This window comes from Kitasatospora sp. NPDC054795 (genome assembly GCF_053611565.1).
The window spans coordinates 45,703-103,373 of sequence record NZ_JBSHAP010000007.1; the positions used below are offsets into that span (position 1 = coordinate 45,703).

General features: G+C 75.3%; 35 protein-coding genes and 1 riboswitch (1 of these 36 running past the window's edge). Of the genes, 7 read left to right on the forward strand and 28 right to left on the reverse strand.

All coding sequences use genetic code 11. The annotated features are described in order from the left end of the window. Nucleotides 1-509: 509 nt before the first annotated feature. The 4 genes from ACWGJO_RS04245 to ACWGJO_RS04260 all read right to left on the reverse strand — a co-directional run bounded on the left by ACWGJO_RS04245 (nucleotide 510) and on the right by ACWGJO_RS04260 (nucleotide 4,580). Complete coding sequence (locus ACWGJO_RS04245; protein ID WP_452182057.1) at nucleotides 510-2,009, reverse strand: glycoside hydrolase; 1,500 nt, start codon at nucleotides 2,007-2,009, stop codon at nucleotides 510-512. 313 nt (nucleotides 2,010-2,322) lie between these two features. Further along, complete coding sequence (locus ACWGJO_RS04250) at nucleotides 2,323-2,865, reverse strand: GNAT family N-acetyltransferase (protein WP_452182058.1); 543 nt, start codon at nucleotides 2,863-2,865, stop codon at nucleotides 2,323-2,325. 234 nt (nucleotides 2,866-3,099) lie between these two features. Beyond that, entirely contained in the window at nucleotides 3,100-3,942 is an 843-nt protein-coding gene (locus tag ACWGJO_RS04255; protein ID WP_452182059.1) for an isocitrate lyase/PEP mutase family protein, read from the reverse strand. A 92-nt stretch (nucleotides 3,943-4,034) separates the two neighbouring features. Continuing rightward, nucleotides 4,035-4,580 (reverse strand): N-acetyltransferase family protein, encoded by a 546-nt coding sequence (locus ACWGJO_RS04260; protein WP_452182061.1) that lies wholly within the window; start codon nucleotides 4,578-4,580, stop codon nucleotides 4,035-4,037. A 205-nt stretch (nucleotides 4,581-4,785) separates the two neighbouring features. Between ACWGJO_RS04260 and ACWGJO_RS04265 the strand changes: the two genes are divergently transcribed. Then, a complete protein-coding gene (locus tag ACWGJO_RS04265) occupies nucleotides 4,786-5,931 on the forward strand; it encodes a HEAT repeat domain-containing protein (protein ID WP_452182062.1) in 1,146 nt (381 codons plus the stop codon). Nucleotides 5,932-5,942: 11 nt separating this feature from the next. Here ACWGJO_RS04265 and ACWGJO_RS04270 read toward each other — a convergent pair whose 3' ends face one another. Continuing rightward, the gene (locus ACWGJO_RS04270) at nucleotides 5,943-6,449 is read right to left on the reverse strand and encodes a hypothetical protein (protein ID WP_452182063.1); all 507 of its coding nucleotides are present in this window, start codon (nucleotides 6,447-6,449) and stop codon (nucleotides 5,943-5,945) included. Between the two features lie 368 nt (nucleotides 6,450-6,817). Between ACWGJO_RS04270 and ACWGJO_RS04275 the strand changes: the two genes are divergently transcribed. Next, nucleotides 6,818-7,396, forward strand: a complete 579-nt coding sequence (locus ACWGJO_RS04275) for a hypothetical protein (RefSeq protein ID WP_452182064.1) — start codon at nucleotides 6,818-6,820, stop codon at nucleotides 7,394-7,396. Nucleotides 7,397-7,682: 286 nt separating this feature from the next. On the opposite strand, the gene ACWGJO_RS04280 is transcribed toward ACWGJO_RS04275, so the two are convergent. Then, a complete protein-coding gene (locus ACWGJO_RS04280; protein ID WP_452182065.1) occupies nucleotides 7,683-8,153 on the reverse strand; it encodes a DIP1984 family protein in 471 nt (156 codons plus the stop codon). Between the two features lie 136 nt (nucleotides 8,154-8,289). Further along, nucleotides 8,290-9,240 carry a GlxA family transcriptional regulator gene (locus ACWGJO_RS04285; protein ID WP_452182109.1) on the reverse strand — a complete coding sequence of 317 codons (951 nt, stop codon included), beginning with the start codon at nucleotides 9,238-9,240 and terminating at the stop codon, nucleotides 8,290-8,292. A 163-nt stretch (nucleotides 9,241-9,403) separates the two neighbouring features. Here ACWGJO_RS04285 and ACWGJO_RS04290 point away from each other — a divergent pair, with 163 nt between their 5' ends. Together ACWGJO_RS04290 and ACWGJO_RS04295 are read left to right on the forward strand one after the other, a co-directional pair. Then, a complete protein-coding gene (locus ACWGJO_RS04290) occupies nucleotides 9,404-10,354 on the forward strand; it encodes an NADP-dependent oxidoreductase (protein WP_452182066.1) in 951 nt (316 codons plus the stop codon). Nucleotides 10,355-10,558: 204 nt separating this feature from the next. Beyond that, nucleotides 10,559-11,812 (forward strand): threonine/serine exporter family protein, encoded by a 1,254-nt coding sequence (locus ACWGJO_RS04295; RefSeq protein ID WP_452182067.1) that lies wholly within the window; start codon nucleotides 10,559-10,561, stop codon nucleotides 11,810-11,812. Between the two features lie 73 nt (nucleotides 11,813-11,885). On the opposite strand, the gene ACWGJO_RS04300 is transcribed toward ACWGJO_RS04295, so the two are convergent. Together ACWGJO_RS04300 and ACWGJO_RS04305 are read right to left on the reverse strand one after the other, a co-directional pair. Further along, a complete protein-coding gene (locus ACWGJO_RS04300) occupies nucleotides 11,886-12,599 on the reverse strand; it encodes an IclR family transcriptional regulator (RefSeq protein ID WP_452182110.1) in 714 nt (237 codons plus the stop codon). Between the two features lie 200 nt (nucleotides 12,600-12,799). After that, a riboswitch (SAM riboswitch) is annotated at nucleotides 12,800-12,942 on the reverse strand. 98 nt (nucleotides 12,943-13,040) lie between these two features. After that, nucleotides 13,041-14,114, reverse strand: a complete 1,074-nt coding sequence (locus tag ACWGJO_RS04305; protein WP_452182068.1) for a hypothetical protein — start codon at nucleotides 14,112-14,114, stop codon at nucleotides 13,041-13,043. A gap of 261 nt (nucleotides 14,115-14,375) precedes the next feature. On the opposite strand from ACWGJO_RS04305, the gene ACWGJO_RS04310 reads away from it, so the two are divergent. Further along, nucleotides 14,376-17,618, forward strand: coding sequence for an AfsR/SARP family transcriptional regulator (locus tag ACWGJO_RS04310; protein WP_452182069.1), 3,243 nt, complete (start codon nucleotides 14,376-14,378; stop codon nucleotides 17,616-17,618). A 31-nt stretch (nucleotides 17,619-17,649) separates the two neighbouring features. On the opposite strand, the gene ACWGJO_RS04315 is transcribed toward ACWGJO_RS04310, so the two are convergent. From ACWGJO_RS04315 to ACWGJO_RS04400, 18 genes are all read right to left on the reverse strand, one after another. Then, nucleotides 17,650-17,889: a hypothetical protein gene (locus ACWGJO_RS04315; protein WP_452182070.1), complete on the reverse strand. Its 240-nt coding sequence runs from the start codon at nucleotides 17,887-17,889 to the stop codon at nucleotides 17,650-17,652. A 145-nt stretch (nucleotides 17,890-18,034) separates the two neighbouring features. Beyond that, on the reverse strand, nucleotides 18,035-18,871 hold the full coding sequence (gene ddaH / locus ACWGJO_RS04320; RefSeq protein ID WP_452182071.1) for a dimethylargininase: 837 nt from the start codon (nucleotides 18,869-18,871) through the stop codon (nucleotides 18,035-18,037). 59 nt (nucleotides 18,872-18,930) lie between these two features. Next, complete coding sequence (locus ACWGJO_RS04325) at nucleotides 18,931-20,226, reverse strand: MFS transporter (protein WP_380541762.1); 1,296 nt, start codon at nucleotides 20,224-20,226, stop codon at nucleotides 18,931-18,933. A 6-nt stretch (nucleotides 20,227-20,232) separates the two neighbouring features. Then, nucleotides 20,233-33,540: an amino acid adenylation domain-containing protein gene (locus tag ACWGJO_RS04330; RefSeq protein ID WP_452182072.1), complete on the reverse strand. Its 13,308-nt coding sequence runs from the start codon at nucleotides 33,538-33,540 to the stop codon at nucleotides 20,233-20,235. A gap of 66 nt (nucleotides 33,541-33,606) precedes the next feature. Continuing rightward, complete coding sequence (locus ACWGJO_RS04335) at nucleotides 33,607-34,602, reverse strand: TauD/TfdA family dioxygenase (protein ID WP_452182073.1); 996 nt, start codon at nucleotides 34,600-34,602, stop codon at nucleotides 33,607-33,609. Between the two features lie 8 nt (nucleotides 34,603-34,610). Continuing rightward, nucleotides 34,611-34,823, reverse strand: coding sequence for an MbtH family protein (locus ACWGJO_RS04340; protein WP_189922088.1), 213 nt, complete (start codon nucleotides 34,821-34,823; stop codon nucleotides 34,611-34,613). A 110-nt stretch (nucleotides 34,824-34,933) separates the two neighbouring features. After that, entirely contained in the window at nucleotides 34,934-36,118 is a 1,185-nt protein-coding gene (locus ACWGJO_RS04345; RefSeq protein ID WP_452182074.1) for a cytochrome P450, read from the reverse strand. Next, nucleotides 36,118-36,897, reverse strand: coding sequence for a thioesterase II family protein (locus ACWGJO_RS04350; protein WP_452182075.1), 780 nt, complete (start codon nucleotides 36,895-36,897; stop codon nucleotides 36,118-36,120). Before ACWGJO_RS04350 ends, ACWGJO_RS04345 begins: the two co-directional genes overlap by 1 nt. Then, the gene (locus ACWGJO_RS04355) at nucleotides 36,894-38,648 is read right to left on the reverse strand and encodes a non-ribosomal peptide synthetase (protein ID WP_452182076.1); all 1,755 of its coding nucleotides are present in this window, start codon (nucleotides 38,646-38,648) and stop codon (nucleotides 36,894-36,896) included. Before ACWGJO_RS04355 ends, ACWGJO_RS04350 begins: the two co-directional genes overlap by 4 nt. Nucleotides 38,649-38,657: 9 nt before the next feature. Continuing rightward, nucleotides 38,658-43,109: an amino acid adenylation domain-containing protein gene (locus ACWGJO_RS04360; protein ID WP_452182077.1), complete on the reverse strand. Its 4,452-nt coding sequence runs from the start codon at nucleotides 43,107-43,109 to the stop codon at nucleotides 38,658-38,660. Between the two features lie 32 nt (nucleotides 43,110-43,141). Further along, complete coding sequence (locus ACWGJO_RS04365; protein ID WP_452182078.1) at nucleotides 43,142-47,872, reverse strand: amino acid adenylation domain-containing protein; 4,731 nt, start codon at nucleotides 47,870-47,872, stop codon at nucleotides 43,142-43,144. 144 nt (nucleotides 47,873-48,016) lie between these two features. After that, complete coding sequence (locus ACWGJO_RS04370) at nucleotides 48,017-49,261, reverse strand: glutamate synthase-related protein (RefSeq protein ID WP_452182112.1); 1,245 nt, start codon at nucleotides 49,259-49,261, stop codon at nucleotides 48,017-48,019. 29 nt (nucleotides 49,262-49,290) lie between these two features. Next, nucleotides 49,291-50,283 carry an asparagine synthetase A gene (locus tag ACWGJO_RS04375; RefSeq protein WP_387728451.1) on the reverse strand — a complete coding sequence of 331 codons (993 nt, stop codon included), beginning with the start codon at nucleotides 50,281-50,283 and terminating at the stop codon, nucleotides 49,291-49,293. Nucleotides 50,284-50,421: 138 nt separating this feature from the next. Then, nucleotides 50,422-51,738 carry a methylaspartate mutase gene (locus ACWGJO_RS04380; protein WP_452182079.1) on the reverse strand — a complete coding sequence of 439 codons (1,317 nt, stop codon included), beginning with the start codon at nucleotides 51,736-51,738 and terminating at the stop codon, nucleotides 50,422-50,424. Between the two features lie 26 nt (nucleotides 51,739-51,764). Then, entirely contained in the window at nucleotides 51,765-52,208 is a 444-nt protein-coding gene (locus ACWGJO_RS04385) for a cobalamin B12-binding domain-containing protein (protein WP_387686452.1), read from the reverse strand. Between the two features lie 197 nt (nucleotides 52,209-52,405). After that, a complete protein-coding gene (locus tag ACWGJO_RS04390; protein WP_452182080.1) occupies nucleotides 52,406-53,680 on the reverse strand; it encodes a helix-turn-helix domain-containing protein in 1,275 nt (424 codons plus the stop codon). Between the two features lie 399 nt (nucleotides 53,681-54,079). Beyond that, on the reverse strand, nucleotides 54,080-54,514 hold the full coding sequence (locus ACWGJO_RS04395; protein WP_452182081.1) for a DUF7144 family membrane protein: 435 nt from the start codon (nucleotides 54,512-54,514) through the stop codon (nucleotides 54,080-54,082). A gap of 153 nt (nucleotides 54,515-54,667) precedes the next feature. Further along, nucleotides 54,668-55,951, reverse strand: a complete 1,284-nt coding sequence (locus tag ACWGJO_RS04400; protein ID WP_452182082.1) for a hypothetical protein — start codon at nucleotides 55,949-55,951, stop codon at nucleotides 54,668-54,670. A gap of 347 nt (nucleotides 55,952-56,298) precedes the next feature. Between ACWGJO_RS04400 and ACWGJO_RS04405 the strand changes: the two genes are divergently transcribed. Together ACWGJO_RS04405 and ACWGJO_RS04410 are read left to right on the forward strand one after the other, a co-directional pair. Then, a complete protein-coding gene (locus tag ACWGJO_RS04405; protein WP_452182083.1) occupies nucleotides 56,299-56,790 on the forward strand; it encodes a DUF6325 family protein in 492 nt (163 codons plus the stop codon). Nucleotides 56,791-56,845: 55 nt separating this feature from the next. Continuing rightward, nucleotides 56,846-57,127, forward strand: coding sequence for an SHOCT domain-containing protein (locus ACWGJO_RS04410; protein ID WP_452182084.1), 282 nt, complete (start codon nucleotides 56,846-56,848; stop codon nucleotides 57,125-57,127). A gap of 83 nt (nucleotides 57,128-57,210) precedes the next feature. Here the strand turns inward: ACWGJO_RS04410 and ACWGJO_RS04415 are convergent, their stop codons facing one another. Next, on the reverse strand, nucleotides 57,211-57,671 hold the 3' portion of the coding sequence (locus tag ACWGJO_RS04415; protein WP_452182085.1) for a hypothetical protein. It continues 61 nt past the right edge of the window; 461 of the gene's 522 nt are visible here — the last part of the coding sequence; its start codon lies beyond the right edge, outside the window; it ends in the stop codon at nucleotides 57,211-57,213.

Here is a 57,671-nt window from a genome sequence, read left to right on the forward strand (position 1 = left end):
CGCCCCCCCCGGGGCCCCCCCCCCCGATAACCCCGTCTCACCCCCTCCCGCCCGGCGCGGTAATAGCAGCGCTCCCTCTTCCCGCCCACGGCAACGCTCCGAAACAGCTGGACCCCGAGCAGTCCGGGAAGCCCGACCCCGCTTCTGAAGTTCGGCCTTGTCGGGACTGCTCGGGACAGTGTTCGACCGTGAGCCTCGAAGAGCTGCGCGGCCGGTTCTGCTGGTTGACGTCACTCGTCCTGCGGACCGACCTGCAACCCGGCGAAGCCGTCCTCGTGCCGCCCGAGGCTCGTCATCTCCTGCATCACCACGCCAACCGCTGCGTGCTGCACCGGCTGACGGTCACCGACCCGGGCGAGGAGGTGGAGGTCCTCGCCGAGGAAATCCAGCGACCACTGAAGGGTGTTCCAGGAGACCGGATGCGGGGCACTTCCTCGATCCGGTCCGGGAGTTCGACCGGGCCGACGGACGTCCCCGGCCGGGGTGGGCCCGGCCGGGGTCGCGAGCGGCTACAGGTGGACGTCGGAGACCTCGAAGGTCTGGACGCTGTGGGCACCGCAGTCGGACCAGAACCGCCCGCCGTTCATCACGGTGTCCGCGTAGTACTGGTAGCGCTGGCCGTCACCGGCGCCGACGCCGGTGACCCAGCGCTTGACCGCGGCACCGTGGACGCCCGGCCGCGAGAACGCCGACAGGTCGAACGTGAGCCACTGCGCGTCCTCGAGGAGGTAGGCGACCACGACCAGCTTGTGGTTGACGGCGTCGTAGGCCGCGACCGCGTTGTTGTGGCCGGTGTCCATGATCGTCATCCCCGGGCGGATGTGCCGCATGTACTGGGCGAGCACCCAGTACTTGGGGTTGACCCCGACCAGCGCCCCGTCGGTGAAGTCGATCGCGCCGAAGCCGTGCCAGTCGAGGATCTGCCAGGCCACCCAGGCCGACGGGTGGAGGAGGCGCAGGTCGGCGTGCAGGTTCTCGGCGAGGGCCAGGCCGTGCGCCCACCCGTCGCCGTACTCGGAGTTCCAGATCCGCTTGCCGTCGGCGGACACCGCGTCGTACAACCCGACCCGGTCGCCGCCGAGTTCGTCGTAACCATGGACATTGACCCGGCCGACGGCCGCCTTGGTCACGGCGTCGAACTCCGGGCTCGTCCAGGTGTTGCGGGCCAGCGCGGTGCCGTTCTCGTCGAGGCCCGCCACCAGCGTCCCCGTCAGGCCCCGGACGTTCAGCTGGGCGCGGGTCCGCCGGATGAGGTCGGCCTGCTGGGCGTGGGTGTAGAAGCAGCCTTCCTGGGTGGTGTCCATCGCCGCCTTGTTGCCCCAGTTCAGGCCTGGCTCGTTGAACGGCTGGACCGAGGCGAAGTCGATGCCCCAGTGGTCGTGCGCATACCGTGCCACCGTCGCCAGGTAGGCCGCGTGGCGGTCGAAGTTGCCGTCCTGGAGGTTGCAGAGGCCGTCGGCCGCGCCCTCCGGGTCGTCGTTCTTGAGCATCCACCACATCGGCGAGTTGGCGAAGAGCTCGAAGGTGTCCACGCCCCGGGCCTTCGCCTGCTGGAGCACGCCCCGCTGCTTGGCGTCCAGGCTCCAGTCGAAGCTCGACGAGGACGGGTCGTCGGAGTTCCAGTCGAGCTGGAAGCCCTCGATCTTCTTGAACCCGTCCAGCGAGGACGCCATCTTCCGGGAGCCGATGGTGTTGCTCCCGGACCCGCCGGCACAGTACCGGACGATGTTCATGCCCAGGCCCGGCAGCTGGTGCCCGAGGAACGGGACGGTGTCGCGGGTGAACAGCAGGTCGGCCAGGTCGTCCCGGGGCCCGATCCGGTTCGCCCACCAGCCCAGCGAGGTGCCCCACCCGTCCCAGTGGCGGGTCCACTCCACGTTCGGCGCCGGCGGCTTGACCTCGATCGTTCCGATCGGCTCGCCCGCCCAGGAACGCCCGGCTCCGGAGATCAGCGTCATCGCGCCGAGCGGCACTCCCGCGAGTCCGCGCAGCAGCGTACGTCGTTCCATCGGTTCCCTCACAAGTCGTCATCCCCCGCAGTCGCGGGGCCAGTTGTATCGCGCACCATCGACATCGCGATGGGCTGGGCCCGGGGCGGACCCCGGGCGACTGGTCGGCACAGGTACCGATTGGTCGGCGTGCCGCCGTCGCCGATGCCGGTGCACCGGTGGAATCCGTCTCCGCCGGTCACCCCGGGAGGAGTCTGCCTTGTCGTCCACCGTGGTGGGCCAACGGCTCCTGAGGGAGCACGCAATGTCAAGAACCGGCGACGCCGGGCCTGAAAGATCGCCCGGAGGAGCGCCCGGACCAGCGCCCGGAGCGTCAGCGAGTGGCCGCGGCGTACTGGGCCGACGACAGCTCGAACACCCGGACCCGCCGCCCGCTGGTGGGGTTGACGGTCTCGCGGGCCGGGTGCATCCCCAGCTTGGTCATGATCCGTTCGGAGGCGTCGTTGCCCACCTGGGCGATGCTGACGATCCGCTCCAGCCCCCGCTCCTCGAACCCGAACCGGACAGCGGCCACAGCCGCCTCGGTGGCCAAGCCCTGCCCCCAGTGGGAACGTCCCAGCCGCCAGCCGACCTCGACCGCCGGCAGGACCTCCGGCAGGAACGCGGGCACCGAAAGGCCCGTGAACCCGGCCAGCTCGCCGGTGGAACGGATCTCCACGGCGAACAGGCCGAAGCCCCGCGACTCCCACTCGCCCTCCCACGCCCGGATCCCGGCACGGGTCTGCTGCTCGTCACGGACACTGCCGTCCCGGATCCACCGCATCACCTCGGGATCGGCATTGACGGCAGCCATGGGCGCGACGTCCTCCTCGCGCCAGCGGCGCAGGATCAACCGGGGAGTCTCAAGCGTGACCATCCCGTCATTCTGGACCCGCGAACGGGCTCTCCGCCATCCTCACCGGGCACGTGTGCGGATGCTCGTCGGATCGACAGGGCCGTCCCGGACTATCCCGAACTCCCGCCGGGAGTCGGGATGACATCGAGTTGCTGGAGGAAGCCGAGGAGGTCCTTGTCCGACCACTTCTCGGCGAGCTTGTCGCCCTCCCGCGCCCCCCACCACGTCCCCGGCGCGCGAGGCCGCCCTGCACGTTCACTCAGAAGCAGCCGTGCGGGGCCCGCCCAGGAGCAGTACGTTGAGGGTGGCGTAGTCGAATCCGCCCTCCAGCGCGGTCGTTGTGCCGCTCTCCAGCAGTTCCCGGGCCGCCCTGCGAACCAGCGCGTACGCGGCCTCGGCGAGGGAGGACCCCGCGCTGATGCGGGCGGCGCCCGCCTCGGCGAGCTCGGACACCGGCGGTGCTCCGGGGCCGACCAGGACGTTCACCGGCAGGGGTTGAGAACCCGTGAGTGTCCTGACCGTCTCGGTGTCCGGTGTGCCGAGGACGAAGATGCCGTCCGCGCCGGCCGTCGCGTAGGCGCGGGCGCGAGTGAGCGTTTCGTCCAGCCAGGTCGTGCGGTCACCGGGCGGCAGGCGGTGTGTGTCGATGCGGGCGTTGATGAACAGCGGGACGCCGGTCTCGTCCGCAGCCTCACGGGCGGCCGCGATCCGTTCGGCCTGCTCGCCGACGGGACGCAGGGTGTCCTCCAGGTTGATGCCCACGGCCCCGGCCGCGAGGACGCCTCGAACGGTCTCGGCCACACCGTCCGGGTCGGTCGCGTAACCGCGTTCGATGTCCGCGGTGACCGGTACGTCGACGGCGGCCGTGATCCGGGCCAGCGCGCCGAGCGCCTGGTCGCGGGTCAGGTGATCGCCGTCGCCGTGACCGAGCGACCAGGCGACCCCGGCACTGGTGGTCGCGATCGCACGGGCACCCGCCTCCGCCACCACCCGGGCGGAAGCGCCGTCCCATGCGTTGGGCAGGACCAACGGTGAGCCCGGTACGTGCAGGGAGCGGAACGTCAGTGCCGTGCCGAGAAGTGTCGCCATGGACGACATTGCACCACGGGAGCCGGACGAACGATCACGGCCCGCTCTCGGGTGCGGGATCGATCGCCTCGCAGCGAACCGTGCCCCAGCCGCGCGCACCGTCACGGTCGCGGCGGGTCCGCTCGCAGGAGCCAGCCCTCGCCACCGGCGAAATTGACGCCCTGGAAGGAGGCGCCGAACTCCACCCGCTCGAAGCCGAGTTCCCGGTGCAGGTCGAGCGAGGCGCGGTTCCTGGCGGAGATGAAGCACCAGACGGCCGACCCTCCTCCCCAGGCCCATTCCATCCGGCGCCGGGTCAGCAGCCTCGCGATTCCACGGCGCCGCCAGTCGGGATCCACCGTGACACCGGTCAGGTAGCAGCCGGCCGGGGCACCGTCCCCGGCATGCTCGGGCAGGAACGCCGCGCTCGCGTACCCGACGGCTTCACCGGACACCTTCGCGGTGATCACCAGGCTGCGCTCAGCACGCAGCGCCCCCCGGATGCGGTCCGCCCATGCGCCCGCCGAACCACCGCGCGCCCGGGCCTGGATCGCGGCGAGCCCCGGCACATCGTCCCCGGTCGCCTCCGCCACCACCGCGGTCACCGGAGCGGGCCGCTCGGCCGGGTCCGGAGCGTAGGCGGCGAACCGCGCGTCCTGCCCTGCCATGTCGCCTCCCCCGCCGTCCGGCGTCGTCCCGAACCCGCACGCTACGGCGGCGGGCACGGCCCCCGCCACCCTGGCCGGTACCCGGTTCTGGCCCCGACCCACCGGAGCGGAGCGCCCGGCCGCCGGGCCGGGCCGCGTGCGGGGCCGAGGTACGGGGGCGGAAACCGCCGTGCGCGGGGCGGGCGCCGTACGCGAGACTGCCGGGATGAACAAGGACGGGTATACGGCGGAACCGGTGACGGAGCTGGTCGGGCAGGCCCTCGGCGCGCAGGACCGGCACGCGTGCGAGGGACTGCTACGGCGGGCCGCCGAGGCCGACGGGCACGGGGCAATGGCGCGCGCGGTGGACCTGCTCGGGTCGCCGCGGCCGGTGGAACGGGCCCTGGGCTGCGACCTGTTGGGGTTCGCGAGCGACGCGCACGAGGACGTCCGGGCGCAGGCCGCCGGCGCCCTGGTCGCCCTGGCCGAGCGGGAGTCCGAACCCGAAGTCCTCTGCTCACTGGCACAGGCCCTGGACCAGACCCAGGACCGGCGGGCCGTGCCCGTCCTGGTGGCCCTGGCCGGGCACCGGGATCCCGAGGTGCGGCAGCGGACGGCCATCGCCCTCGGGGGCTTCGACAGCGGGCTGCCCGACGGGCCGGACGTCCGCACGCTGATCGCCCTCGCCCGGGACCCGGACCCGGAGGTGCGCAACTGGGCCACGTTCTCGCTCGGCTTCCAGTCCGGGGCCGACACCCCGGCGGTCCGGGCGGCCCTCTGGGAACGGGCCCGGGACGCGGACCCGGACGTCCGCGCGGAAGGCGTCCGCGGTCTGGCGCGGCGGCGCGACCCGCGCGCCACCGCGCCCCTGCGCGAACTGCTGGCGGACCCGGACGGCGCGGAGGTCCTCACCTTCCGGGCGGCGGAGATCCTCGGCGCCCCCGAACTGCTGCCGCTGTTGGAGGACTACGACCCGGACGACCACGGGGTGGCCGAGGCCCTCGCCGCCTGCGATCCGGCACGGAAGGCCCGGCTCGACGAGGCCGCCTGGACGCTGGTGCGCGCCCTGGAGCGGCTGCGGCCCGAGCTGTCGCCCGCGGTCTGGACGACCCGCTGCGAACCCGGCCTGACGCTCGGCCTCGGCAGCGGCCCCGACGCGCCGGACTACGACGCACCGGGCTACGACGTCGGAGCGCTGCTCGCACGCGCGGGCAACGATCCGCTGCGGGCGGCCGAACTGGTCTCCGGCGACCACCCGGTGACGCGGTCGGACGTCACTGCCACTGGCCACCCGGAGAATCGAACTCCCGTAAGGGTGAATGAAGTTGGCGATCGAGTGGAGGCCGGTCCAGCTGCGGTCCGAGGAGCCTAGCCGGCCGCCCGTCAGCAGTGAGGGCAGTCGGGAACAGGGGGAATCGTCGGGAAGGTGTCGTTCCCGAGGAGCCAGTCCGTGAGCCATTCCGCCAGGGTGACGTCCTGCGGGGAGGCGTAGTGGTGGTCGCAGGCGTTCTCGTCCATGCCCCACATGACGCCCTGCGGGGTGCTGAGGTCGAGGCACCACCAGATGACACCGCCGAGGGTCACCAACGGCACCACGCTGGGCGGAAAGCCCGGCTCGGAGGCCCACTTCCGGTGGACGCGCGCCAGGGACCCTTCGTGGCTGAACCGCCGCTTCGACTCGGTGAGCGAGACGACGCCGCCGTACGGTCCGAAGCCGCCGTCGGCGACCTCGCAGTAGATCCTCCGCAGCAGCGGCGCCATCGGAAACCCGGTGAGGGCCTCGAACTCCTCGGCGGCCTTCGTCGGCGCGGGCAGGGGAAGACCGCGGGCCTCGGCGAACTCGTGGAGGCCGGCGATGATCTCGTCATCGGTCCAGGCGGGGGAAGTCACGGAGGAACCGTAGCGGCACGCTCGCCGGTGCGTCCGCGCGGGTCGTCGCGGCTCACCGCGGGAGGATCCGGACGGTCGCGGCCTCGTCCGACCACGACCCCGGCCGGGGTCGTCCGGACCTTCGGACGTCCCCGGCCGGGACGGCGACTCAGGCGCAGACGTGCTCGTAGGAGACGAGTCGGCCGCGGTGCAGGAGGCCGGCGCGAGCCCGACGACCCTGGAGTGACGGCATGACGGCGCCGCGGGACAAGCCTCCTCGCCCCCGGTTCACGACTGCTTCGGTCCTGCGGTCAACTCCCCTGTGCGGAAACGGGAACGGCGTACCGGGATCGCCAAGGCCCGTCCGGCCCGTTGATAGCGTGATCGCCATGACGGAGCTGGAAGAGTCGGAAGAACTGGAAGCGCTGGTCCTGACCCCCGACGAGCGGGCGCGGGGAGTCCGGGTCGACCGGGTGATGTTCACGATGGACTGGACCGGCGAGGACCACCCGGGGCAGCTGGCGGCATTCGCGGCCGGTCGGGTACGGGCCTTCGGGGCGGAACCGGCGGGCATCGACACCGATGTGGTCCACCGGGCGGCCGAGCACGATCCGACGCTGCGCCGCGGTGACGTCCCGGTCCGTCAGCTCGATCACCTCGCCGGCGTGCTGGCGGACCTCGGCCGCACGCTCCTGGTGCGGGAGAGCGGCACCGACACCTACGAACTGCTGGTCGCGCTGACCGGTGGGCGCGAGCCGACCGGGTTGCTGCACGAGGGCCTCCCGGTGCGGGCCTGGGGCTCGGAGCCCGAGGAGACCCTGGTCAGCCTGAACTGCCCGGACTGCTCGCAGATGCTGGTGTGGGAGCTGCCGCCGAGCGAGACCCTCGCCGACGAGCACTGCGACTGCGGCGCCGCGTTGTTCGACACCGAAGGCCGCCCACTGCCCCACGTCACGCTCCACGCCTGAGCCGGGCCGGCGCGCCGCGCAGGAAGTCGGGCCCGCCGACTTCCTGCGCGGAGCTGCGATGTGGAAAGCCCCTGACCCGCCCTCGCCGCCTCGGACCTGCACGTGGTGATGTGCTGTGTGCTGTGCACGGTTACCTGTACGCGGTGCTGAGCTGCACTGTTGATGGGGAGTCGAACCCCGCGTTGCTCTTCACGCGCCAGGAGTGGGCCGGAGTACCGCCGGTCCTCGGTGTGTGCACGCCTCCGAAGCTGCTACCTGCTCCACATCGTCCGAACATGCCGGACCGTCAGTCCAGCAGATCGACCTCCCAGTTCGTGCGCTGGATCCGCACGTCGACCTCGCGGATCTCCCGGGCGAGCGCATCCGCCTGACCGCGCAGTTCGGCGACCGGGAGCGCGGAGAGCATCATCAGCTCGGACCGGAGCTGCCGGCCGTATCCCCGGTCACCCGTCCCCGCCGCCGCGTCCGCCGCCGCGGTGACCACGGAGTGGCGCAACCGCAGGACGTCCCGGCGCGCGAGGGCATCGGTGAGCGTGCCGTCGGGGCCCATCTCCACGGTGGCGTTGGTCCGGTTGATCCGCCGGATCAACGTTTCCAGGGCGTCCAGCACCTCGCCGACCTCGGCCAGCAGCTGGGCCGCGTCCTCGGCGGGCGTCTCCCCCTCCTGGTGCCGCGCGCTGCCGACGATGCGCGCCCGCAGCTGTTCCGTACGGCGCGTCGCCTCCGCGCGTTCTGCCAGTGCCTCGGCAAGCTTCACTTCCGCACCTCCTCCTCCAGAGCTCGCACGAGTATACGAGTGCGAACCGGCCCGTCCGCACCTGGATTTCCGCTCCGCCGGGGCCCTGACCAGCGACAGAGCCGGAGCGGGAGCGGGGAACCGGGTCGACGGCCGGTCAGGTCCGGCTCGGAGCGGCGGCCCGGCCGCGGAAGGTGGCCCGGTAGGCCTGGGGCGACACCCCGATCGCCGCGTGCAGGTGCTGGCGCAGCGAGGCGCCGGTGGCGAAGCCGATCTCGGTGGCGATCCGGTCGACCGGGAGGTCGCTGCTCTCCAGCAGGTGGCGGGCGCGGTGCAGCCGTTGCTGGATCAGCCAGCGGCCGGGGCTGGTGCCGGTCTCCTCCTGGAAGCGGCGGGCGAAGGTGCGCGGGCTCATCCGCGCGTGCGCGGCCAACTCCCGCAGGGCGAGCGGGCGGTCGAGGTGTTCCAGGGCCCAGGCCCGGGTCGCGGCGGTGCCGTTGGCGCCCTCCGGCGGCACCGGCTGTTCGATGTACTGGGCCTGGCCGCCCTCGCGCCAGGGCGGCACCACGCAGTACCGGGCGACCTGGTTGGCGACGGCGCTGCCGTGGTCGGAGCGCACCACGTGCAGGCACACGTCGAGGCCGGAGGCGGCGCCCGCCGAGGTGAGGATGTCGCCGTCGTCGACGAACAGCACGTCGGCGTCCAGGGCGACGTGGGGGAACATCCGGCGGAAGGCCGGCGCCAGCGCCCAGTGGGTGGTGGCGGGGCGTCCGTCGAGCAGGCCGGCGGCCGCCAGGGCGAACGCGCCGGTGCAGATGGAGACGATGCGGGTGCCGGGGCGGATCCGGGCGAGGGCCGCGCGCTCGGCGTCCGGCGGGTCGGCGGTGACGCGGTGCAGGGCGTAGGGCGGGATGACGACCGTGTCGGCGCTCTCCAGCGCCTCGGGCCCGTGCCCGACGGTGATCGTGAAGTCGGCGTCGGTGGCGACTGTCCGGTCGTCGGCCGCGGCGCACGTCACCACCTCGTACGCTCCCGGCACGCCGGGGAAGACCCGGTTGGGGATGCCCAGCTCGAAGGGGTACACGCCGTCGAGGGCGAGGACCACCACGCGGTGCGGCGGCCGGTCGCCGGGGAAGCCGAGGGCGCCGCGGAGACCGAGGGCGCCGGAGCCGCGGTGGCCGCGGGGTGCGATCGCAGGCATGGCACGATCCTATCGGTCTTTGACCATCTTGCCATTTCGCAGGTCAGGACCCCGGTCGCAGGCTTGGTCCATGACCACGAACACGATGCGAGCCGTCACCCAGACCACCCTCGGCGCCCCGGACGTCCTCCACGAGGCCGAGGTCGAACGACCCACGCCCGGCGTCGGCCAGATCCTCGTCGCCGTCCACGCCGCCGGGGTCAACCCCACCGACTGGAAGCACCGCGAGCGCGGCATCTTCCTCGGGCAGCCCCCGTTCACCCTCGGCTGGGACGTCTCCGGGACCGTCGCGGCGGTCGGCCTCGGCGTCTCGCTCTTCGCCCCGGGCGACGAGGTCTTCGGCATGCTGCCCTACCCGTACGGCGCCGGCTCGCACGCCGAGTACGTCACCGGCCCCGCCCGGGCCTTCGTGCCCAAGCCCGCCGCACTGACCCACGTCGAGGCGGGCGCGCTCCCGCTGGTGGCGCTCACCGCCTGGCAGGCCCTCGTCGACACGGCGCAGGTCCGGCCGGGGCAGCGGGTCCTGGTGCACGCGGCGGCCGGCGGCGTGGGGCACGTCGCCGTGCAGATCGCCAAGGCGCGCGGCGCGTACGTCATCGGCACCGCGTCCGCCGCCAAGCACGACTTCGTCCGGGACCTGGGCGCGGACGAGGTGATCGACTACCGCACCGCCGACTTCGCGCAGGAGGCCCGGGACGTCGACGTGGTCCTCGACCCGCTCGGCGGGGAGGACCGGCTGCGCTCCCTGGAGACGCTCCGGCCCGGCGGCGTCCTGGTGTCGATCCTGCCCCACGACCTCGACGGACTGGCCGAGCGTGCCGCCGAGTTGGGCGTGACGGCGAAGACCCTGCTGGTCGAGCACGACCGGGCCGGGATGGCCGCGATCGCCGCCCTCGCCGAGTCCGGGCAGCTGCGCGTCCACGTCTCCGGCGCCTACCCGCTCGCCGAGGCCGCCGAGGCCCACGCCGAGGGCGAGACGGGCCGGGTCACCGGGAAGCTGGTGCTCACCGTCCGCCCGTGACAGCGCCCGGCGGTGCGGATCCGTCCGGGATCCGCACCGCCGGCACGAGCTTCGGCGGCCCCGCGAACACCTGCCCACACAGGTTTAAAGCGATGCTGCTGCCCGGGGTCGGATGCGAGGCGGGACACCCGCTCGCCCGCGAGCAGAACCGATCAGACCGGGGCAGAGTCGGACCGATTCGGGCGGGATGGGACGATACCTGCCATGCCAAGCAAGTCTCCCCCGGTCCGGGGCACCGACGCCCCGCCCGACCCGCTCCGCCGTCTGCTGCTCGAACTGGGCGAAGCCCTGCTGGGCGGCGGCCTGCCCGTCCATGACGTCGAAGAGGAACTCCACTGGCTGGGGCGGGCGTTGGGGGCGCCGGAGGTACGGGTCGCCGCCCTGACCAACGGGCTCTTCGTCGCGCTGGGGCCGGACGACGCCACCCGGTTCCAGCCGGTCGGCACCGCGCTGCGGTTCGAGCAGACGGCCGACGTCCTCCACCTGGTGCACCGGCTGCGGGCGGGCGAGCTCGACGGGCGGCGGGCGCTCGCCGAGCTGGACGGGATCCGGCGGGCGCCGGCCCGCCGGCCCGCGTGGGTGTCGGACCTCGGGGCGCTGCCGGTCGGGGTGGGGGTCTGCCTCTTCCTCCAGCCGGTGGCGGCGAACGTGCTGGCGGCCGGGCTCGGCTCACTGATCGTCGTGGGGCTGACCGTGCTCGCCCGGCGGCTGCCGTACCTGCGGCCGCTGTTGCCCGTCACCGCCGGGTTCCTGGTCGCGCTGCTGGTTCTCTCGCTCGCCCGGGCCGGGCTGCTGGAGGGCCCGCTGCGGACCATCGTGGCCACGCTGGCGATCCTGCTTCCCGGCGGACTGCTCGTCACCGGGCTGTCGGAGATCGCCGCGGGTGCGGCCAGCGCGGGTACGGCCCGGCTGGTGTCCGGTGCGGTGCAGCTGGCGCTGTTCCTCGCCGGGGTGGCCGCGGCCGCGACGGCGGCCGGCGTGCCGGCCGCCGCGCTGGCGGACGTGCAGGTGGCCAGGCCGAGCTGGTGGGTGATCGCGCTGGGGCTGGCGCTCGCGGTGGCCGGCGTGGTGGTCAGCGTGAACACCCCGCCCTCGGCCGTCCCGTGGATCGTCGTGGTGATCGCGGTCAGCGTCACGGTCCAGGTGGTGGTGGGGTCGGCGCACGGCGCGGCGGTCGGCGGCCTGGCCGGCGCGGTCACCGCCGCGGCCGCGGCCACCCTGGTGCACTGGCTGCCGGGCGGTCCGCTCTGGCAGGTGCTCTACCTCCCGGCGTTCTGGATCGTGGTACCGGGCTCCTTCGGCCTGCTGCACACCGCGCAGATCGAGGTCGGGAACGGCGCGCAGTCGGTGCTGACGGCCGTGTCGGCGGTCTTCGGAGTGTCGATCGGCACCCTGATCGGCTCGGTGATCAGCCGGATCCCCCGTCCCTCCCGCACCGTGCTGCTGCCCCGGGCCTGAGCCCGGGGCAGGCGGGCCCGCCCGTGTCGGGGCCCCGATGCAGCCGGGGGCCGGATGCGGGCGGGGCCCCGGCTCAGGGGTGGCGCAGCGCCTCGGTGAGCCGATGGGCGGCCTCGACGACGGCCTGGGAGAGCTGGGCGCCGGGGTGCCGGGTGAGGCGTTCGATCGGCCCGGACACCGTGACGGCGGCGACCACCCGGTTGGACTGGCCGCGGACCGGCGCGGAGACGGAGGCCACCCCGAGTTCGCGCTCGCCGACCGACTGGGCCCAGCCCCGGCGCCGTACGCCGCTCAGCGCGGTGGCGGTGAAGCGGGCGCCCTGCAGTCCGCGGTGGAGCCGTTCGGGCTCCTCCCAGGCGAGCAGGATCTGGGCGGCGGCGCCGACCTTCATGGGAAGGGTGACGCCCACCGGAACGGTGTCGCGCAGGCCGGTGAGGCGCTCGGCGGCGGCCACGCAGATCCGCACCTCGCCCTGCCGGCGGTAGAGCTGGGCGCTCTCGCCGGTGATGTCGCGCAGCTGGGCGAGGACCGAGCCGGCCGCGGCCAGCAGCCGGTCCTCCCCGGCCGCCGTCGCGAGCTCGCCGAGCCGCGGGCCGAGCATGAACCGGCCCTGGTTGTCCCGGCTGACCAGACGGTGGCGTTCGAGTGCGACGGCCAGCCGGTGGGCGGTGGGCCGCGCCATGCCGGTGGCGGCGACCAGGCCGCCCAGCGTGGCGGGGCCGGCCTCCAGGGTGCCGAGGATCGAGGTGACCTTGTCGAGCACGCCGACGCCGCTCGTGTTCTCCATGTGGGGGTACTCCAGTCTCGGGGCCCGGAGCAGCGGACGGTCGCTGCTCACGGCGGCTCCTGGCGGGGAGCCGGGGGGTGTGGTCAGCGAGGACGGGCCGGGGGAAACGGCCGATTGCCTGCGCCGGGCACGAGACGGGTACGCGAAAGCGCCGGGGCGGGAAGCGCCCGGGCGAAGGACAGCACAGAGAGCACCGTGTCTCCTCATCTTTCCCGCGCCACAGTGGCGACAGGCCGGAGTTGGCACTGCCCCCGGACGGCACGGCGCGTACTTCGGACGCCGGGTCGAACGGGGAGTTGCCGGGGCTTCGTAGGGCCGGTCCCTCCACCCCTCTGGATGATTCGCCAGGAACGATACAAGACTTCCCGGGCCGCTCGGCAAGCCCCCCACTTCCGATCCCCACCTCCGACCCCCACCCCCGGCCGCCGCCCGCGGGCCCGCTCAGCGGTGGCGCGGCTCCGGCAGGCCGGTGCACGGGGCCCGGTCCGGGCCGCCGGGGGCGGTGGTGTCCCAGTCGCTCAGGGCGGCGAGGGCGGCGGCGCGTTCGGAGGCCGTCGGCCGGGTGCCCTCGGGGCCGAGCAGGTAGTCGGCGACCGGGGTGAGCAGCAGGGTCGCGTCGCCGGCCGGGAGCAGCAGGGCCTCGTCCCACCGGTGCCGGATGACGGTGCGGCGCAGCAGGGTGCCGTGGCGCGGCCGGAGCGGGCGGTGGCGGCCGCGGCGGCGGCGCCGTTCGGGGGCGACCTCGGTCTCCAGGACGGTGCGCACGTCCCGCAGGGAGCCGAGCGGCACGTGTTCGGCGGCGAGGTCGAGGAGGGCCGCGGCCTCCGGGGCGAGCCGGTAGGCGGCGACCACCGCGGCGGTCTCGACGGGGTCGAAGGGCTGCCCGGCGAGCTGGGCCACGTCGATCACGTCGCCCGCGAGGAAGGCGCGCCCGAGCCCCTCCTCGGCGAGGGCGATCAGGCATTCCACGTGGTCGTCGGCGGCCAGGTAGGGGCGGACCGGGACGGAGGCGAGGTCGCCGGTGAGCGCGGCGGTGGCGACCCGTACCTGGTACCACGGGTCCAGCAGCGGGTCCTCGCCCGGCCAGCGCAGGGTGACGGCGGTGTGCCGGGGCCGCTCGCCGAACAGGGTGACCTCCACGGACTCCACCGGGTGATCGGTGACCAGCCGGTTGACGGTCTGCCAGAGCGTGGCCTCCGTGGGGCTGACGAGGCCGAGCTCGGCCAGCGGCCGGGGCAGGTCGGGCGGGTAGTAGCCGGCCAGTGGCAGGTCGCGGATCGGACGGACCCCGGTGGCGTCGGCGAGGTCGCGCGCGACGCCCGCGTAGCACTCGGCCCGGTCGCGGGCGCGCTGCAGCTCGGCGCGGGCGTGCCGGCCCATCCGGACGCCGTCCCGGGCGAGCGCGGCGAGCACCAGGTACGGGAGGTGGCGCTCGCCCCGGGCGCGGTGGAGCAGGTCGACCGGTCCGGCGGCCGGGTCGACGTCGAGCAGCCGGTGGAGCAGGTCGGTGTTCATGGGGGTCCGCCTCCGAGAGCCGTGGTGGTCGGCCGGACGGCGGCCGGGCGACCGGGGACGTGGCGGGTCCGGCGGTCGGGGCCGGGCCGACTGCGGGCGCCACACCGTCGATTGTGGTCACGGCCGATCAACGCCGGATCACCACCGGGTCGATGATCCCTCGACATCCCGCGGGGTGCCGTGGGTTGATAGGGGCTCATCGAATCGGGGGGCGGCACGTGCGCGGACGGGGGCGAGCACATGAGGCGGGCAGGTGCAGGGATGGATGATTTCCGGTTCTCGGTGCTGGGACTGATGAGAGCGCAGCGCGGCGCGACCGCGCTGAAGGTGGGCAGCCCCCAGCAGCAGGCGATGCTGGCGGTGCTGCTGCTGCGGCCCGGCCACGGCGCGAGCGCCACCGACCTGATCGACGCCCTGTGGGGCGAGGAGCCGCCGGGCACCGCGATGACGACGGTGCGCACGTACGCCTGGCGGTGGCGCAAGGTGCTGCACGGCGAGGAACCGGACGCGCCGACCGTACTGACCTCGGCCGGGGACGGCTACCGGCTGGTGCTGCCCAAGCACGCGGTGGACGCGGCGCAGGCGGAGGAGCTGGCGGCGCAGGCCGAGCGCACGGCGGCCGCCGGGGAGCCGCAGCAGGCGCGTGATCTGCTGAACCAGGCACTGGAGTTGTGGCAGGGCGAGCCGCTGGCCGGCATCCCCGGCCCGTTCGCGCAGCGCCAGCGCCAGCGGCTCCAGGAGCTGCGGCTGACCCTGCTGGAGGAGCGGATCGCCCTGGACCTGGCGCTCGGCCGCTACTCCCGGTGCATCCCGGAGCTGACCTCGCTGACCACCGAACACCCGCTGCACGAGCGGGCGTACGGGCTGCTGATGCGCGCGCTGTACCAGGCCGGGCGGCAGGCGGACGCGCTGGCGGTGTTCCGCGGCGCGCGTCAGCTGTTCCTGGCCGAACTGGGCGTGGCGCCCGGAGCGGAGCTGGACCTGCTGCACCAGCGGATCCTGGAGGGCGACCCGACGCTGGCCGCCCCGGCGCCGGTCCTCCGGCCGGTGTCCGCCGTACCCGGGCCGGCCGCGCCCGTGCCCGGCCCGGCGGAGCGGACCGTTCCCGGGACCGGATCGCCGGAGCCGGCCGGCGGACCCGCGGTACCGGACGCACCCGCCGCCGCCCCGGCCGGGAACGGCGTGCCGGCCCCCAGACCGGCCCAGCTTCCGCCCGACGCGGCCGACTTCACCGGCCGCACGGTGCTGGTGGAGCGGCTGCGCGGGGCCCTCGGCGCGCCCGGCCAGCAGGCGCTGGCGATCGCGACCGTGGTCGGCATGGGCGGGGTCGGCAAGACCGCGCTGGCCCTGCACGTCGCCCACCGGGTGCGCGAGGCCTACCCGGACGGGCAGCTCTACGTCGACCTGCGGGGCGCCGACGCCACCCCGGCCGACCCGGAGGCGGTGCTCAGCGGCTTCCTGGTGGCGCTCGGCGTGCCGGCCGACGCGGTGCCGGACGGACTGGACGCCCGTTCGGCGCTGTTCCGCTCGGTGGTGGACGGCCGGCGGCTGCTGCTGGTGCTCGACAACGTCCACGACACCGCGCAGATCAGACCGCTGCTGCCGGGCGCGGTCGGCTGCGCCGTGCTCACCACCAGCCGCACCCGGCTGTCCGGACTGCCCGCGACCGTCCAGGCCGACCTTGGCGTCTTCGAACCCGAGGAGGCGCTCGAACTGCTGGGCCGTACCATCGGCGCCGAGCGGCTGGCCGCCGAGGCCGAGGCCGCCCGGGAGCTGCTGCTCGTCTGCGGCCACCTCCCGCTCGCGGTGCGGATCGTGGCGGCCAGGCTGGCCGCCCGGCCGAGCTGGACGGTGCAGACGCTGGGCCGCCGGCTGGCGGTCGAGCGCCGGCGGATCGACGAGCTGCGCATCGGCGACCTGGAGGTGGCGGCCGCCTTCGAACTGAGTTACCGCCAGTTGACGCCCGCCCAGGCCCGGGCGTTCCGGCTGGCCGCCTCGGTGGACGGCCCGGACCTCGGGCTGCAGGCCGCGGCCGCCCTGCTGGACCTCGACGAGTACGACGCCGAGGACCTGCTGGAGGCCCTGGTGGACGTGGCGATGATGGAATCGCCCTTCCCCGGCCGCTACCGCTTCCACGACCTGCTGCGCGCGTTCGCCCGGCGCCGTCCGGACGATCCCGGCGCGGCGGTCGCGGCCCGTGACCGGATGCTCGACCACCTGCTGGCCACCGCGTGCACGGCCTTCCAGCACGCCGTTCCCGGGGATCCGGCGGCCGGCGCGCTGGGGCCCGCCCGCAGCGCGGGCGTTCCGCTGGACGGCCCGGACGGGGCGCGGGCCTGGGCCGAGGCGGAGGGTTCCGGGGCGATCGCGCTGGCCGCCCAGGTGGCGGGCTGGACCCTCGCGGACGACGCTGCGGCCGCCCCGTCCGCCCCTGCCGACGGCCCGGCGGCGGCACACGGGCCGGGGCAGGGGCCGATGCAGGGCCCGGGGCCCGAACCGCTGCGCGCCGCGATCGATCTGCTGATCGCGCTCACGCCGTTCGTCCTCGCCCCGCCCAGCCGTCAGCTGGCCACCACCGCGCAGGCCCTGGCCGCCGCCGCGGTCCACCGCGCCGACCACCGGGCAGCTGGCCGGGCGCACTTCCTCCGCGGCAACGTCGCCCTGGCCGCCACCCGGCTGGAGGAGGCGGAGTCGGCCTCCCGGCTGGCGGTGGCCGCCTCCCGCTCGGCGGGCGACACGGTGATCCTGCGCCAGGCGCTGAACGACCTCGGCCTGGTCTGCCAGTTCCTCAGCCGTTACGACGAGGCCGTCGGGCACTACGACGAGGCACTGCTGCTGGCCCGCGAACTCGGCCACCGCTCCGGGGCGCTGGTGACGACGGTGAACGCGGCGCTGGCCCGGGTGCGCAGCGGGCGGGCCGCCGAGGCGGTGCCGATCTGCCACGAGGTGCTGGCCGAACTGCGGACCCGGCACGACGATCCGGGCCGGGCGTACACGCTGTACGTGCTGGGGCTGGCGCTGCACGGGCTGGGGCGGCACGAGGAGGCGGTCACCTGGTTCGGCGAGTGCCTGGCGGTGGCCTCGGCGGCCGGCCTGCGGGCCCGGGCGGCGCACGCCCGCTACCGGATGGCGGACAGTCTGCGGTCGCTGGGCCGGACGGACGAGGCGCTGGAGCACGCCGGGCAGTCGCTGGAGCTGTGCGAGGAGCTGGGTGCCGAGCGGGACCAGGGCCACGCGCTGGTGGTGCTGGGCCGGACCCTGGCCGACCTCGGGCGCGAGGCCGAGGCGGGCGGCCGGCTGCGGGAGGCGCACCGGATCTTCGTCCGGCTGGGGCTGCCGGAGGCGGCGGAGGTGGCGGGGCTGCTGTCCGCGCGGGAGGGCTCTGCCACGTCGGCCGCATCGGCGGCATCGGCTCCGTCGGCCGCATCGGCTCCCTCGGTCCCGTCGGCTCCCTCGGTCCCGAAGGGGCGGCGGGCCGCCGACCGGCTCTCGTCTGGCTGCTGAAGAAACGATCCTGCGCCCGGCTTCGGCACGCTCAGGAACCGGTGCTGTTCCAGTCGCCGGTGCTGCCGTGCCCGGTGCTGGTCGGGGTCGGGGTCGGGGTCGGGACGGCCGTCGGAGTCGCGTCGCCGCTCACCACCGTCGCCGTCCCGGTGCCGGCCGACTCCGCCACGGCGACCGTGGCGGAGAGGCCCGCCCCCAGGGCGACGACCACCCCGAGGCCGACCGTGAACAGCCGCAGGCGGGTACGGGCGGTGGCCGGACGCTGCGTCATCTCTGGTGCTCCCTTGGGTCGCTTCCCCGGGGGGAAGGGGTTCCGTCGTGGTGTGGCACCAGTCTGGCCGGGGGCGGTCAACGGCCGATCTACAGCCGAGCACCGGTGGTCACCACTGATCACCGGTGCCCGGCTGAGCCGCATCTCAGACCTCCGAACGAATCTCCGAACGAATCTCCGAGCGGATCTCCAGGGTGCAGCACTTCACGCTGCCGCCGCCCTTGAGCAGCTCGCTGAGGTCCATCCCGATCGGCCAGAAGCCGCGCTCGCGCAGCCGCGCGGCCAGGCCGACGGCCGCCTCCGGCAGCACCACGTGCAGGCCGTCGCTCACCGCGTTGAGGCCGAACACCGCCGCGTCCTCGCCGCCCACCAGCAGCGCGTCCGGGAACAGCCGCCGCAGGACGGCACGGCTGCCGGCCGAGAAGGCCTCCGGGTTGTACATGATCTCGTCGCCGTCGAGCACGGCGAGCGCGGTGTCCAGGTGGTAGTAGCGCGGGTCGACCAGCTCCAGCCCGATCACCGGCCGGCCGAAGAACTCCTGGGCCTCCGCGTGCCCGTCGGCCACGCTGCGAAAGCCCCGCCCGGCCAGCACGGACCCCGCGGTCAGCAGCAGGTCCCCCTCGCCCTCGTTGACGTGCTCCGGATCGCGCGTCTCGAAGCCCCGGGCGCGGAACCACTCCAGGTAGGCCGGGCCCTCGGCGGCCCGCTCGGCGTTGCGGAAGCGCGCGCCGAGCACCTTGCCGTCCACCACGGTGGCGCCGTTGGCCGCGTAGACCATGTCGGGCAGGCCGGGCAGCGGGTCGATCAGGTCGACCCGGTGGCCGAGCTCGCCGTAGAGGGCGTACAGCCGCTCCCACTGGGCGACGGCGAGGTCGGTGTCCACCGGCTTGGCGGGGTCCATCCACGGGTTGATCGCGTAGCTGACCTCGAAGTGGGTCGGACGGCACATCAGGTAGTGGCGCGGGCGGGCGGTGCGGGTCATCGGGGCCTCCGGGTGAGGGCGGGTCGGGAGGTGGCGCGGGATGGGGCGGGGCGGCGCGGTCAGGCGGCGGGGTCCGACGGCCGGGTCGGGAAGTCGCGCAGGCCGCGCAGCGGGCTGGCCAGCAGCACCCCGCCGGCCGAGAGCAGCACGCCCGCCATCAGCCAGATGGTGCCGCGGGCGCCGATCACCTCGCCGAGCCAGCCGCCGAGCAGGGCTCCCACCGGGATCGCGCTGTAGTTGAGGGTCGCGGAGCTGGCCCTGATCCGGCCGATCATCTCGGGCGGGCAGTAGGCCTGGGAGAAGCTGCCGGCCAGGACGTTGCCCGCCACCACGCCGCAGACCGCGACGGCCCAGGCGAGCGCGCTGACCACGAGCGGCAGCCGCTCGCCCGCCAGCGGCAGCAGCAGGATGAAGGGCGCGACCACCAGCTCGCAGACCAGCAGCCCGCGCGCGGTGCCCAGCCTGCGGGCGATCCGCCCGGCCAGCATCGCACCGGCCAGCCCGCCAACGCTCACCAGCGCGAACACCGCGCCCACCGCGCCCGGTTCGATCCCCACGCTGCGCACCAGGAAGACCGTCTGCACCGCCTGGATGCCGTTCAGTCCCAGGTTGCCGACCGCCGCGAAGCAGGCGAACGTGCGCAGGTAGGGATCGCGCAGCAGGAACCGGACGCCCTCGCCGATCTCGCGCGGGATGCCGCGCCGTTCGGACACCGGCGGGGGGCGCTCCTCCGTCCTGATCCGCCGCAGGCAGAACGCCGACACCAGGTAGGTGAGCGAGTCGGCGAGCATCCCGCTGGCGGCGCCGAAGGCCTGCGCGAGCAGACCGGCCGCGCCGGGGCCGGCGATCTCCGCCGCCGAGGCCCCGGAGCGCAGCTTGACGTTGGCCTCCAGCAGGTCGGCCTTCGCCACCAGGGTGGGCAGCACCGCCCCGTAGGCGGTGGAGAAGAACACCTTCACCGCCCCGGTCAGCAGGGCCACCACCACCAGCTGGGCGAGGGAGAGCGCCCCCAGCCACGCGGACACCGGGACACTGGCGAAGAGGACGAGCAGCAGCAGGTCGCAGACCAGCATCACCCGCAGCCGGGGCCAGCGGTCCACCCAGGCTCCGGCCGGCAGGCCGAGGAACAGCCAGGGCAGCCAGGCGGCGGCGTTGATCACGCCCACCGCGAAGGGGCCGGCGCCCAGGGTGACCACGGCCACCAGGGACAGCGCCACGCTTCCGACGGCCGTGCCGAGGGTGCTGGTGGTCTCACCGATCCAGAGCCGGCGGAAGTCCCCCTGGGCCCACAGGCCCCACCGGCCGCGCGGCCGCTCCGGCGGCGCCGGTGATTCGATCGGGACGGTGGTGGTCATCGCGGGTCACGCTCCCGGCTTCTGGGTGTGCGGCTTCTCGGTGTGCAGCTTCTCGGTCAGCACGGCGGCGATCCGTGCGAGGGGTTGCGGCCGGGTCAGCTCGCCGTGGGCGCAGGCCAGGCGGTGGCTCTCGATCCGGCCGTCCAGGTACGGCCGCCAGCTCTGCTCGTACGGCCAGTCGGCGGGCTTGCCGGTGGTCGCCCCGAAGAAGACGGCGTCCCCCCGGTAGTGGGCCGGCACGTGCTCGGCCATCAGCTTGCGGTGCCGGTCGAAGACCTCCGGCAGCACGGCCACGGCCTCCCCGAGCACCGCCCGCAGATCGGCGAGGCCCCGGCCGTCCGCCGGGTCGTGGCCGAGCGAGTGCAGCAACTCCGCGAGGGTGTCGGCGGTTTCGACGGGCGGGGCGTCGGCGGTGCGGACCGCCGGGGCGCCGTCGAGCAGGGCCAGCAGGCCGACCTCGGCGTCCTCGGCCCGCAGCCGCACGGCCATCTCCTGCGCGACCACCGCGCCGAAGGACCAGCCCAGCAGGTGGTACGGGCCGTCGGGCCGCACCGCGCGGATCTGCCGCACGTAGTCCTCGGCGATCTCGGCGACGCTCGCCGGTGCGTCGCCGCGCAGGCCCCGGGCCTGGAGGCCGTACACCGGCTGCTCGGGGCCGAGGTGGCGCAGCAGCCCGGAGTAGACCCAGCTGATGCCGGCCGCCGGGTGGACGCAGAACAGCGGGGGCCGGTCGCCGCCGGTGCGCAGCGGCAGCAGGACGTCCAGTGCGTCGGCCGCCGGGCCGTGGTCGAGCCGTCGGGCGAGCCCGGCCACGGTGGGTGTCTCGAACAGCGCCCGCATGCCGGGGTCCGTGCCGAGGGCGCCGCGGACCTTGGCGAGCAGCTTCATGGCGAGCAGGGAGTGGCCGCCGAGGTCGAAGAAGTCGTCGTCGATGCCGACGGTTTCCAGGCCGAGCGCCTCCGCGAACAGCCCGCACAGGATCGACTCCTGCGGCGTCCGGGCGGCGCGGCCGCCGGCGAGCTGCCCGAAGTCCGGTGCGGGCAGCGCCGTCCGGTCGAGCTTGCCGCTGCCGGTGAGCGGCAGCGCGGCCAGCGGGACGACGGCGGCGGGCAGCATGTAGCCGGGCAGGTGGCCGGCGGCGAAGGCGCGCAGTTCGGCGGGGTCGAGCGGGCCGTCGGCCACCACGTAGGCGACCAGGCGCAGCCCGTCCGCGGCGGGCAGCACGGCGGCGGCGCCGACCCGCGGGTGGAGCGTCAGCACGTGTTCGATCTCGCCGAGTTCGATCCGGAAGCCGCGGATCTTCACCTGGTGGTCGGTGCGGCCGAGGTACTCCAGCTCCCCGTCACGGGTGCGGCGGGCCAGGTCCCCGGTGCGGTACATCCTCGCCCCGGCCGCGAACGGGTCGGCGACGAAGCGTTCCGCCGTCAGGCCGGGGCGGCCCAGGTAGCCGCGGGCCAGGCCCGGGCCGGCCAGGTACAGCTCCCCGGGCACGCCCGGCGGGACGGGGTTGAGGTACTCGTCCAGGAGGTACGCCCGCACCCCGGCGACCGGGCCGCCGAGACCGGGGCGCTCCGCCCCGCCGAGCGGCCGGCCGAGGGCGTAGACGGTGGCCTCGGTCGGGCCGTACAGGTTGTAGGCGGTGGTGCCCGGCGCCGCGCTCAGGCTCGTCCAGAGCTGCTGGCCGACGGCCTCGCCGCCCAGCACCAGGACGGCCGGGGCGGCGCCCTCCAGCAGGCCCTCGGCGAGGAGCTGCTCGGCGTAGGACGGGGTGACGTCCATGGCGCCGATGCCCGCCGCGCGCACGTACCGCACCAGCGCGGCCGGGTCGCGGCGCAGCTCGTCGCCGATCAGGTGCAGTTCGTGCCCGGCGAACATCCAGAGCAGGCTCTCCAGCGACCCGTCGAAGCAGAGCGAGGCGGTGAGCGCGACCCGCAGTCGGCCGTGCGCGGCCTCGGCGGCGGCGATCGGCCCGGCCCGGTGGACGGCCAGCAGGGCGGCGAGGCTGCCGTGCTGGACGACGACGCCCTTGGGGCGGCCGGTGGAGCCGGAGGTGTAGATCAGGTAGGCGGCGTGGCCGGCCGAGGCGCGCGGGGCCGGGTCGGTGTCCGGCCCGGTGGCCTCGGCGAGGGCCAGCACGGGGGTGCCGGCCAGCGCCTCGGGCCGGGGCCAGCCGTCGTCGGTGAGGACGAGGGCGGGGGCCGCGTCGGCGAGGGTGCGGGCGGTGCGGTCGGCCGGGTGGTCGGCGTCCAGCGGCAGGTAGGCCGCGCCGGCCTTGAGTACGGCCAGCGTCGCGATCACGCTCCCGGCCGAGCGCGGCAGGGCGAGGGCGACCACGGACTCGGGGCCGATGCCCCGCCCGATCAGGTGGTGGGCGAGCCGGTTGGCGCGGGCGTTCAGTTCGGCGAAGGTCAGCCGGACCTCGCCGCAGACCAGCGCGACGGCCTCCGGGGTGCGGGCGGCCTGGGCCGCGAAGGCGGCCGGGACCAGCGGGAGTTCGGCCGGCAGGGCGGCGCCGGCGGTCGGGAGCGCGGCGCGCTCCTCGGCCGACAGCAGCTCGATCCGGCCGATCGGCAGCTCGGGCCGGGCGGCCACCGCCGCCAGCAGCCGGCCGAGGCGCACGGCGATCGCCTCGACCGTCTCCCGGTCGAAGAGGTCGGTGGCGAAGTCGATCGCGCACTCCAGGCCGGCGGGCGCGCCGTCCGCGTCGAAGGACTCGCCGAGGCCCACGCTCAGGTCGAACTTGGCGACCGTCCCGGTGGAGGACACCGCCGAGGCGTCCAGGCCGGCCGCGGCGAGCGGCGCCGAGTCGCCCCGGCCCTCCAGCAGCAGCATCACCTGGAAGAGCGGGTGGCGGGCCAGCGAGCGGGCCGGGTTCAGCTCCTCCACCAGGCGTTCGAAGGGCACGTCCTGGTGGGCGTGGGCGTCGAGTTGGGTCTCCCGGACGCGGGCCAGCAGTTCGGTGAAGTCGGGGTCGCCGGACGTGTCGGTGCGCAGTACCAGGGTGTTGACGAAGAAGCCGACCAGCTCGTCCAGCGCCTCGTCGCCGCGCCCGGCCACCACCGAGCCGATCGGGACGTCGGTGCCCGCGCCGAGGCGGGTGAGCAGCGCGGCGAGGGCCGCCTGCACGGTCATGAACATCGTCACCCGGTGCCGGCGCGACAACTCGCCGAGAGCGCGGTGGAGTTCCGAACCGTACGGGACGACGACCCGCTCGCCGCGGTGCGAGGCGGCCGCACGGCGCGGCCGGTCGACGGGCAGTGACAGCTCCTCGGGCAGGCCGGCCAGTGCCTCGCGCCAGTGGGCGAGTTGGCGGGCGAGCAGGCTCTCCGGGTCGCCGTCCTCGCCGAGCAGCTCGCGCTGCCAGAGCGCGTAGTCGGCGTACTGGACGGGCAGTGGCGCCCACTGCGGTGCCGCGCCGCCGGTGCGGGCCGCGTAGGCCGTGGCGAGGTCGCGCAGCAGCGGGCCCATCGACCAGCCGTCCCCGGCGATGTGGTGCAGGACGAGGGCGAGCAGGTGCTCCCCGGGCCCGGCCGGGATGACGTGGGCGCGGACGGGCAGGTCGGCGGCCAGGTCGAAGGGGCGGGCCGTGCAGCTCGCCGGCTCGGTGCCGGGCGGCAGCAGCTCGACCCGGACGCGGGCCTGCCCGGCGGGCAGGATCCGCTGGTAGGGGGTGCCGTCGAACTCCTCGATCAGGGTGCGCAGGCTCTCGTGCCGGGCGACCACGTCGCCGAGGGCGAGCTCCAGCGCGGCGGCGTCCAGCTCCCCCGCCACGCGCAGGACGAGCGGCAGGTTGTAGAGGGCGCTGGGGCCTTCCATCCGGTCGATCAGCCACAGGCGCTGCTGGGCGTAGGACAGCGGCACCCGCTCCGGGCGTTCGCCCGCCGCGCTCAGCGCCGGTCGCCGCGAGCCGGTGCCCAGGCGGGCGGCCAGCCCCTCCACCGTCGGTGCCTCGAAGACGTCCCGGATCCCCAACTCCGCGCCCAGCGCCGCCCGGACCCGGCTGAGCAGCCTGGTGGCCAGCAGCGAGTGCCCGCCCAGGTCGAAGAAGTCGTCGTCGATGCCGACGCCCTCCAGGCCGAGCACCTCCGCGAACAGCCCGCACAGGATCTCCTCCTGCGGGGTGCGCGCCGCCCGTCCGGCCGACAGCGCACCGAAGTCCGGCGCGGGCAGCGCCCGGTGGTCCACCTTGCCGCTGCCGGTCAGGGGCAGGGTGTCGAGCAGGACGACGGCGGCCGGCACCATGTAGCCGGGCAGCGACTCGGCGGCGAACCGCCGCAGCTCGGCGGCGAGTTCGGGCGCCTCCCGGTCCACCGTGCAGTAGCCGACCAGGCGGCGGTCGCCACTGTCGCTCTCCCGGACGGTGACCACGGCCTGGCGGACGGCGGGGTGGCGGGCCAGCACCTGCTCGATCTCGCCGGGTTCGATCCGGAAGCCGCGGATCTTCACCTGGTGGTCGGTGCGGCCCAGGTACTCGACGCCGCCGTCGCGGGTGCGGCGGGCCAGGTCCCCGGTGCGGTACATGCGCGTGCCCGGCTGGAAGGGGCAGGCGACGAACCGCTCCGCGGTCAGGCCCGGCCGCGCCAGGTAGCCGCGGGCCAGGCCGGCGCCGGCCAGGTACAGCTCCCCCGGCACACCCGCCGGGACGGGGTTGAGGTACTCGTCCAGGAGGTACGCCCGCACCCCGGCGACGGGGCCGCCGAGACCGGGGCGCCGCGCCGCGTCGAACGGCTGGGTCAGCGCGTAGACGGTGGCCTCGGTCGGACCGTAGAAGTTGTGGCCGGCGGTGTCGGGGTGCTCCCGCAGCCGCTGCCACAGCGCCTGGCCGACGGCCTCGCCGCCGAGCAGCAGGAGGCGCGGCGCGGGTGCGTCCAGCAGCCCCTCCTCGATCAGCTGCTCGGTGTAGGACGGGGTGAGGTGCAGGGCGTCGATCCCGGCGGCGGCCGTGTGGCGGACCAGCGCGGCCGGGTCGCGGCGCAGCTCGTCGCCGATCAGGTGCAGCTCGTGCCCGGCGAACATCCAGAGCAGGGGCTCCAGGGAGGCGTCGAAGCAGAGCGAGGCGGTGAGCGCGATCCGCTGCCGGCCGTGGGCCGCCTCGGTGCCCCGGATCAGGGCGGCGCGGTGGGCGGCGAGCAGGGCGGCGACGGCGCCGTGCGGCACCACGACGCCCTTGGGGCGGCCGGTGGAGCCGGAGGTGTAGATGACGTAGGCGGCGTCGCCCGGGTCGAGGGCGCACCACCCCGGGTCGGACGCGCCGGCCTCGGCGTCCTCCGACGGCGGGGCGACGTCGGACGGCGGGGCGACGTCCAGGACGGGCAGGCCGGCCAGCACCTCGGGCAGCGGCCAGCGGTCGTCGGTGAGGACGAGCGCCGGGCGGGCGTCGGCGAGCATGTGGGCGGTGCGCTCGGCCGGGTACTCGGCGTCCAGCGGCAGGTAGGCGCCGCCTGCCTTGTGCACGGCGAGCATGGCGACCACCGTCTCCGCCGAGCGCGGCAGGGCGAGGGCGACCACCGACTCCCGCCCGGCGCCCGCGGCCCGCAGGCGGTGGGCGAGCCGCTCGGCCCGGGTGTCCAGTTCGGCGAAGGTCAGCCGGACCTCGCCGCAGACCAGTGCGACGGCCTCCGGGGTGCGGGCGGCCTGGGCCGCGAAGGCGGCGGGCAGCAGCGGGAGTTCGGCCGGCAGGGCGGCGCCGGCGGTCGGGAGCGCGGCGCGCTCCTCGGCCGACAGCAGCTCGATGCGGCCGATCGGCAGCTCGGGCCGGGCGGCCACCGCCGCCAGCAGCCGCGCGAGGCGCACGGCGACGGCCTCGACGGTCTCCCGGTCGAAGAGGTCGGTGGCGTAGTCGAGGGCGCAGTCGATCCCGGCGGGCTCGCCGTCGGGGCCGAAGGACTCCTCGGCGATCAGGCTGAGGTCGAACTTGGCGGAGCCGTTGCCCGCCGCGAGCGGCTCGACGCGCAGGCCCGCCGTGGCCGGCTCGGCCCGCTCGTTGCTCTGGAGCACCAGCATGATCTGGAACAGCGGGTGACGGGCCAGCGAGCGGGCCGGCCTGAGCTCCTCCACCAGGCGCTCGAAGGGCACGTCCTGGTGGGCGTAGGCGCCGAGGGCGGTCTCCCGGGCGCGGCCGAGCAGTTCGGCGAAGCTCGGGTTCCCGGACGTGTCGGTGCGCAGCACCAGGGTGTTGACGAAGAAGCCGACCAGCTCGTCCAGCGCCTCGTCGGAGCGCCCGGCCACCACCGAGCCGATCGGGACGTCGGTGCCCGCGCCGAGGCGGGTGAGCAGCGCGGCGAGGGCCGCCTGCACGGTCATGAACAGAGTGACCCGGTGGGCCCGGGAGAGGGCGACCAGTTCGCGGTGGCACTCGGCGTCCAGGGCGAGCGCCACCCGGTCACCGCGGTGGGAGGCGACGGGCGGGCGCGGGCGGTCCAGCGGCAGCGTCGCCTCGTCCGGGAGGTCCGCCAGGGTCTCGCGCCAGTGGGCGAGCTGGCGGGCCGCCAGGCTCTCCGGGTCGCTCTCCTCGCCGAGCAGTTCGCGCTGCCAGAGCGCGTAGTCGGCGTACTGGACGGGCAGCGGCGCCCGGCCGGGGGCGGTGCCCTCGGCGCGGGCCGCGTAGGCGCCGGTGAGGTCGCGGACCAGCGGGCCGAGGGACCAGCCGTCGCTGGCGATGTGGTGCAGCGCCAGGACCAGCACGTGCTCCTCGGCCGAGACCCGCAGCAGGGCGGCGCGGACGGGGAGTTCGGTGCGCAGGTCGAAGGCGTGGCGGCAGAGCCCGGCCACCGTGGCGGCCACCTCGTCGGCGGGGCAGTCCCGGGTGTCGAGCGGGACCTCGGCCTCCCCGGCCGGAAGGACGCGCTGGTAGGGGGTGCCGTCGAACTCCTCGATCAGGGTGCGCAGGCTCTCGTGCCGGGCGACCACGTCGCCGAGGGCGAGCTCCAGCGCGGCGGCGTCCAGCTCCCCCGTCAGGCGCAGCGCCAGCGGCGCGTTGTAGAGGGCGCTGGGGCCTTCCATCCGGTCGATCAGCCACAGGCGCTGCTGGGCGAAGGACAGCGGGACGCGGTCGGGGCGCTCACGGCCCGTACCGAGCGCCACCCGCTCGGAGCCGGCGCCCAGGCGGGCGGCCAGCCCGGCCACGCTCGGCGCCTCGAAGACGTCCCGGATCCCCAACTCGGCACCCAGCGCCGCCCGCACCCGGCTGAGCAGCCTGGTGGCCAGCAGCGAGTGCCCGCCCAGGTCGAAGAAGTCGTCGTCGATGCCGACGCCCTCCAGGCCGAGCACCTCCGCGAACAGCCCGCAGAGGATCTCCTCCTGCGGGGTGCGCGCCGCCCGGCCGGCCGACAGCGCCCCGAAGTCCGGTGCCGGGAGGGCGGACCGGTCCAGCTTGCCGTTGGCGTTCAGCGGCAGCGCGTCCAGCGGCACGATCGCGGCCGGCAGCATGTAGCCGGGCAGCGTCCGGGCGGCGGTGGCACGCAGCTCGGCCGGGTCGAGCGGGCCGTCGGCGACCACGTACGCGACCAGGCGCAGCCCGTCCCCGTCGGGCAGGACGGCGGCCTGGAGCACCCGCGGGTGGGCGGTCAGGGCGCGCTCGATCTCGCCGGGTTCGATCCGGAAGCCGCGGATCTTCACCTGGTGGTCGGTGCGGCCGAGGTACTCCAGCTCCCCGTCGCGGGTGCGGCGCACCAGGTCCCCGGTGCGGTACATGCGCGCGCCCGGCTCGAACGGGCAGGCGACGAAGCGCTCCGCCGTCAGGCCCGGCCGCGCCAGGTAGCCGCGGGCCAGGCCGGCGCCCGCGAGGTACAGCTCCCCCGGCACCCCCACCGGGACGGGGTTGAGGTACTCGTCGAGGACGTGGCAGCGGGTACCGGCGACGGTGCGTCCGAGGACGGGCCGCCCGGTGGCCTCCAGCGGGTGGGTCAGGGCGTCGACGGTGCACTCGGTCGGACCGTAGAGGTTGTGGGCGGCGGTGCCCGGGGCCTCGCGCAGCCGCGTCCAGAGCGCCTGCCCGACGGCCTCGCCGCCGAGCAGCACCAGGGCCGGCGCGGGCTCCTCCAGCAGGCCCTCCTCGATCAGCTGCTCGGCGTAGGAGGGCGTCACCTCCAGGACGCCGATGCCCTGCTCGCGCGTGTGGCGGACCAGCGCCCGGGCGTCGCGCCGCACGTCGCCGCCGATCAGGTGCAGCTCGTGGCCGGCGACCAGCCACAGCAGGCCGTCCCAGGAGGCGTCGAAGCAGAGCGAGGCGGTGAGCGCGACGCGCTGCCGGGCGACCCCGGCCATCACGCCCGCGCGGTGGGCGGCCAGCAGCGCGGCGATGGCGCCGTGCGGCACCACGACGCCCTTGGGGCGGCCGGTGGAGCCGGAGGTGAAGATGACGTAGGCGGCGTCCGCCGCACCGGCCCGCGGCGCCGGGTCGGTCTGCGGGCCGGCCGGCTGCGCGGCGAGGTCGAGCAAGGGGTGCCCGTCGAGCACCTCGGGCAGCGGCCAGCGGTCGTCGGTGAGCACCAGCGCCGGGCGGGCCTCGGCCAGCATGTGCGCCGTCCGCTCGGCCGGGTACTCGGCGTCCAGCGGCAGGTGGGCGCCGCCGGCCTTGAGCACCGCGAGGACGGCCACCACCGTCTCGGGCGAGCGCGGCAGCGCCAACGCCACCACGCGCTCGGGGCCGATGCCCCGGGCGATCAGCGCGTGGGCGAGCCGGTTGGCGCGGGCGTTCAGCTCGGCGAAGGTCAGCGAGAGCTCGCCGCAGACCAGGGCCACCGCGTCCGGCGTGGCCGCGGCCCGCGCCTCGAAGACGGCCGGCACCAGGGGCACCGTCGCGGGCAGCGGGGTGTGGTCGCCCGCCTCCGCGGCCCGCCGCCCGGCGGGCAGGACGTCCAGCTCGGCGACGGACCGCCGGGGGTCGGCGGCGACCTGGCGGAGGATCGACTCCAGGGCGGCGGCCAGCTGTTCGGCGCTCGCGCGGTCGAACAGGTCGGTGGCGTACTCCAGGACGCCGGCCAGCCCGGCGGCGCCCTCGGCGCCCTGCCGCTCGACCAGGCGCAGGGTGAGGTCGAAGGTGGCCGTCCCGAAGTCGACCGGCTCCTCCGTCACCGTCACGCCGGGCAGGTCCGGGCCGTCCTCGGCGGCGCCCGCGAAGGCCAGCATCACCTGGAACAGCGGGTGGCAGGCGGTCGAGCGGGTCGGGTTCAGCTCCTCCACCAGGCGCTCGAAGGGCACGTCCTGGTGGGCGTGGGCGGCCAGGTCGCTCTCCCGGACCCTCGCCAGCAGCTCGGCGAAGCTCGGGCGGCCGGACAGGTCGGTGCGCAGCACCAGGGTGTTGGCGAAGAAGCCGACCAGCTCCTGCACGGCCTCGTCGAGGCGGCCGGCCAGCGGGGTGCCGATGGGCAGGTCGGTGCCCGCGCCGAAGCGGTGCAGCAGGGTGGCGTACGCGGCCCGCAGGACCATGAAGAGGGTCACGCCGTGCTCGGCGGCGAGCGCGGTGAGCCGGGCGTGCAGGTCGGCGTCGAACTCCAGCGGGACGACCGCGCCGCGGTGGGTGGCGACCGGCGGGCGGGGGCGGTTCAGCGGCAGCGGGAGTTCCTCGGGCGCGCCGGCCAGCGCCTCGCGCCAGTGGGCGAGCTGGCGGGAGAGCGGGCTCTCGGGGTCGTCCTCGTCGCCGAGCAGTTCGTGCTGCCAGAGCGCGTAGTCGGCGTACTGGACGGGCAGCGGCTCCCACGGCGGGGCGTCGCCGGCGAGGCGGGCCCGGTAGGCGTCGGTGAGGTCGCGGTAGAGCGGGCCCAGCGAGGCGCCGTCCCCGGCGATGTGGTGGACGACCAGGACCAGCACGTGCTCCTCGGCCCCCTCGGGCCGCAGGTAGGCGTGGACCGGGAGGTCGGTGGCGAGGTCGAAGGTGTGGCCGGCGAGTTCGTCGCTCGGGCGGTCGGTGACGGTGAGCAGGCCGGTCGTGGGGGCGTCGAGGACGTGCTGGTACGGGGTGCCGTCGTGCTCGCCGAAGACGGTGCGCAGGGCCTCGTGCCGGTGCACGACGTCGCCGAGGGCGGCCTCCAGGGCGGCGGGGTCGAGCGGGCCGCGCAGCCGCAGGGCGAGGGTGACGTTGTAGGTGGCCGAGGGGCCGTCGGCCCGGGCCAGGAACCAGAGCCGGCGCTGGGCGAAGGAGAGCGGCACCCGCTCGGGCCGGGCGGCGGGCCGCAGCGCCGGGCGGGCCGGGGCGGGGGTGCCGGTCGCGCGGTCGGCGAGCCGGTCGGCGAGCCCGGCGACGGTCGGGGCCTGGAAGAGGTCGCCGATGGCGAGTTCGACGCCGAGCTCGGTGCGGGCCCGGCCGACCAGGCGGGTGGCGAGCAGGGAGTGGCCGCCGAGGGCGAAGAAGTCGTCGTCGATGGTGATGTCGTCGATGCCGAGGAGTTCGCCGTACAGCTCGCAGAGCACCCGTTCGCGCTCGTCGCGCGGGGCGCGCCCGGTGTCGTCGGCGGCGAGGTCGGGGGCGGGCAGGGCGCGGCGGTCGACCTTGCCGTTGGCGTTGAGCGGCAGCGCGTCCAGCAGGACGACCACGGCGGGGACCATGTAGCCGGGCAGCGCGGTGCCGGCGAAGGCGCGCAGCTCGGCCGGGGTGAGCGAGGCCTCGGCGGTGCAGTAGGCGACCAGCCGGGTGTCGCCCGGGCGGTCCTCGCGGGCGATCACGATGACCTGGCGGACGGCGGGGTGGCGGGACAGCGCCGCCTCGATCTCGCCGAGTTCGATCCGGAAGCCGCGCAGTTTGACCTGCCCGTCGATCCGGCCGAGGAACTCCACGGCGCCGTCGGCGCGCAGCCGCACGAGGTCCCCGGTGCGGTACATCCTCTCGCCGGGCGCGTACGGGCAGGCGACGAAGCGTTCGGCGGTCAGGCCGGGACGGCCCAGGTAGCCGCGGGCCAGGCCGGCGCCGGCGAGGTACAGCTCGCCGGGGACGCCGGGCGGGACGGGGCGCAGCCGGGCGTCGAGGACGTAGCTGCGCATGTTGTCGAGCGGGCCGCCGATCGGCACCCGGGGGCCGTCGAGGTCGGCGGGGGCGAGCGGGTGGTGGGTGGCGAAGGTGGTGGTCTCGGTGGGGCCGTAGACGTGGGCGAGCAGAAGCTCGGGGCAGGCCTCCAGGACCCGGCGCAGCAGCACCCCGGAGGCGGCCTCGCCGCCGGTGCAGACGACGCGCAGGGCGGCGAAGGTTTCCGGGGCCTGCTCGGCGACGAGGTCGAACAGGGCCTTGGTGAGGAAGACGGCGGTGACGTCGTGGCGGGTGGTGACGGCGTGCAGGGCGGTGGCGTCGAGGGCGCCGGGCGGGGCGACCACGACGGTGTTGCCGGCCAGCAGCGGCGTCCAGATCTCGTAGGTGGCGGCGTCGAAGGCGTGCGGGGAGTGCAGCAGGACGCGCTGGTGGCGGCCGTCCTGCCAGCGCCGGTCGGCGGCGAGGTCGAGCACGTCGCGGTGGCGCACGGCGACGCCCTTGGGGCGGCCGGTGGAGCCGGAGGTGTACATCGCGTAGGCGAGCTGGTCCGGGTGGACGGGCACGCCGGGGCGGTGGGCCGGGGCGCCGGCCTCGTCGCCGGGGCGGACCACGGCGGCGCCGTGCGGGAAGCCCGGGTCGGCGCGGTCGGTGAGCAGCACGGGGGCGCCGGTGTCGGCGAGCACGCCGGTCATCCGCTCGGGCGGCAGGCCGGGGTGCATGGGGACGTAGCAGCCGCCGGCCTTGAGGACGGCCAGGGTGGCGACGACGACGTCGGCGGAGCGCTCCATCAGCATCGCGACGGGGGTCTCGGGGCCGACGCCGAGGGCGGTGAGGTGGTGGGCGAGGCGGTTGGCGCGGGTGTCGAGTTCGGCGTAGGTCAGGCTGCCGCCGTCGTGGACGAGGGCGGTGGCGTGCGGGGTGCGGTCGGCCCGGCGCTCGAAGGACTCGACGAGGGTGCCGCTCCACCGGGGGGCGTCGGTGGCGTTCCACTCGACGAGGACGCGGGTGCGCTCCTCGGGGGCGAGCACGTCCAGGGTGGCGATGGGCGCCCGCGGGTCGGCGGCGGCGCCGGCCAGCAGGCGGCCGAGCCGGTCGGCGAGGGCGGTGACGGTGGCGCGGTCGTAGAGGTCGGCGGCGTACTCGATCGAGCCGGTGAGCCCGGCGGGGGCGCCGTCCGGGCCGTGCTGTTCGGCGATGCCGATGTTGAGGTCGAACTTGGCGACGCGCAGGCCGATCGGTTCCGGTGCGCTCTCCAGCCCGGGCAGGTCGGGTGCGGCGTCCTGCCCGTGGTTCTGCAGCACCAGCAGGGTCTGGAACAGCGGGTGGCGGCCGAGCGCGCGGGGCGGGTTGAGCTCCTCGACGAGGCGCTCGAAGGGGAGGTCCTGGTGGGCGAAGGCGTCGAGCTGGGCCTCCCGGACCCGGCCGAGCAGCTCGGCGAAGCTCGGGTCGCCGGACGTGTCGGCCCTCAGCACCAGGGAGTTGACGAAGAAGCCGACCAGGTCGTCCAGGGCGTCGTCGGCGCGCCCGGCGACGCCGGTGCCGAGCGGGATGTCGGTGCCGGCGCCGAGCCGGGTGAACAGGGCGGCCAGGCCGGCCTGGAGGACGGTGAACAGGGTGGTGCGGTGGGTGCGGGCGAGGGTGAGCAGGGCGGTGTGCAGGCCGGCGTCCCAGGCGAGGTCGACGGAGTCGGCGGCGCCGGTGGGGGCGGGCGGTCGGGGTCGGTCGGTCGGCAGCTCCAGTTCCTCCGGCAGGCCCGCCAACGCGGTGCGCCAGTAGTCGAGTTGACGGGCGAGCAGGCTTTCGGGGTCGTGCTCGTCGCCGAGCAGGTCGCGCTGCCAGAGCGCGTAGTCGGCGTACTGGATCGGCAGCGGCTCCCACGACGGGGCGTCGCCGGCGAGGCGGGCCCGGTAGGCCTCGGCGAGGTCGCGCAGCAGGGGGCCGAGCGACCAGCCGTCGCCGGCGATGTGGTGGAGCACGACGAGCAGCACGTGCTCGGTCGGGGAGAGGGTGAACACCGTGACCCGGATGGGCAGTTCGCGGCTCAGGTCGAAGGTCTCGGCGGCGGCCGCGTCCCGGTGGGCGGGGTAGTCGGCCGGCGCGCGGTCCAGCACCAGGAAGCGCGGCAGCGCCTCCTCGGCGGGCAGGATCCGCTGCACCGGGACTCCCCCGACCACCGGGAACACCGTGCGGAGGGCCTCGTGCCGGGCGACCACGTCCGCCGTCGCGGCGCGCAGCGCGGCGGTGTCGAGCTCGCCGCGCAGGCGCAGGGCGAACGGCAGGTTGTACAGCGCGGTCGGCCCCTCGATCTGGTCGATCAGCCAGAGACGCTGTTGGGCGTACGAAACCGGGATCACGGTGCTTCCTCTACTCACGTCACGGCACGGCACGGGGTGTTCGGGATGGGGACGGTCGATCGGCGGTCAGACGGCGGCCAGGTCCGGGCGGACGCTGGGCCGGCAGTCCAGGACGTCGACCGGCTGTCCCATCGAGACGGCGATCCTGCGGTCGCCGCGGTACGGGTCCCGGCCGTGTGCGCAGAGCACGTTGTCGACCAGCATCACGTCGCCGACCTGCCACCGCTCGCGAACGGTCGCGGCGTGGTACGCCTCGTTGAGGGCGCCGACGTCGGCGCTTCCGAGCGGTTCGGCGTCACCGAATCCGGTGTTGAACGGCAGGCCGTCCGGGCCGAACTCCTCGGTCATCGCCTCGTGGATGTCCGGGTCGAGCGACCACTCGTTCCAGAACGCGAGGTGGTTGAACCAGACCTCCTCACCCGTGCGCGGGTGGTGGATGGTGGCGGGGCGCAGCTGGCTGGTGCGCAGGTTGCCGTCCGGGCGCCACTCGCAGGTGATGCCGTTCTCCCGGCAGTAGGCCTCGACCTCGGCGGGGTCCTCGGTGGCGAAGGCGGTGCGCCAGCCGAGGGAGACGTAGTCCGAGTAGGCGCGGGTGAGCGTCCAGCCGGAGGTCCGTCCCCGCTCGACCAGGTGTGCCGGCAGGTGGTCGAGCACCTTGCGGCAGTCGGCGGTCGGGGTGGCCCCGCCCTCCTCGGGGGCGATCAGGCAGGCGAAGAGCAGCCGGCCGGGGAACGTGAGGGTGTAGCTGTTCTCGTTGTGCATCCGGATCGCCTGGGCCGGCGGCAGGTCGGTCGAGGAGAAGACCCCGTTGCCGTAGTCGCTGCGCGGGGTGGCCTTCTCGCGGTAGGGGGTGCGCTCGGGGATGAGCACGTCGCGCACGGCCGCGACGTCCTCGGTGCTCGCGACCGGCAGGCCGCGCAGGAAGATCGTGCCGTGGCGGTGCAGGGCGTCGGTGAGCTCGGTCTCGTTCTCCCGCAGCCAGTCGCAGGCCTCGCCGAGGTCGGCGGTGCGCGGGGCGTGGGCGAGGGCCGGGCGGCCGGGGTTCAGTTCCCAGGTCGGCATGGCGGCGCTCACTGGTGGGCGAGGGAGGCGACCAGGCTGGCGGGCCTGATGTCGGTCCAGTTGGCCTCGATGTAGTCGAGGCAGCCCTGGCGGGTGTCCTCGCCGTGGACGGTGGTCCAGCCGGCGGGCACGTCGATCCAGACCGGCCAGAGGGAGTGCTGGTTCTCGTCGTTGGCCAGGACCAGGTAGCCGGCGTTGTCGTCCTCGAACGGGTTGCTCATGGTGTCCTCCTTGGGTTGATTCGAAGGTACGGGCGGCCCGGGGCCCGCAACGGCAGGAGGCGAGGCAGGTACGCGGCAGTTCGGTGCGGGTGGCTGCCGCCGTCGGACGGTCAGCGCGGGAGGAGGCGGACCGGGAAGCGGTCCAGGCCGAAGTTGATGATCGAGCGGTTGTGGGTGACCGGGCCGGTCGGCTCGATGGCGGCGACGCGTTCCAGCATCGCCGTGAACAGGGCGCCGAGTTCGGCCTTGGCCAGCGGTGCGCCGATGCAGTAGTGGGCGCCGAGGCCGAGGGCGAGGTGCTTGTTGGGGCTGCGGTCGAGCAGGATCTCCTCGGGCCGGTCGAAGGCCTCCGGGTCCCGGTTGGCGGACCACACCCAGACGGCGACCCGGTCGCCGCGCCGGATGGTGTGGCCGTCGAGTTCGGTGTCCCGGCTCGCGGTGCGCAGGGTGTGCAGCCCGACCGAGGTCCAGCGCAGGAGTTCGTCCAGGGCCGAGTCCATGCCGACCTCGCCGCGCTGCAGCTTCCGCCACAGTTCCGGGTTCCGGGTGAGGGTGTGCAGGCCCATGGCGGCGGTGTGACGGACCGTCTGGACGCCGCCGACCACGATGTTGTCCAGGTTGAGCACGACGTCCTCGACCGGCAGCAGCTTGCCGCCGACCCGGTAGGTCGCCATCTTGCTGATCAGGTCGTCCTTCGGGTTCGTCCGGCGCAGCATCACCTGGTGCAGCAGGTACGGGATGAGCTGCTGGTGGCCGGCCCGGCGTTCCTCGGGGGTGTTGCCGAGGAACGCGACGTCGCAGACCCGTTCGACCATCTCGCGGTCCTGCTCGGGGACGTCCAGGAGGTCGCACATGACGGACAGCGGGAGGGCGGAGACGGCGTCGACGAGGTCGACCTCGCCCAGTTCGACGGCCTTCTCGACGATCGAGGCGGCGAGGTCGGTGATGCCGCGGGCGGCGCCGCGCACCGGGCCGGGGGCGAAGAACGGGTTGGCGGGGGCGCGCAGTTCGCGGTGCCGGGGCGGGTCGGTGAGGGCCATCATCCGGCCGGAGCCGACCGGGACGTTGCCCTCGCCGGCGCCGAGCAGCGAGCCCTGTTCGGAGCTGTAGAGGGCGGCGTTGCGCAGCACCTCGGCGGAGTGCCGGTAGGAGAGCACCGACCAGACCTGCCCGTCGTCGACGGTGTCGGTGCGGTGGACGGCGGACTCCCGGCGCAGCTCCGCGACCAGCGCGGGGGTGTCGGGGCGGGCCCACAGGTCGGGATCGGTGAGGTCGACCGCGGTGGTGGTTGGCATCAGTGCTCCGTCGTGGACTGGTGGGCGGCGCCGGGCCGCGCGATGAGGGAGGAGAGCAGGTCGAACGGGCCGGGCCCGTCGACGGTGGCGAGCAGGTGGCCGCCGGGGACGACGTGGTGGCCGGAGCCGCCGCGGGTGTGGGCGGCCCAGCCTTCGAGGCCGCCCACGGCGAGGAGGGGGTCCTCGACGCCGACGACGGTGTGCAGGGCGGAGCCGATCGGCGGGTGGGGCCGGGGCCGGTAGGTGTCGATCACGGCCAGGTCGGTGCGGATGCCGCGCAGCGCGTTCTCCTTCAGGTCGGCGTCGCCCTCGACGAGTTCGCCCATCCCGGCCAGCCGCAGCAGTTCGTCGGCGCTGTACCGGGGGCGGTCCGCCCCGGCCCAGGCGGCGGGCGGCGAGGCGGCGGCGGCGACGACCAGCTCGGGGCGCCGCTCGGCGGGCAGCGCCCGGGCGACCTCGTAGCCGAGCAGGGCGCCGAAACTCTGCCCGTAGAAGCCGAACCGGCCGGTCAGGTGCGGGGTGAGGGCCTCCAGGACGGCGTCGACCAGCAGGTCGAAGCTCGCAGGCATCGGGTGGCCGAGCCGGCCGCCGCGGGCCGGCGGGCGCAGCGCCCAGACCTCGGCGGCCGGGGCGAGGGCGCGGGCGAGCGGGGTGTAGGCGGTGGCGTCGCCCCCGGCGTGCGGGAAGCAGAACAGCCGGTAGGGGCGGTGGGGTTGGGGCGCGGGGACGAACAGCCAGTCCCCCTCGACGCGGGGCCGCACCCGCAGCGCGGTGGTCATGCGCCGGCCGCCCGGGCGCGGGCGGTCAGGGCGGGCCGGGGGGCGGCGGTGCCGGCCGCGGCGGCCTGCCCGACGGTGGCGGTGAAGGCGGCCAGGTCGGCGGAGTCGAGCAGGTGGCGCAGCTGGAGTTCGATGCCGAGCCGGCGGCGCAGCAGGTGGACGACCCGCAGCGCGGCGATCGAGTGGCCGCCGAGCGAGAAGAAGTCGTCGGTGGGCCGGACGCCGGTGACGCCGAGCACGGTGCTCCAGACCTCGGCGACCTGCTCCGCCAGTCCGCCGGTGCCTGCCGCCGCCTCCTGCGCGGGGGCGGCGGGGGCGGCGGGGACGGGCAGCGCCGCCAGGTCGACCTTGCCGTTGGGGGTGAGCGGCAGGGCGTCCAGCACGGTGATCACCGAGGGCACCAGGTGGGCGGGCACGGTGGCCCGCAGCCGCTCGGTCAGCTCGGCGGCGGTGACGGCGCCGGTGACGTAGCCGGCCAGGCGCCGGTCGCCGGGGGCGGGTTCGTGGACGGTGACGGCGGCGGCCTGGACGCCCGTCAGCCGGGCCAGGGCGTGCTCGACCTCGCCGAGCTCGATCCGGTAGCCGCGCAGCTTGACCTGGCGGTCCACCCGGCCGACGTACTCCAGCCGGCCGCCCTCGCCGCGCCGGGCCTGGTCGCCGGTGCGGTACATCCGGGCTCCCGGCCCGCCGGACGGGTCGGCGACGAAGCGCTCGGCGGTCAGTGCGGGCCGGCCGACGTAGCCGTGGGCGAGTCCGGGCCCGGCCAGGTACAGCTCGCCGGCGACGCCGTCGGGGACGGCGGCGAGCTTCTCGTCCAGCAGGTGCAGGCGCACCCCGGGCAGCGGTTCGCCCAGGTGCGGCCCGGGGCCGCTGATCGGCGCGGTGACGGCGTCGACGGTGCACTCGGTGGGCCCGTACAGGTTGAGCGCGTCGATGCCGCCGTCGGCCAGCTCCCGCCAGGTGCGCTCGGGGACGGGCTCGCCGCCCATGAACAGCCGCGGCACCCGGGCGCCGGCGAGCGGCTCGCGCAGCAGCTCCCAGTGCGAGGGGGTCAGGTCGAGGTCGGTGACGGCGTGCTCGGCCAGCAGGGCGGCGACCCGGGCCGGGTCGGCGCGGTGCTCCTCGCCGATGACCAGGACGGTGTCGCCGCGGCAGATCCGGGCCCACTGCTGGACGGAGGCGTCGAAGGAGACGCTGGCGTTCCAGCCGACCACGCCGGGCTCGGCGCGGTAGGCGCCGGTGGCCTCCAGGGCCTCGACCAGGGCGGCGACGGCGCCGCGCGGCACCTCGACGCCCTTGGGGCGGCCGGTGGAGCCGGAGGTGTGGATGACGTAGGCCGGGTCGAGCGGGTGCGCCCCGGCCGGCAGGTCGGGCCCGTCGGCGGCGGCGTCCGGGCGCAGCACCGGCACGCCCTCGGCGGCCGGGAGGCCGCCGGCGCTGATCAGGGCGGCGAGCCCGGCGTCGGTGGCCATGAAGGCGAGCCGCTCGGCGGGGTAGGCCGGGTCGAGCGGGACGTAGGCGGCGCCGGCCCGCCAGACGGCGAGCAGGGCGACCGGCAGGTCGGCGGTGCGGCCGAGGTGGACGCCGACCCGGTCGCCGCGGCCGACGCCGAGGGCGCGCAGGGCGCGGGCCAGGGCGGCGGTGCGGCGGTCGAGTTCGGCGAAGTCCAGGCGGTCGGCGCCGGCCAGCACGGCGGTGCGCTCGGGGTGGGCGGCGACGGTGGCGCGCAGGCGGTCCAGCAGATCGGTCATGACGGGTCCTCAGAGGTCTCGGGCGGCGGCGGCCATGGTGTGCAGGGCGGTGGCGTAGGTGTCGATGAACTGCTCGGCGGTGCTGTCGGTCACCAGCGAGCGCTGGTGGTCCACCGCGAGCAGCACCCGCTGGGTGACCGGGTCCTGGATCACCGAGGCGCCGAAGGCGAAGCTGTTGGGTTCGTGGCGCAGGGTCGGCTCGGTGCCGATCCGGCCGTCCACGATGCGGGCCGAGCTGAGCCGGCCGAGGGCGTGGAAGCGCAGGTAGCCGAACTGGCTGTCCAGCGCGGTGTCGGTCATCAGCCGGGCGAGCCGGGCGAAGGGGACCCGGCGGTGCGGCATCATGTCCAGCTCCTCCCGGTGGACCTCGCGGACCAGGGCGAGCAGGTCGCCGGTGGGCTCGCAGCTCAGCGGGACGGTGTTGAGGAACAGCCCGTACACCTCGGTGCCGCCGAGGCGTTCCAGCCGGCCGTTGACGGCCAGGCCGGTGGTGACGCGCGGTTTCCCGGTGACGGCGGCGAGGGCGTGCAGGTGGGCGGCGAGCGCGACCGACTTGACCGGCACGCCGAGCGCGTCGGCGACGGTCCGCAGCTGGTCGGGCGCCTCGGGCAGCACCTGTTCGACGGTGCGCGGCGCCTCGTGCACGGACTCGCTGCCGGGGAACAGCTGGCCGCTGACGCCGGACAGCCGCTCGCGCCAGTAGCCGAGCGAGCGCTCGTCCCCGGCGGCCTGCCGTTCGACGGCCACGAAGTCGCGGAAGGCGGTGCGCGGCGGCGGGGTGGGCGCGCCGAGCGGATCGGCGGCGAGGGCGCCGTGGCGCTCCAGGATCTCGGTGAGCAGCGAGGTGAAGCTCCAGCCGTCGAGGATCGCGTGGTGCTCGGAGACGGTGAGCTGGAAGGCGTCCTCGGCCAGGCGCTGCACGGTGATCCGGAACAGCGGCGGGGCGGTGAGGTCGAAGGGCGTCCACCGGTGGGTGTCGAACACCTCGCGGATCGCGGTGTCCTGGTCCGCTTCGGCCGCGCCGCGCAGGTCGGCGAACTCGACGGGGGCGGGCAGCCGGCCGTGGACGAGCTGCAGCGGTTCGCCGTAGCCGGACAGGTCCAGGCCGGTGCGCAGCACGGCGTGGCGGTCCAGGGCCTCGGCCACGGAGCGGCGGAAGGCCTGTTCGTCGAGGTCGCCGGAGATCCGGTAGGAGTTGACGTTGTGGTAGCTGTCGGTGCCGCCGGCGATCTCCATGTGGAAGACCATGGAGAGCTGCATGGACACCATCGGGTAGGCGTCGACGACGCCGGGCGGCAGGTCGGCGCGGTCCTCCGGGGTGATCAGGGCGAACGGCTCGTGGGCGTCCGGGTCCTCGGTGACGGGCTTCGCCAGCGGCAGCAGGGCGGCGACGGTGGGGGCGTTGAAGACGTCGCGCAGGCTCAGCCCCCAGCCGCGCTCGTGCAGCGCGCCGGCCAGCTGGACGGCCCGGATGGAGTCGCCGCCGAGGTGGAAGAAGTCGTCGTGGACGCCGATGCCGTCCACCCCGAGGACCTCCGTCCAGACGGCGGCGAAGGCCTCCTCCTCCGGGGTGCGCGGCTCGACGTGGCGGCCCGCGGCGGCGGCGCTGCGCTGCCCGGGGGCGGGCAGGGCGGCGCGGTCCACCTTGCCGTTGACGGTGAGCGGCAGCGACTCCAGCACGGTGAAGGTCGCCGGGACCATGTACGGGGGCAGCGAGCGGCCGAGGAAGGCGCGGACGTCGGCGGGCTCGTGTCCGGTGACGTACGCGGCGAGGCGGTCCTCGTGCACGGTGACGACGCAGGCGTCGACGTCCGGGTGGGCGGCGAGCGCGTTCTCGATCTCGCCGAGCTCGATCCGGAAGCCGCGCAGCTTGACCTGGAAGTCGGCGCGCCCGATGTACTCCAGTCCGCCGTCGGGCAGCCGCCGGGCGACGTCGCCGGTGCGGTAGAGCCGGGCCCCGGGCGGGCCGTACGGGTCGGCGACGAAGCGCCCGGCGGTGAGGCCGGGGCGGCCCCAGTAGCCGTGGGCGAGGCTGCCGCCGCCGATGTACAGCTCGCCGGCCGCGCCGGGCGGCACCGGTCGCAGCCAGTCGTCGAGGACCTGGGCGCTCAGGTGCGGCATGGGCGTGCCGATCAGGCTGCGTTCGAAGCCCGCGCTGCCGGCCAGGTCGTGGGTGGTGACGTGGACGGTGGTCTCGGTGATGCCGTACAGGTTGCAGAGCCGGGCCGGGGGCGGCGGGTCGAGTTCGAACCAGCGCTGGACGACGGCCGGGTCCAGCGCCTCCCCGCCGAGCATGATCCACTTCAGCGCGGGCAGGGCGCGCGGGCTGCGGCGCAGCACCGGCTCCAGCTGGCGCAGCGCCGAGGGGGTGAGGCAGAGGCGGGTGACGCCCTCCTCCTCCAGCAGCTGGGCGAACTCCTCGGGCGAGCGGCTGGTCACGTACGGGACGACGACCAGGCGGGCGCCGTGCAGCAGGGCGCCCCACATCTCCCAGACCGTCCAGTCGAAGGCGTAGCTGTGGAAGAGCGTCCAGGTCTCCCGCGGGCCGAAGCCGAAGTGCCGCTCGCCGTCCGCCATCAGCCGGCTGACGTGCTCGTGGGCGACGGCGACGCCCTTGGGGCGGCCGGTGGAGCCGGAGGTGAAGATGACGTAGGCGACGTCGCCGGGGCGGCCGGCGGCCGGCGGGCGGGTGTCCGGCCGGGCGGCCAGGTCGGCTGCCTCGGCGCTCAGGTCGTAGGCCTGCCACGGGCCGTCGGGCACCAGGTCCGGGCGGTCGGTGACGATCAGGGCGACGCCGGTGTCGCCGAAGACCAGGGCGGCCCGGTCGGCGGGGGCGGCCAGGTCGACGGGCACGTAGGCGGCGCCGGTCTTGAGCACACCGAGGACAGTGACCAGGACGTCGGCGGTGCGCTCCAGCAGCATGCCGATCCGGTCGCCGGGGCCGGCGCCGCGGGCGCGCAGGGCGTGCGCGAGGCGGTTGGCCCGGCGGTCCAGTTCGGCGTAGCTCAGGGTGCGGTCGGGGTCGCTGACGGCGGGCCGGTCGGGGTGGGCGTCGGCGGCCCGCTCGAACAGGTGGTGCAGGCAGTGGCCGGGGGTGTCGGTGGCCGCGCCCGCGTCCACGGGGCGGGTGGTCAGCCGCAGCACGGTGGCGTCGGGGTCGTCCAGGGCCGCGGTGAGCAGGTCGTCGTACTCGGCGGCCAGCCGGCGGACGGTCTGCGGGTCGAACAGCTCGCTGCGGTACTCGGCCTCGCCGCGCAGCTCGCCCCCGGCGTCCCCGCCGTCGAACACGGACCAGGTGAGGTCGAACTTGCTGGTGCCGTTGGAGCGCACCCGGCTGCGGGCAGTGGCCGCCGGGCCGAGCGCCAGCGGGCTGCGGTCCTCGCCGTGGGCGCCGAACACCACCTGGACCAGCGGCGGGTGCTGGGCGCTGCGGGCGGCGCCGAGCCGGTCGACGATCTGGTCGAAGGGCAGGTCGAGGTAGCCGTACGCCTCGAAGGCGACGTCCTGGACGTGCTCCAGCAGGTCCCGGAAGCCCAGCGCCGGCGCGAGCCGCAGGCGCAGCGGCAGCAGGTTCACGAAGTAGCCGAGCAGGTGCTCCAGTTCGGGGCGGTCCCGGGTGGTGACGGGAGTGCCGACCACCAGGTCGTCGGCGCCGGTCCAGCGGTTCAGCAGCAGGGCGAAGGCGGCCAGCTGGACGGTGAACGGGGTGACGCCCTCCGCCTCGGCCAGCGCGCGGACCCGCGCCGCCGTCCCGGGGGCGAGGCCGAACTCCTCGGTCCGGCCGGCCGCTCCGCGCTCGGCGGGCCGGGGCCGGTCGGTGGGCAGCTCCAGCAGGGCGGGGGCGCCGTCCAACTGCTGCTTCCAGTAGGTCAGGTGCTCCTCGTAGGAGGCGCCGAGCTCCTCCTCGGCGCAGTCGGCGTACTGCACGGTCAGCTCCGGCAGCCGGGCCTGCCCGCCCCGCACCGCCGCGCCGTACAGCTCGGCGAGCTCGCGCTCGAAGATCTCGGCGGACCAGCCGTCCCAGACGATGTGGTGGACGGTGAACAGCACCGTGGTGCGCTCGTCGGCGAGCCGGAAGGCCTCGGCACGCAGCAGCGGGCCGGCGGCCAGGTCGAAGGGCTCGGCGCAGCGGGCGGCGAGCAGGTCCTCCAGGCGCTCCTCCTGCCCGGGGCCGCCCAGCGGGCGCAGGTCGGTCACCGCGAGCGGCACGGCGAGACGGTGGTGCACCTGCTGGCGGGGGCCGTCGGGGTGCAGCGCGAAGGTGGTGCGCAGCGTCTCGTGCCGGGCCGTGACGGCGTCCAGCGCGCGCTGGAGCAGGGCGAGGTCGAGCGGGCCGGTGACGTCGAGGGTCCAGGGGGTGCAGTAGGTGACGGCCCGCGGGTCGAGGCGGTCGAGGAACCAGAGGCCGCGCTGCAGCCCCGAGACGGGCGCGGTGCGCGCCGGGCGGTCGGACGGGCTCACGGCCTCGTTCCCTTCGTGTGCGGTGCGGCCCGTCATCGGGCGGCCAGCCGTTCGGCGATGGCGCTCACGGTCCGGGCCCGGAACACCAGTTGCGGGGGGACGCGGCTGCCGGTCTCCCGGGACAGCCGCATCGCGACCCGGACGGCGGCCAGCGAGTTGCCGCCGATCCGGAAGAAGTTGTCCTCGCGGCCGACCTCGGCGAGGTCGAGGACCTCGCGCATCGCCTCGGCGACCAGGCGTTCGGCCTCGGTCAGCGGGTCGGCGGCCCCGGCGGCCGCCGCGTCGTCGGAGGCCTCGGCAGCCCGGCGGCCGGCCGGGGCGGGCAGCGCCTTGCGGTCCACCTTGCCGTTGTGGTTGAGCGGCAGGGCGTCCAGGACGTCGAGGGTCGCGGGCACCATGTGCTCGGGCAGCAGGGCGGCCAGGTGGTCGAGCAGCGCGTCCGGGGCGGGGGCGCCGGCGGCGACGGTGACGTAGGCGGCGAGCCTGCGGTCGCCCGGTGCGGGCTCGTGGACGGCGACGGCGGCCTCCCGGACGGCCGGGTGGCGGGTGAGCGCGTCCTCGATCTCGCCGGGCTCGACCCGGAAGCCGCGGATCTTCACCTGGTCGTCGATCCGGCCGGTGACCTCCAACAGGCCCTCGGCGTTGAGGTGGCCGAGGTCCCCGGTGCGGTAGAGGCGCTCGCCGGGGGCGCCGTACGGGGAGGCGACGAAGCGTTCGGCGGTGAGGCCGGGCCGGCCGAGGTAGCCGTGGGCGAGGCCGCCGCCGGTGGCGTACAGCTCGCCGGTGGTGCCGGGCTCGACGGGACGCAGCCGCTCGTCCAGGACGAGGACGCCCTTGCCGTTCAGCGGGACGCCGATCGGGACGGAGGCGCCGGCGGTGTCGGCGGGGCCGACCCGGTGGCAGGTGGTCAGGCCGAGGCTCTCCACCGGGCCGTAGCCGTTGGCCACCGCCAGGCCCGGGTAGGCCTCCAGGGCCTTGGCCACGTGGGTGACGGAGGCCCGCTCGCCGGCGGTGAAGGCGAGCTTGAGGCCGTCGTAGGTCTCCGGGAACTCCTCCAGCAGGAAGTTGAACAGGCTGGCGGAGAGCTGGAGCTGGGTGACGCCGTGGCGGCGGGTCAGCTCGGCGATGGTCTGCGGGTCCGGGCGCTGGCCGGGCTGGAGGACGCAGGTACCGCCGAAGCAGAGCGCGCCGTACAGCTCCAGGGCGAAGGCGTCCCAGGAGACCGGCGAGCACTGCAGCCAGACCTCCTCGGGGCCGAAGCGGGCGTAGTCCTGGCCAAGGTAGGTGGTGGTGAGCGCGCGGTGCGGGACGGCGACGCCCTTGGGGCGGCCGGTGGAGCCGGAGGTGAACATCACGCAGGCGAGGTCGGTGCCCTCGACCGGCAGGCCGAGGTCGTGCCCCGCGTACCGGGCGAGTTCGGCGGCCGAGGCGTCCAGGTCCACCTGCCGCCCGACCGGGAAGGGCACGGTGGCGCGCCGGTGGGTGACCACCGTGGCGGCGCCGGTGTCGGCGACCGCGCCGGCCAGCCGCTCGGCCGGGAAGTCCGGGTCGAGCAGGGTGTAGGCGGCGCCGGCCTTGAGGGCCGCCAGCAGGGCGACGACCAGCTCCGGCCCGCGCTCGGCCAGCACCGCGACGGTGTCGCCGCGCCCGATGCCGAGGCCCGTCAGGTGCCGGGCGAGCCGGTTCGCGGCGGTGTTCAACTCGCCGTAGCCGACGGTCCGTTCGCCGGAGATCAGGGCGACGGCCCGCGGGTCGCGGGCGGCCCGCGCCTCGAACAGGGCGTGCACCGGCACCTCGACGGCGGCGGCCAGGGTGCCCAGCCACTCCTCGCACAGGCCGGCCATGGTGTCCGGGGCGAAGAGGTCGCTGTCGTACTCGAAGCGGCCGGTGAAGCCGGTGCCCAGGTCGTCCACCGAGACGGACAGGTCGAAGCGGGAGACCGGGTTGGAGTGCAGGGCCCGGGTGACCTCGTGCCCGCCGACCGTGAACGGCCGGGGGTCCAGCGGGTGCAGCTCCAGCAGCACCTGGCAGAGCGGGTTGCGGTCCTCGGGGCGCTCGTCGAGCACGGCGCCCGCGATGTCGTCGAAGGGCACCTCCTGGTGGCGGTAGCCGCCGATCGACACCTCGCGCACGTGCCGGACGAGTTCGCGGAAGGAGGCGCCCTCCTCCAGCCTCAGCCGCAGCGGCAGCAGGTTGACGAAGTAGCCGATCAGGCCGTCGAGTTCGGCCCGGCCGCGGACGTTCACCGGCGAGCCGAGCACCAGGTCGCGCTGCCCGGTCCGGCGGTGCAGGGTGAGGGCCAGCCCGGCCAGCAGCACCATGAACGGGGTGGCGTCCTCGCTGCGGGCGAGCGCCCGGACGGCCTCGGCCACCGGGCCGGGCATGGCGAAGCGGTGGAAGGCGCCGCGGAAGGCCTGCTCCTCGGGTCGGGGCCGGTCCGGCACCAGCGCGTCGGCGGTCGGCGCGTCGCGCAACTGCTCGCGCCAGTAGTCCAGTTGCCGCTCGGCGGTGTCGTCCTGGTACTGCCAGGCGGCGTAGTCGCCGTACTGGACGGCGAGCTCCGGCAGCTCGGCGGGCCGACCCTCGGCCGAGGCGGCGTACAGCTCCTGGAGTTCGGCCTCCAGCACGGCCAGCGAGCCCTCGTCCCAGACGATGTGGTGCAGGAGCAGCAGCAGCGTGGTCGCGCCGTCGGCCCGGAAGACCCGGGCCCGCACCAGTGGCCCCCGCTCCAGGTCGAAGGGCTCCAGCGCGGCCTCGGCGACCAGCGCGTCCACCTGCTCGGCGGTGGTCTCGGTGAGCGTGAACGGCAGTTCCACGGAGGGGTGGACGACCTGGCGCGGACCGTCCTCGGCGAGCTCGAAGGTCGTCCGCAGGCTCTCGTGCCGCTCGACCACCCCGGCCAGCGCCCGCCGCAGCAGCTCGGCGTCGACCGGCCCGGAGAAGCGGAACACCCAGGGCACCACGTAGGTCGGCGCGTCCGGGTTCCACTGGTCGAGGAACCACAGCCCGCGCTGGAACTTGGACAGCGGGGCCTCGGCGGCGCCGGAGCGGACCGGGGCCGGGCGCGCGCCGCCGGACGCGGAGGTCACCGCGGCGGCGAACTCGGCCAGCGTCGGCGCGTCGAAGATGGTGTACGGCGACACCATGCCGAAGACGTCGAAGACCCGGCCCACCACCCGCACGGCCGTCAGCGAATCGCCGCCCAGGTGGAAGAAGTTGTCGTCGGCGCCGACCTCCGGCACCCCGAGCACGTCCGCCCAGACCGCCGCGATCAGCTGCTCGGCGGGGGTGCGCGGCGGGCGACCGGCCGGCTTGCCCTGCGGCGCGGTCAGCGGCTCGGGCAGCGCCCCGCGGTCCACCTTGCCACCGGCCGTCAGCGGGAAGGCGTCCAGCGCGGTGAGCGTCGCCGGGACCATGTGCTCGGGCAGCCGCTCGGCCAGCCAGGCCCGGGCCTCGGCGTACCCCGGCGCGGCGCCGGTGACGTACGCGGCCAGCCGGCCCTCGTGCGCCACCACGACGCAGCCGGTGACGCCGGGGTGACCGGCCAGCACCTGCTCGATCTCGCCCGGCTCGACCCGGAAGCCGCGGATCTTCACCTGGTGGTCGCCGCGGCCGAGGAACTCCAGCGGGCCGTCCTCGGCGGCGCGGCGCACCAGGTCGCCGGTGCGGTACATCCGGGCCCCGCGGGCCCCGTCGGCCGCCGCGAACGGGTCGGCGACGAAGCGGCCGGCGGTGAGACCGGGACGGCCGAGGTAGCCGGAGGCCAGCAGCGGCCCGCCGACGTACAGTTCGCCCGCCTCGCCGGGCGGCACCGGCCGCAGCCGCCCGTCCAGCACGTGGAGGCGGCGCGCGCCGACCGCGGTGCCGATCGGCACCCGGGCGGCGGGCTGCTCCGGCGTGCCGTCGAGCCGGTGGGTGGTGGCGGTGACCACGGTCTCGGTCGGGCCGTAGGCGTTCAGCAGCGGCACCCCGGTCGCCGACCACCAGGCGGCGGCGGTGGCGGGCTCCAGCTTGTCGCTGCCGGAGATCATCAGCCGCAGGGTGCGCGGCACCCGGCCGCCCAGGGCCGCCACCACGTCCTGGAAGTAGCCCGCGGCCAGGTTGGCGACGGTGACGCCCTCGGCGTCCAGCAGGTCCAGCAGCGCGGCCGGGGCCAGGAGCCGCTGCTCCGGCAGGACCAGGCAGGCCCCGGCGGACAGCGCGCCGAGCACCTGCTCGACGGCCACGTCCACGGTCGGACGGGCGAACTGCAGCACCACGTCCCGTTCGGTCAGGCCGAAGGTCTCGACGACACCGGCCAGGTGGCCGGCCAGGGCGGCGAGCGGCACGTGCACGCCCTTGGGACGGCCGGTGGTGCCGGAGGTGTAGATGACGTAGCCGGCGCCGGCGTTCCCGCCCGCCCCTGCGCCGATCTCGGTGAGCTCCTCGCCGTTCAGGGCGAGGTGGGCCCCGGCGTCCTCCGCGATCCAGCGGTTGCGCTCCTCGGGGGCCTCCACGTCCAGCGGCAGATAGGTGGCGCCGGCCCGCAGCGCCGCGAGCAGCGCGACCACGTGGTCCAGCCGGTCGCGGCCGGTCACGGCGACCGTCCGGCCGGGGGCGAGCCGGGCGGCGAGGGCGGCGGTCAGGCCGTCCAGCTCCCGGTAGCCGACCGTCCGGCCGCCGGTCCGGACGGCCGGCCGCTCCGGAAAGCGGGCGACGGCGGAGGCGAACGGCGCGAAACCGGGCGCCGCGAATTCGGTGGGGAAACCGCGCGAGGACATCATCCAACCCCAGATCGTGAGAGAAATCGGCGACGAAAGCGACGATAGGGGGAATTCGACGGCCCTATCGGCAGAATGAGCGGAAGGAAATCGGCAGTTTCATCATGCCGCTTCCCAGGCAGGCCAGAGCTACCGGCCGAGGGTGTTTCAGGAATTCCCGGGGGACCAGACATCCGCCCCGTCCAGGGCCTCGGGGGCGTATTTCCCGAGCGAACTGATCAGCAGCCGGAGTTCCAGCGCCAGGCATTCCGCGAAACGGCGCAGACCGGATTCCAGGTCCTCCGCGACGGCGAGCAGCGCCGCCCGCCCGAGGCCCACCGCACGGGCCCCCAGCGCCAGACTCTTGACCGCCCGGGCGCCTTCCCAGATCCGCCCGGAGACCAGCAGGGAGGGCGGCGGCGCGGCCGCCAGCCGGCGCAGGCACTCCGCCAGCGGCAGGCCGACGTGCGGCAGGAACACCCCCGGCGCCCAGCCGGTGCCGCCCTCGGCGCCGTCCACCACGACGGCGTCCGCTCCGGCCTCGTGCGCCACCCGGGCGGCCTCGGCCACGTCCCGGCCGGGGTAGAGCTTCACCCAGATCCGCACCCGCGGGTAGTTGTTGCGCATCAGCCGGATCTGCTGGCGCAGGATCTCCGCGGTGAAGGTGCCCGGGGTGGCGGCGCGCAGCACCCGGCCGTCGCCGAACAGCGGGTCCAGCCCGAAGCGGTCGCCGAGCGCGGCGGCGGCTTCCGCGTCCAGCACGGTCATCCCGCCCAGACCCGGCTTGGCCCCCTGGCCGACCTTCAACTCGAAGGCCAGCCGCCCGGATTCGAGCAGCGGCAGGGCGGCCGGATCGCTGTGGACGAGGTTCCACACCTCGGCGTCGGCGTCCTCGGTGCTCTGCTGCACGGCCACGCCGCCCAGCCCGTCCGGGAGTTGCTCTCCGTAGGCGCGCAGCCGGCCGAGCAGGGTGCGGTCGGCCGCCTCGCCGAGCCGGCCGTAGCCGTTGACCGGCACCACGTTCTCGCCGATCACCATCGGGATCCCCAGTGCCCCGGCCTGCCGGCTCAGGGCCAGCCCGAGGTCGCCGCCGGCCGCCCGGGTGGAGCCGGTCGCGGACACGTAGACCGGCAGTGCCGAGGCGAACCCGCCGATGGTGGTGGCGAGTTCGACGTCCCGGTAGTCGGGTTCGCGGCCGAGGTCGATCAGCTTGGCGAGCCGCTGCGGCAGGAACAGCGGCGGGACGATCCGCAGGGCGTCGAGCGCGTCGTTCGGCGCGGGCTCCCCGGGCCGGCCCGCGCCGAACAGCACCTGCCCGTACTCCTCGGCGGGCGGGAACGCCGCGGCCGCCCCGACGCGGGCCCGCCGCCGGACCTCCTCCTCCGGAAAGCCGGGCGCGGTCAGGTCCTGCACGGCGGCGGCGCCCACCTCGCTGTGCTCCCTCACGGTGACACCACCCCGGCGACCTTGGGGAACGCGCTGGCCTGCCAGACGGCGTCCAGCCCGGCGACGTACCGGGTGAGCCGCTCGACCCCGATGCCGAAGCCCGCGCTGGCCGGCACGCCCTCGCGCACCAGGTCCAGGTACCAGCGGTACTTCTGCGGGTTCTCGCCGGTCTCCCGCATCCGGGTGACGATCTCCGCGTAGTCGTTGGTGCGCTGGCTGCCGCTGCACAGCTCGCCGTAGCCCTCGGGCGCGAGCAGGTCGAAGTTCCGCAGCAGGCCCGGGTCCTCCGGGTGCTCGCGGTCGTAGAAGCCGCGCGAGCCCTTCGGGTAGTCGGTGACGAAGAACGGCCGGTCGCGCCGGGCCGACAGCAGCGCCTCGCCCTCCCAGTCGAGTTCGGCGTCCAGGCTCTGCGGGTGGCCGACGCCGCGCAGCTCGGCGACCGCCTCGGCGTGCCGGACGCGGCCGAAGGAGCCCTTCAGCAGCTCGGCGAAGGCCTGCGGGTCCCGGCCGAGTTCGGCGAACTCCTTGGGCAGCTCGCGCACCGTGCTGTCGACCATGTGCACCACCAGCTCCTCGGCCAGCTGGACGGCGTCGTCCCGGCTCGCGCCGGCGACCTCCACGTCCAGCTGATGGAACTCGGCCAGGTGCCGGCTCGTCCCGGCGGTCTCCAGCGGCTCCAGCCGGACGTTCGGGGCGATGCAGAAGATCTTGTCGAAGGCGAGCAGCGAGGCCTGCTTGTACAGGATCGCGCTGGTCATCAGCTTGTAGCGGTGGCCGTAGAAGTCGATGTCCACCTGCTTGGAGCCGCGCGCACCGGGGTCGGTGACCGGGCCGATGATCGGCGGCAGCAGCTCGGTGAAGCCCCGGCCGCGCAGGAACTCCCGGGCGGCGGCGAGCAGCTGCTGCTGGATCCGCAGGGCGCTGCGGGTGGTCGGGGCGGTCAGGTGCCGGCCCGGATCGACCGGGGGCGGGGGCGTGGTGTCGGGCATGGTCAAGGTCCTGTTCTCTCGGGTGGTCCGTGGCCCGCCGTCAAAGGCGCGGGCGGTCATCGGTGGTGGAGCGGCGGGCGGGCGGGGGTGCTGGAACGACGGGCGGGCGGGCCGGGCGTCGCGGGCCCGGCGGGCGGCTCAGCGCGCCACCGGCAGGCCCCGGGCGGCGGACGCCGCCACGGAGGCGGCCGCGTACTCGGCCCGGCCGTCGTAGCCGCGCCGGACGTGGGAGAGGGCGGCCAGCAGCCCGGCCGAGCCGAGGATCGGCGCCCGGCCGCGCTCGACGAGCCCCGCGATCGGCATCGAGCCGACACCGGACCAGTGCAGCCGGCCGTCCGGGCCCAGCGAACTGCCCGTCCGCCCGGCGTTGTCGGGGTGCAGGCAGTACGGCACGTCCAGGTAGCCGGCCGCGAACGCCCGCACCAGGGCCCGGCCGACGTCGGCGTCCAGGTCGAGCACCGCGCCGATCAGCGCCCTGGCCTCGGCCTCGATCCCGGTGTTCGGCGCGGCGGCGGGTCGTGGCCGGCCCCGCTCCGCCGCAGCGGCCGCAGCCGCGGTCTCCAGCGCCCGGACGTTCTCGGCGACGGTGGGGATGCGGTGCGCCTCGGCCGTGGTCTTGACGATCAGCCGGGCCGCTCCGCCGCGCACCGCGAGCCGCGCCGCGTCCTCCAGCAGCAGCCGCGCGCCGCCGGGCGAGCGCGGGTACACGCCCATGTACGCGTACACCACGAGGTGCCGGTCGACGTCCGCGAGCAGCTCCCCCGCGATCCGGCCGAGCGCGGCCAGCGCCTCCTCGTCCTGGCGGGCGTTGGCCTGCTGGGCGTAGCTGAGCGAGATGCTGCGCAGCCCGTTCTGACGGAAGAACAGCGCCTCCAGCACGCTGATGGCGATCAGCAGCGAGGGCGGGCAGAGCTGTCCCATCATGCAGCCGCCGAACGTCTCCAGGTGCGGCTCGGCGCCGAACTCCCGGACGGAGGCGAGGATTTCGCAGCTGCGCCGCCAGCGCGCCACCGCCTCGTGCAGCGGGGTGCGGCCGTACGGCAGGCAGTAGGAGACCGGTCCGCCCTCGGTGGCGTCCAGGCCGGCCGCCAGCAGCGCCTCGACGATCCGCTCCGGCGCGGCCGAGCCGTGCCGGACCTGCACCGGGAAGCCCGCGTCCGCCACCCCGCGCAGCACCGCCCGGGTGACCTCGACCGGGTGGGTGACGATCGGGTAGCCGTTGAGGCCCGCCCCGGCGGCCAGGGCGCGCCGCGCGGCGTCGAGGTCGCCGGTGCGGGTGTAGCTGTCCAGGGTGATGGTGCCGACGGTGACGGCGGCCGCCCCCCGGGTGGCGAGCAGGCCCTCCCGCATCACGGCCGCCCGCGCCATGCCCATCCGGGGCTGGACCACCAGGGCACCGGCCTCGGCGGCCTGCGCCACGAACGCGCCGAAGCCCGCCCGGGCGGGGCCCGTCACCGCGGGGCCCGTCGCAGCAGGTTCCGTCACAGCAGGACCCCGGAGCGCAGTCCGCCGACGAACTCGCGGAACCCGGCCACCGCGGCGCCCTCCTCGAAGACCGCGTCGAAGCCCGCCGCCAGCAGCGTCCGCTCGCGGTCGGGGTCGTCGGCCCCGGCGATGCCGAGCTTGCCGCCGATGACGGTCGGGGTGCGCCGCAGTTCCGGGCAGGCGCGGAGGGCCTCGATCACCCGCAGGCCCTCCTGGAAGCCGTGCCCGTTGACGCTGCTGATCACGATCAGGTCCGGTTCGATCCGGCGGCATTCGGAGATCAGCAGCGCGTCCGGGACGCACGCGCCCAGATTCGTCACCCGGTGGCCCGACTCCTCCAGCAGGAACTGGAGGAAGACCAGGTTCCAGGTGTGCGAATCCGAGGCCGTCGTCGTCACGACGACGTCCAGACCGTTCTGTTCGGCGTTTCCGTGCTCCACGACTCAGCCCTCATCGGTAGAGATCCTCGATGGCGTTCCGGCGCGTTCCCGCGGCGGTCCGGCCCCACGGAGAACGCTAGGAACGATCGGGCCCGGCAAGCGGCAGCTCCTGCGGCATTAAGCGGCAGAATCGGCAGCCGTTCGACGCGTCGCGGTCGGCCCCCACCGGCCCGTACCGGACCGTCGGCGCCTCGCGGTCAGCCCGCGACGGCCAGCAGCGGTCCGTCCCCCGCCGGCCCCAGCCGGATCCCGGGCTCCTCCCGGACGAGGCGCCGGCACAGGTTGAGCACCGTGAAGCGCACGCCGTCCCGGGCCGGCACGCTGCGGATCAGCCCGCGCGACAGCAGTTCGTGCACCGTGGCCAGGCAGGCCTGCAGCGTCCAGCCGCTGCGGACCACCGCGTCCTCCCCCGACCAGTCCCCCGGCTCGTCCACGAGCACCTCCAGCAGTGCGCGCTGGCGCTCCGTCAGCCTCCGGATCGCCGGCTCCACATCGTCCCGCAGGTCACCGCGCGCACCGAACACCACGGGCGGGGCCGCCAGCGTGAACGGGACGACCGCCAGCCCGGCCACCAGCTGGGAGGTGGACTGCACCAGCGCCCACCCCGCCGCGCGCTCCAGCGCGCCCGGCAGGCCGTCCAGGCGGCGGCAGAGCTCCGCGACGGCGGGCGCCTCGGAGCGCTCCAGGGTGTAGCCGGGGCGCAGCCGGCACAGGTGCGAGAGCAGCAGCCGGACGGCCCCGACCTGTGCCAGCGCCTCCGGTTCGGCGTCGAGTTCGGGGGCCGGGACGGGCAGCGGCGCGAGCGGGATGACCTGTCCCCCGGGCAGCGGCCGGGCCTCCCGGGCGGTGATCAGCACCCGCAGCCCGGGGCAGCGGTGGAACAGCCCGTCCAGCTGCCCGGCGTCCACCCCGCCGTCGGCGCCGTCCAGCACCAGCAGGGCGGGCCGCGCGCCGATGTCCCGGGCGAGGTCGTCCAGCGACGCGCGCCAGGGGTGCGGGCCGCCGCCGCAGTCCACCCAGCGCACCGACCAGCGGACGGCCAGGTGCAGCCGGCGGGCCACCTCCAGGGCGAGCCTGGTCTTGCCGACCCCGCCCAGGCCCACCAGCGAGACCAGCCGGTCCCCGTGCACGGCGAAGGCGTCGGCCAGCACCTCGGCCTCCGTGTCCCGGCCGACGATCGCCCCGCGGGCCACCGGCGGGGCGGCCGGCTCGGCCACCGGCTCGTCCGCGAGCGGGTGCCGGCGGGCGGCCTCCTCGAAATCCGTCCGGCTGCGGCCCTCCAGCCGCAGCGCGTCCGCCAGCAGCCGGACGGTCTCGTTGCGGGGCCGGCGCACCCGGCCGCTCTCCATGTCCCGGATCGCCCGCACGCTCAGGGTCGCGTGATCGGCCAGGCACTGCTGGGTCAGCCCGACCCGCTCACGCCGTAGCCGCAGCAGCTCGCCGAAGCCCGCCGCCGTTCTCACCGCTTGCACCGACAGCCCGCCGTCCATGCCTCGTCTGCCCTTCGTGGTCCGGACTCCTCCTGGCGTCGGGACCGGTGGCGGCCTCAGCTCCGGGCGCCCGCACGGCCCGTGGTCCGGCCGTACGGGACCCGGCGATCAGGCTGTGGCCTCCGACCGGTTCCCTCCGGTTCCCGATGCTCCTGGCTCGCCGTCTACGCCCGATCAACGGCCGATCACCGGCCCCACCCACGACCTTCACCCGGGCCTCACAGGCCGTCCCGCCCCCCGTCCGGGCCGGACGAGGGCCCCTCGCCGGGACGGCCGCGGCAGGGCGGCGCCGGCCCTCCCGGTGCGCATGCAGCGGCCCGGACCTCGGCTGATGCCGGGATCCGGGCCGGTGGCGCGGTCAGGGACGGGCCTGCCCGGAGGTCATTCGGCCGCCGCCTCGAGGCCGCCGTGGCACAGCCCCCAGATGACGAGGGCGTCGATCGCGATCAGGACGATCGCCCACGCCGGGTAGTAGGGCAGCCACAGGAAGTTGGCGATCATTCCCAGGCCGGCGAGGGCGACACCGAAGATCCGGGCCCAGAGTGCGCCGCTGAAGACCGCCACGCCCGCCACGACGATCAGGACGCCGAGGATGAGGTGGATCCACCCCCAGCCGGCGGTGTTCAGCGAGTACGCGTAGTTGCGGGTGACGACGACCAGGTCGTCCTTGGCGATGGCGGAGATCCCCTCGAAGACCGCCATGAGACCGCCGGTGATCAGCATGACCCCCGCGAAGATGGTCCACCCGGACGCGTACGGGTGCCGCTGGGGCTGGGGGATCTGGCTGCTGCCGGCTCCACTGACGCTGCTCGTCATGACGGTGACTCCTTCGATGGCAACCGCCTCGCGGACCGCGGAAGGCGGGAGGGTGGAACAGAAGTCCTACGTTCACGGTAGAACCGGATCCCCGTCCTGTCGTGGCGTCGTACCGACCGCGGCCGTGGCCCGGACGTCCCTCGCGGAGCCCTTTCAGCCCTCCGACCGGGGGTTCTCGGTGCCGCCGCCTCCGGGCGCCCCGCCGCCTCCGGGCGCATCGACCCCGCCGGGCGCGTCGGTCCCGCCGGGCGCACCGCCCCGTCCTGGGCCGGCGACCCGCCCGGAGGCGGCGAGCAGGGCCAGGACGGCGAGGAGCACGAGGAGCACCAGGACGAGCAGCAGCACGGTCAGCACCGTCGGGTGGTTCCAGAGGGCGAACACCAGGGCCACGATCAGCAGCGCCGCGAGGGCGAGCCAGCGGCGGTGGGCGTCGGTCCAGGTTCCGGCCCGTCCGGTGTGCACGCCGTGCGCGCCGCTCCAGCCGGCGACCGAGTCGGCGGCGTGGTCGGCCCCGCCGCGCACGGCCCGCGGCAGCCGTCCCGCCCCGGAGAGGTAGGCGCCGAGCGCGACCACCACGCCCAGGACGACGAGGGTGCGCAGGCTGACCTTCAGGAACCTCACCAGCGTGTCGAAGACCGCGGCCGCGGCGTCCCGGGACTGCACGGCGGGCGGCAGGTGGTCGAGGTAGTAGTGCCGGGCGATCACCAGGGCGATCGCCACCACCAGGCCGGCCCCCGCCGCGCCGAGCGCCGTGGACACCAGGGCCCGGCGCCGGCGCCGGGCCAGCAGGACGCCGACCAGACCGATCACCACGGTGATCACCGGCAGCCAGTTGCCCAGCACGTCCAGCGCGTGCGCGGCGCCGCGGACCTTGGCCAGCTTGTCGGACTGGAACAGCACCAGCTGCTTGTGCACCTCCGGGATCTTCTCGGCCGGTGTCAGACCCGCGGCCACCAGCTGGTCCTTCAGCTGGTCCACGGCCTTCCCGACGTCGAGGGTGACCGTGCCGTCGCTGACTCCGACCGCGCCGCGGCCGTGTCCGGTCAGGGCCTGGACCACGGCCGTGTGGGCGGCGCGGTTCGCCTGCGTCCAGACGGTGTCGAAGGCGTCGCTCTGCACGACCTTGGTCGCCGCCTTGGAGACCACCTGGTCCACCGCGTCGTCGATCTTGGGCCCCAGCGACTTGACGGCGGACGCGGCCCGGGGCGGCAGGCCCTGCGACTGCAGCCAGGAGGCCAGGTCGGAGACGACCTCCGGGCCGTTCACCTTCACGTCCACCGCCTGGGTGATCCGCTTGACCGCGGCGTCCTGGATCGCGGGGTTCGTGGCCAGCGGCGCGACCGTGCTGACGTACCGGTCGGTGTCCAGCGCGATGTCGTGCACCCAGACGGTGAGCAGCGAGACCGGCACCAGGATGCAGGTCAGCGTGATCAGCACGGCCGAGACGGTGCTCCTGACGATCCGGCCCGCCCGTCGGGGGCACGGACGGCTGGGGGTTCAACTCGGCCCGTTCAACGGCCCTCCCGGCATTCGCTGCGCGGCCACGGCGCCGCTGGCACCATTCACGCCGCAGGGCCTCCGCCCGGCACCCCGGGCTGGGCCACCCGGACGAGGAGCCCGGCGCGGCGGCCGCTCACCCGTACGCCCGGTCCGGGGCGTGCCCGGCACCGGGCCGCCGCCTCACCCCGGGCAGGTGATCCGCCGACGCGTCGGCGGCCCGTACGGTCGGTACCAGCGCCCGGCCCGCCGGGACGGGCGAGGGACTCCCCGAAAGGAGCACCGCCATGGCCGAGGACGTCCTCGCCGAGACCGGGCCCATCGACTACGTGGTGGTCGAGTTCCCCGGCAACCGGATGACCGGGGAAGCACTCCCGCTGCTGGTCGACCTGGTGGACCGGAATGTGATCCGCATCCTGGACTTCGCGTTCGTGCGCAAGGACGCCGACGGCACCGTCACGGGCATGGAGATCGCCGATTTCGACGGCGACGGCCGACTGGACCTGGCCGTCTTCGAGGGCGCGGGGTCAGGCCTGCTCGACGCCGGCGACCTGAGCGAGGCCGCCGGGGTCATCGAGCCCGGCAACTCGGCCGGTGTGCTCATCTACGAGAACACCTGGGCCGCCCCGTTCGCCACGGCCCTGCGCCGGGGCGGTGCCCGGCTGGTCGCCAGTGGCCGGGTGCCGATGCCGGAGCTGCTGCGCTCCCTGGACGAGCTGGACGTTGCCGACGGGAACGACCTGACGGACGCGCCGGGCGGCTCCGCCTCCGGGACGTGAAGTCGCCGAGACACGAAGCCACTGTGACCTGAAGCCACCGAGAGGAGTACGCGTCATGCCTGGACTGCTGCGCGGTGTCGCACGCACCGCCGTCATCGCCGGAACGGCGACCACCGTGTCCAACCGGGTGTCCCGCCGCCAAGCGGGCCGTTGGGCGCAACAGGAGGTGGTGGCCGAACCCGCGCCGCCGCCCCCGCCGTCGGCTCCCGCCGCACCCGCCCCGACGGGGACGGACGCGAAGATCTCCCAGCTGCAGCAGCTGGCGCAGCTGAAGGACCAGGGAGTCCTCACGGAGGAGGAGTTCGCCACGCAGAAGCAGCGGCTCCTGGCCGGCTGACACCGTCGGCACGGCACCGAGCACGGTCGGCACGGCGCCGAGGGCGGTCGGTACGGCGGGCGGCCTCACCCGCCGCGGGTGGTTCAGTGCCCGACGGCGACCTTGGCCGCCACGATGACCAGGCCGAGGAGCAGGTTGACCACCCCCTCGGCGGCGATCTGGCCCGGCGAGGCGCCCGCCCGGCGGGCGCCCAGCGTCGCCCAGGCCACCTGCTGCGCCACGGCGACACCGAGGGCGAGCCAGGCGTTCTCCCCCGCCCCCAGCCACGGGCTGACCAGCACCGCCAGGGCGGGCAGCGCCGACGCCTCGACCAGCGGCCATTCGTGCCGGCCGACCTCGCGCACCTGGCTCCAGGTGACCTGGCGGCCGGCCTCGCGCTCCCCGGCCACCAGCGCGTAGACGTGCGCGATCCAGAACACGATCCCGGTGATCACCAGCAGCAGGATGAGCGACAGCCGGGGGTGCGGTTCGGTGAGGCTGGAGGCCGCGATCACGGAGGCGGCGAGCATCGAGCCGTACACCGCTCCGGCGTAGTCGGTCCGCT

Coding starts and splice junctions, on each gene's coding strand:
- ACWGJO_RS04375 (WP_387728451.1), bottom strand. CDS start 50,283: ATGCCCGACACCACGCCCCCGCCCCCGGTCGATCCGGGCCGGCACCTG.
- ACWGJO_RS04255 (WP_452182059.1), bottom strand. CDS start 3,942: ATGTCGTCCATGGCGACACTTCTCGGCACGGCACTGACGTTCCGCTCC.
- ACWGJO_RS04410 (WP_452182084.1), top strand. CDS start 56,846: ATGCCTGGACTGCTGCGCGGTGTCGCACGCACCGCCGTCATCGCCGGA.
- ddaH (WP_452182071.1), bottom strand. CDS start 18,871: ATGACCCGCACCGCCCGCCCGCGCCACTACCTGATGTGCCGTCCGACC.
- ACWGJO_RS04305 (WP_452182068.1), bottom strand. CDS start 14,114: ATGAACACCGACCTGCTCCACCGGCTGCTCGACGTCGACCCGGCCGCC.
- ACWGJO_RS04260 (WP_452182061.1), bottom strand. CDS start 4,580: ATGGCAGGGCAGGACGCGCGGTTCGCCGCCTACGCTCCGGACCCGGCC.
- ACWGJO_RS04295 (WP_452182067.1), top strand. CDS start 10,559: ATGCCAAGCAAGTCTCCCCCGGTCCGGGGCACCGACGCCCCGCCCGAC.
- ACWGJO_RS04325 (WP_380541762.1), bottom strand. CDS start 20,226: ATGACCACCACCGTCCCGATCGAATCACCGGCGCCGCCGGAGCGGCCG.
- ACWGJO_RS04345 (WP_452182074.1), bottom strand. CDS start 36,118: ATGCCAACCACCACCGCGGTCGACCTCACCGATCCCGACCTGTGGGCC.
- ACWGJO_RS04365 (WP_452182078.1), bottom strand. CDS start 47,872: ATGATGTCCTCGCGCGGTTTCCCCACCGAATTCGCGGCGCCCGGTTTC.
- ACWGJO_RS04355 (WP_452182076.1), bottom strand. CDS start 38,648: ATGACCGATCTGCTGGACCGCCTGCGCGCCACCGTCGCCGCCCACCCC.
- ACWGJO_RS04335 (WP_452182073.1), bottom strand. CDS start 34,602: ATGCCGACCTGGGAACTGAACCCCGGCCGCCCGGCCCTCGCCCACGCC.
- ACWGJO_RS04405 (WP_452182083.1), top strand. CDS start 56,299: ATGGCCGAGGACGTCCTCGCCGAGACCGGGCCCATCGACTACGTGGTG.
- ACWGJO_RS04290 (WP_452182066.1), top strand. CDS start 9,404: ATGACCACGAACACGATGCGAGCCGTCACCCAGACCACCCTCGGCGCC.
- ACWGJO_RS04310 (WP_452182069.1), top strand. CDS start 14,376: ATGGATGATTTCCGGTTCTCGGTGCTGGGACTGATGAGAGCGCAGCGC.
- ACWGJO_RS04245 (WP_452182057.1), bottom strand. CDS start 2,009: ATGGAACGACGTACGCTGCTGCGCGGACTCGCGGGAGTGCCGCTCGGC.
- ACWGJO_RS04350 (WP_452182075.1), bottom strand. CDS start 36,897: ATGACCACCGCGCTGCGGGTGCGGCCCCGCGTCGAGGGGGACTGGCTG.
- ACWGJO_RS04340 (WP_189922088.1), bottom strand. CDS start 34,823: ATGAGCAACCCGTTCGAGGACGACAACGCCGGCTACCTGGTCCTGGCC.
- ACWGJO_RS04275 (WP_452182064.1), top strand. CDS start 6,818: ATGACGGAGCTGGAAGAGTCGGAAGAACTGGAAGCGCTGGTCCTGACC.
- ACWGJO_RS04395 (WP_452182081.1), bottom strand. CDS start 54,514: ATGACGAGCAGCGTCAGTGGAGCCGGCAGCAGCCAGATCCCCCAGCCC.
- ACWGJO_RS04315 (WP_452182070.1), bottom strand. CDS start 17,889: ATGACGCAGCGTCCGGCCACCGCCCGTACCCGCCTGCGGCTGTTCACG.
- ACWGJO_RS04250 (WP_452182058.1), bottom strand. CDS start 2,865: ATGGTCACGCTTGAGACTCCCCGGTTGATCCTGCGCCGCTGGCGCGAG.
- ACWGJO_RS04265 (WP_452182062.1), top strand. CDS start 4,786: ATGAACAAGGACGGGTATACGGCGGAACCGGTGACGGAGCTGGTCGGG.
- ACWGJO_RS04300 (WP_452182110.1), bottom strand. CDS start 12,599: ATGGAGAACACGAGCGGCGTCGGCGTGCTCGACAAGGTCACCTCGATC.